The 57,671-nt window shown below is 45.3% G+C and carries 49 protein-coding genes and 1 riboswitch (2 of these 50 only partly in view); of the genes, 40 read left to right on the top strand and 9 right to left on the bottom strand.

Going from position 1 to position 57,671, the window contains the following annotated elements; all coding sequences use genetic code 11:
• The 19 genes from D328_RS0112660 to D328_RS30280 all read left to right on the top strand — a co-directional run.
• Positions 1–755, top strand: the 3' portion of a protein-coding gene (locus D328_RS0112660; RefSeq protein WP_018885390.1) for an ROK family protein. It extends 172 nt beyond the left edge of the window; 755 of the gene's 927 nt are visible here — the last part of the coding sequence; the start codon falls outside the window, past its left edge; it ends in the stop codon at positions 753–755.
• Between the two features lie 56 nt (positions 756–811).
• The gene (locus D328_RS31240) at positions 812–949 is read left to right on the top strand and encodes a hypothetical protein (protein ID WP_018885389.1); all 138 of its coding nucleotides are present in this window, start codon (positions 812–814) and stop codon (positions 947–949) included.
• Positions 950–1,181: 232 nt separating this feature from the next.
• Positions 1,182–1,445, top strand: a complete 264-nt coding sequence (locus D328_RS0112650; RefSeq protein WP_026281157.1) for a DUF1294 domain-containing protein — start codon at positions 1,182–1,184, stop codon at positions 1,443–1,445.
• 64 nt (positions 1,446–1,509) lie between these two features.
• A complete protein-coding gene (locus D328_RS0112645) occupies positions 1,510–1,944 on the top strand; it encodes a universal stress protein (protein WP_018885387.1) in 435 nt (144 codons plus the stop codon).
• A 318-nt stretch (positions 1,945–2,262) separates the two neighbouring features.
• A riboswitch (purine riboswitch) is annotated at positions 2,263–2,363 on the top strand.
• Between the two features lie 268 nt (positions 2,364–2,631).
• The gene (gene purE, locus D328_RS0112640; protein WP_018885386.1) at positions 2,632–3,117 is read left to right on the top strand and encodes a 5-(carboxyamino)imidazole ribonucleotide mutase; all 486 of its coding nucleotides are present in this window, start codon (positions 2,632–2,634) and stop codon (positions 3,115–3,117) included.
• 38 nt (positions 3,118–3,155) lie between these two features.
• The gene (purK, locus tag D328_RS0112635) at positions 3,156–4,340 is read left to right on the top strand and encodes a 5-(carboxyamino)imidazole ribonucleotide synthase (protein ID WP_051091144.1); all 1,185 of its coding nucleotides are present in this window, start codon (positions 3,156–3,158) and stop codon (positions 4,338–4,340) included.
• Between the two features lie 2 nt (positions 4,341–4,342).
• Positions 4,343–5,638, top strand: a complete 1,296-nt coding sequence (purB, locus tag D328_RS0112630; protein WP_018885384.1) for an adenylosuccinate lyase — start codon at positions 4,343–4,345, stop codon at positions 5,636–5,638.
• A 35-nt stretch (positions 5,639–5,673) separates the two neighbouring features.
• On the top strand, positions 5,674–6,549 hold the full coding sequence (locus D328_RS0112625; RefSeq protein ID WP_018885383.1) for a phosphoribosylaminoimidazolesuccinocarboxamide synthase: 876 nt from the start codon (positions 5,674–5,676) through the stop codon (positions 6,547–6,549).
• 124 nt (positions 6,550–6,673) lie between these two features.
• On the top strand, positions 6,674–6,919 hold the full coding sequence (gene purS / locus D328_RS0112620) for a phosphoribosylformylglycinamidine synthase subunit PurS (protein ID WP_018885382.1): 246 nt from the start codon (positions 6,674–6,676) through the stop codon (positions 6,917–6,919).
• A 5-nt stretch (positions 6,920–6,924) separates the two neighbouring features.
• Complete coding sequence (purQ, locus tag D328_RS0112615; protein ID WP_018885381.1) at positions 6,925–7,614, top strand: phosphoribosylformylglycinamidine synthase subunit PurQ; 690 nt, start codon at positions 6,925–6,927, stop codon at positions 7,612–7,614.
• Complete coding sequence (purL, locus tag D328_RS0112610; RefSeq protein WP_018885380.1) at positions 7,592–9,838, top strand: phosphoribosylformylglycinamidine synthase subunit PurL; 2,247 nt, start codon at positions 7,592–7,594, stop codon at positions 9,836–9,838. The genes purQ and purL overlap by 23 nt, the downstream gene beginning before the upstream one ends.
• A complete protein-coding gene (gene purF, locus D328_RS0112605) occupies positions 9,820–11,328 on the top strand; it encodes an amidophosphoribosyltransferase (RefSeq protein ID WP_018885379.1) in 1,509 nt (502 codons plus the stop codon). The genes purL and purF overlap by 19 nt, the downstream gene beginning before the upstream one ends.
• Before the next feature lie 334 nt (positions 11,329–11,662).
• Complete coding sequence (purM, locus tag D328_RS0112600; RefSeq protein ID WP_018885378.1) at positions 11,663–12,703, top strand: phosphoribosylformylglycinamidine cyclo-ligase; 1,041 nt, start codon at positions 11,663–11,665, stop codon at positions 12,701–12,703.
• The gene (purN, locus tag D328_RS0112595) at positions 12,703–13,335 is read left to right on the top strand and encodes a phosphoribosylglycinamide formyltransferase (RefSeq protein WP_018885377.1); all 633 of its coding nucleotides are present in this window, start codon (positions 12,703–12,705) and stop codon (positions 13,333–13,335) included. The genes purM and purN overlap by 1 nt, the downstream gene beginning before the upstream one ends.
• A gap of 130 nt (positions 13,336–13,465) precedes the next feature.
• Complete coding sequence (purH, locus tag D328_RS0112590; protein WP_018885376.1) at positions 13,466–15,013, top strand: bifunctional phosphoribosylaminoimidazolecarboxamide formyltransferase/IMP cyclohydrolase; 1,548 nt, start codon at positions 13,466–13,468, stop codon at positions 15,011–15,013.
• A gap of 24 nt (positions 15,014–15,037) precedes the next feature.
• Positions 15,038–16,303: a phosphoribosylamine--glycine ligase gene (gene purD, locus D328_RS0112585; RefSeq protein ID WP_018885375.1), complete on the top strand. Its 1,266-nt coding sequence runs from the start codon at positions 15,038–15,040 to the stop codon at positions 16,301–16,303.
• A gap of 395 nt (positions 16,304–16,698) precedes the next feature.
• Positions 16,699–17,316, top strand: a complete 618-nt coding sequence (locus D328_RS0112580) for an alpha/beta hydrolase (protein ID WP_018885374.1) — start codon at positions 16,699–16,701, stop codon at positions 17,314–17,316.
• 355 nt (positions 17,317–17,671) lie between these two features.
• Complete coding sequence (ilvA, locus tag D328_RS0112575; protein WP_018885373.1) at positions 17,672–18,949, top strand: threonine ammonia-lyase IlvA; 1,278 nt, start codon at positions 17,672–17,674, stop codon at positions 18,947–18,949.
• Between the two features lie 337 nt (positions 18,950–19,286).
• Complete coding sequence (locus D328_RS30280; protein WP_018885372.1) at positions 19,287–20,192, top strand: helix-turn-helix domain-containing protein; 906 nt, start codon at positions 19,287–19,289, stop codon at positions 20,190–20,192.
• 301 nt (positions 20,193–20,493) lie between these two features.
• Here the strand turns inward: D328_RS30280 and D328_RS0112565 are convergent, their stop codons facing one another.
• Complete coding sequence (locus tag D328_RS0112565; protein WP_018885371.1) at positions 20,494–20,985, bottom strand: hypothetical protein; 492 nt, start codon at positions 20,983–20,985, stop codon at positions 20,494–20,496.
• A gap of 247 nt (positions 20,986–21,232) precedes the next feature.
• On the opposite strand from D328_RS0112565, the gene D328_RS29025 reads away from it, so the two are divergent.
• The 3 genes from D328_RS29025 to D328_RS0112550 all read left to right on the top strand — a co-directional run bounded on the left by D328_RS29025 (position 21,233) and on the right by D328_RS0112550 (position 23,741).
• Positions 21,233–21,496 (top strand): hypothetical protein, encoded by a 264-nt coding sequence (locus D328_RS29025; RefSeq protein ID WP_133568344.1) that lies wholly within the window; start codon positions 21,233–21,235, stop codon positions 21,494–21,496.
• A 419-nt stretch (positions 21,497–21,915) separates the two neighbouring features.
• Positions 21,916–22,740 carry an alpha/beta hydrolase gene (locus tag D328_RS0112555; RefSeq protein WP_018885369.1) on the top strand — a complete coding sequence of 275 codons (825 nt, stop codon included), beginning with the start codon at positions 21,916–21,918 and terminating at the stop codon, positions 22,738–22,740.
• A gap of 197 nt (positions 22,741–22,937) precedes the next feature.
• Positions 22,938–23,741 carry a DODA-type extradiol aromatic ring-opening family dioxygenase gene (locus tag D328_RS0112550; protein WP_018885368.1) on the top strand — a complete coding sequence of 268 codons (804 nt, stop codon included), beginning with the start codon at positions 22,938–22,940 and terminating at the stop codon, positions 23,739–23,741.
• A gap of 204 nt (positions 23,742–23,945) precedes the next feature.
• Here the strand turns inward: D328_RS0112550 and D328_RS0112545 are convergent, their stop codons facing one another.
• Complete coding sequence (locus D328_RS0112545; protein WP_025677459.1) at positions 23,946–24,461, bottom strand: DoxX family protein; 516 nt, start codon at positions 24,459–24,461, stop codon at positions 23,946–23,948.
• A gap of 306 nt (positions 24,462–24,767) precedes the next feature.
• Here D328_RS0112545 and D328_RS0112540 point away from each other — a divergent pair, with 306 nt between their 5' ends.
• The 4 genes from D328_RS0112540 to corA all read left to right on the top strand — a co-directional run bounded on the left by D328_RS0112540 (position 24,768) and on the right by corA (position 29,408).
• On the top strand, positions 24,768–25,916 hold the full coding sequence (locus tag D328_RS0112540) for a DUF3048 domain-containing protein (protein ID WP_205622125.1): 1,149 nt from the start codon (positions 24,768–24,770) through the stop codon (positions 25,914–25,916).
• 397 nt (positions 25,917–26,313) lie between these two features.
• On the top strand, positions 26,314–26,928 hold the full coding sequence (locus D328_RS0112535; RefSeq protein ID WP_018885365.1) for a DUF47 domain-containing protein: 615 nt from the start codon (positions 26,314–26,316) through the stop codon (positions 26,926–26,928).
• A gap of 13 nt (positions 26,929–26,941) precedes the next feature.
• Positions 26,942–27,934: an inorganic phosphate transporter gene (locus tag D328_RS0112530; protein WP_018885364.1), complete on the top strand. Its 993-nt coding sequence runs from the start codon at positions 26,942–26,944 to the stop codon at positions 27,932–27,934.
• Positions 27,935–28,451: 517 nt separating this feature from the next.
• The gene (corA, locus tag D328_RS0112525; RefSeq protein WP_018885363.1) at positions 28,452–29,408 is read left to right on the top strand and encodes a magnesium/cobalt transporter CorA; all 957 of its coding nucleotides are present in this window, start codon (positions 28,452–28,454) and stop codon (positions 29,406–29,408) included.
• A gap of 233 nt (positions 29,409–29,641) precedes the next feature.
• On the opposite strand, the gene D328_RS0112520 is transcribed toward corA, so the two are convergent.
• Complete coding sequence (locus D328_RS0112520) at positions 29,642–30,130, bottom strand: hypothetical protein (RefSeq protein WP_018885362.1); 489 nt, start codon at positions 30,128–30,130, stop codon at positions 29,642–29,644.
• Between the two features lie 682 nt (positions 30,131–30,812).
• Here D328_RS0112520 and D328_RS0112515 point away from each other — a divergent pair.
• The 4 genes from D328_RS0112515 to rlmD all read left to right on the top strand — a co-directional run bounded on the left by D328_RS0112515 (position 30,813) and on the right by rlmD (position 35,785).
• The gene (locus tag D328_RS0112515) at positions 30,813–31,103 is read left to right on the top strand and encodes a YerC/YecD family TrpR-related protein (protein ID WP_018885361.1); all 291 of its coding nucleotides are present in this window, start codon (positions 30,813–30,815) and stop codon (positions 31,101–31,103) included.
• A gap of 1 nt (position 31,104) precedes the next feature.
• Complete coding sequence (locus tag D328_RS0112510) at positions 31,105–31,902, top strand: sirohydrochlorin chelatase (RefSeq protein ID WP_018885360.1); 798 nt, start codon at positions 31,105–31,107, stop codon at positions 31,900–31,902.
• Between the two features lie 627 nt (positions 31,903–32,529).
• Positions 32,530–33,414: a diacylglycerol kinase gene (locus D328_RS0112505; RefSeq protein WP_018885359.1), complete on the top strand. Its 885-nt coding sequence runs from the start codon at positions 32,530–32,532 to the stop codon at positions 33,412–33,414.
• Positions 33,415–33,859: 445 nt separating this feature from the next.
• Positions 33,860–35,785 (top strand): 23S rRNA (uracil(1939)-C(5))-methyltransferase RlmD, encoded by a 1,926-nt coding sequence (rlmD, locus tag D328_RS0112500; protein ID WP_018885358.1) that lies wholly within the window; start codon positions 33,860–33,862, stop codon positions 35,783–35,785.
• Positions 35,786–35,793: 8 nt separating this feature from the next.
• On the opposite strand, the gene D328_RS0112495 is transcribed toward rlmD, so the two are convergent.
• A complete protein-coding gene (locus D328_RS0112495) occupies positions 35,794–37,305 on the bottom strand; it encodes a recombinase family protein (RefSeq protein WP_018885357.1) in 1,512 nt (503 codons plus the stop codon).
• A gap of 589 nt (positions 37,306–37,894) precedes the next feature.
• Between D328_RS0112495 and D328_RS0112485 the strand changes: the two genes are divergently transcribed.
• Positions 37,895–38,104: a hypothetical protein gene (locus D328_RS0112485; protein ID WP_018885355.1), complete on the top strand. Its 210-nt coding sequence runs from the start codon at positions 37,895–37,897 to the stop codon at positions 38,102–38,104.
• 269 nt (positions 38,105–38,373) lie between these two features.
• On the opposite strand, the gene D328_RS0112480 is transcribed toward D328_RS0112485, so the two are convergent.
• On the bottom strand, positions 38,374–38,673 hold the full coding sequence (locus tag D328_RS0112480; protein WP_018885354.1) for a hypothetical protein: 300 nt from the start codon (positions 38,671–38,673) through the stop codon (positions 38,374–38,376).
• Positions 38,674–39,234: 561 nt separating this feature from the next.
• Here D328_RS0112480 and D328_RS0112470 point away from each other — a divergent pair.
• A complete protein-coding gene (locus tag D328_RS0112470) occupies positions 39,235–40,704 on the top strand; it encodes a serine/threonine-protein kinase (RefSeq protein ID WP_018885352.1) in 1,470 nt (489 codons plus the stop codon).
• An 83-nt stretch (positions 40,705–40,787) separates the two neighbouring features.
• On the opposite strand, the gene D328_RS0112465 is transcribed toward D328_RS0112470, so the two are convergent.
• A complete protein-coding gene (locus tag D328_RS0112465; RefSeq protein WP_018885351.1) occupies positions 40,788–42,233 on the bottom strand; it encodes a hypothetical protein in 1,446 nt (481 codons plus the stop codon).
• Positions 42,217–42,513 carry a nucleotidyltransferase domain-containing protein gene (locus tag D328_RS0112460; protein WP_018885350.1) on the bottom strand — a complete coding sequence of 99 codons (297 nt, stop codon included), beginning with the start codon at positions 42,511–42,513 and terminating at the stop codon, positions 42,217–42,219. Before D328_RS0112460 ends, D328_RS0112465 begins: the two co-directional genes overlap by 17 nt.
• Positions 42,514–43,220: 707 nt before the next feature.
• Between D328_RS0112460 and D328_RS0112455 the strand changes: the two genes are divergently transcribed.
• From D328_RS0112455 to D328_RS0112440, 4 genes are read left to right on the top strand one after another with little or no spacing between them, the layout of a single operon-like run.
• Positions 43,221–45,833, top strand: coding sequence for a DrmE family protein (locus tag D328_RS0112455; RefSeq protein WP_018885349.1), 2,613 nt, complete (start codon positions 43,221–43,223; stop codon positions 45,831–45,833).
• A gap of 19 nt (positions 45,834–45,852) precedes the next feature.
• A complete protein-coding gene (locus tag D328_RS0112450; RefSeq protein WP_018885348.1) occupies positions 45,853–49,458 on the top strand; it encodes a helicase-related protein in 3,606 nt (1,201 codons plus the stop codon).
• 7 nt (positions 49,459–49,465) lie between these two features.
• Entirely contained in the window at positions 49,466–51,346 is a 1,881-nt protein-coding gene (drmB, locus tag D328_RS0112445; RefSeq protein WP_018885347.1) for a DUF1998 domain-containing protein, read from the top strand.
• A 1-nt stretch (position 51,347) separates the two neighbouring features.
• Entirely contained in the window at positions 51,348–52,412 is a 1,065-nt protein-coding gene (locus D328_RS0112440) for a DNA cytosine methyltransferase (protein WP_205622124.1), read from the top strand.
• A gap of 182 nt (positions 52,413–52,594) precedes the next feature.
• On the opposite strand, the gene D328_RS29020 is transcribed toward D328_RS0112440, so the two are convergent.
• Positions 52,595–53,806 (bottom strand): DNA-methyltransferase, encoded by a 1,212-nt coding sequence (locus tag D328_RS29020; protein WP_018885345.1) that lies wholly within the window; start codon positions 53,804–53,806, stop codon positions 52,595–52,597.
• A 164-nt stretch (positions 53,807–53,970) separates the two neighbouring features.
• Between D328_RS29020 and D328_RS30675 the strand changes: the two genes are divergently transcribed.
• Positions 53,971–54,222 carry a helix-turn-helix domain-containing protein gene (locus D328_RS30675; RefSeq protein WP_026281155.1) on the top strand — a complete coding sequence of 84 codons (252 nt, stop codon included), beginning with the start codon at positions 53,971–53,973 and terminating at the stop codon, positions 54,220–54,222.
• On the top strand, positions 54,206–54,790 hold the full coding sequence (locus tag D328_RS0112425; protein ID WP_205622123.1) for a PDDEXK family nuclease: 585 nt from the start codon (positions 54,206–54,208) through the stop codon (positions 54,788–54,790). Before D328_RS30675 ends, D328_RS0112425 begins: the two co-directional genes overlap by 17 nt.
• Before the next feature lie 559 nt (positions 54,791–55,349).
• Here the strand turns inward: D328_RS0112425 and D328_RS0112420 are convergent.
• Positions 55,350–55,601, bottom strand: a complete 252-nt coding sequence (locus tag D328_RS0112420) for a helix-turn-helix domain-containing protein (protein ID WP_018885343.1) — start codon at positions 55,599–55,601, stop codon at positions 55,350–55,352.
• A 163-nt stretch (positions 55,602–55,764) separates the two neighbouring features.
• Here D328_RS0112420 and D328_RS0112415 point away from each other — a divergent pair, with 163 nt between their 5' ends.
• Both D328_RS0112415 and D328_RS0112405 read left to right on the top strand, forming a co-directional pair.
• Complete coding sequence (locus D328_RS0112415; protein ID WP_018885342.1) at positions 55,765–56,283, top strand: hypothetical protein; 519 nt, start codon at positions 55,765–55,767, stop codon at positions 56,281–56,283.
• Positions 56,284–56,904: 621 nt separating this feature from the next.
• Positions 56,905–57,671 carry the 5' end (the start) of a carbohydrate binding domain-containing protein gene (locus tag D328_RS0112405; RefSeq protein WP_026281154.1) on the top strand. 1,474 nt of this gene lie beyond the right edge of the window, so only the first 767 of its 2,241 coding nucleotides appear in the window; the start codon lies at positions 56,905–56,907; its stop codon lies beyond the right edge, outside the window.

Raw genomic sequence — 57,671 nt, 5'->3', positions numbered from 1 at the left:
TCGCTGTATGCTGCCCGGGTGCGGTTGATGTGAAGACAGGTATTGTATACCACGGCGGCTCCTTCCCTTTTCTGCATGAAGTAAATCTGATGAAGTTGATACGTGATCGCTACGATAAGGATGTATCCATCGAGAATGATGGTAAGTGTGCAGCACTGGCCGAGCTGTGGCTTGGAAGTGTGAAAGGAGCGAAGGACTCTGTCGTTCTTGTGCTCGGTAGTGGAATCGGCGGCGGTATTATCATGGGTGGGCAGTTGCAGCGAGGTGCGAACCTCTCGGCTGGCGAGGTCAGCTATATCATGAGCGCGATGGACCCGGACACCCAAGAGGCGACTTATTTCGGCTTGGAATGCTCGGCTGTGGAGATGGTACGCAGGATCGGCGAAATGAAGGGTCTTCAGGACCCTACTGATGGAGAGGCCGTGTTTGCCTTCATCAATCAGCAGGATGAGGAGGCAACGGCCATATTCAATGCATATTGCATGAAGGTGGCTGTCCAGATCATGAACCTGCAGTACATTCTTGATCCAGAGCTGTTCGCGATAGGGGGTGGCATCAGTGTGCAGCCTATACTGCTGGAGCGATTGCAATGGTCGATTGCCGAGATTAAGCGGCTCAATCCGTTCCATAAGGCTAACCCGCAGGTCACAGCCTGTGCATTCCGAAATGATGCGAATCTGTATGGGGCATTGTATCACTTTTTCGTGGAGCAGGACGAATCTTTTCGCAGTCTGAGAGGGCCAAGGACGCAATAAGGTTCGCATAAGATTACCCCTTTTCAGGCAACGTAAGCTGAGGAGGTGAATCGCCAATGCCACACAATAAGCCAGAGAAGATTCATAACCAGCAGAACAAGGACAGCATCAGGGAAGAGCATATTGCAGCACGACCCGTGAAGGCTGAGAGACGTCCAGCGAGTCTCAATGGTATTCCCAAGCAGGAATCTTAGTCTGTCCAACAAGTAATGGCAGCGGCTTACTGGCTGTACAACTAGCCCTCTCAGATACCTTGATTAGCTGCACCACTGGCTATAGGTGCTGCCACCTGGATACGATCGCCTGACTACCGACTATCTGACTGTCTAGTGGTTCCTCCTGTTTCCTGCGTTGAACATCCCACCTGTGAGGTCTATAATGAAGGTACGGGGAGATGTCCCGGGATAGGGGGACCGCTTGATCCGCATGATTACTGGATTAGTGATATGGTTTATATTTATTAATATTGTAGGTTACCTAGTGATGTCGGATGACAAGGAGCGTGCACGCAAGCGTCGTGATCGTATTCCTGAGCGTACTCTATTCCTGCTCGCGTTCATTGGAGGCAGTCTGGGAGTATGGATTGCGATGTATCACAAGCGTCACAAGACGAAGCATAACAGCTTTGTGTTCGGTATTCCGCTGCTGTTATTTTTGAACGCTGTTATGTACGGCTATTTCTTGCCATAGGTATTCCTCGCTTACGAGGGTAACCGCAATAGGACAGAGAGCTTATAGAAGGGATGGATGCAACATGTTGTTCTCCAAAATTCTCGTAGCTTACGACGGTTCGAAGGCTTCCAACAAAGCACTGGATCGTGCCATTGATGTGGCGAAGGCCTCACCTGATACTCAGCTTCATATCATTCATGCGTTTGATTTTCCAAGAGTCTTCATCGGTGAAGGGCTTGCACCGCTTCCAGCATCCGTGAACAAGGATTATTATGATCTGGCTGTGCAGCTTACAGAGGACGTGAAGACCCGCGTAAGCGATAAAGGTGTGCAGGCACAGGTGGAGATGATTCAGGGCTCGCCAGCAGCTGTCATTCTGGACTACGCTGAGGAGAAGGGTGCTGATGTGATCTTCATTGGGAGCAGGGGGCTCGGTGGCATTCGTGAATTCGTGCTGGGCAGTGTCAGCCACAATGTCGTGCAACATGCGAAGATTCCCGTGCTGATTATAAAATAATCATGCTGTATGATGTAATATGCCCTAATAGCTGCGTGTGCAGTGAGTGCTACATAGCTTGGGGAAATGGGTAGCTTGAAGGCCATGCTGCCAGAATCCCATGCTACTTGAGGGCCGCCCTATTGATGGGTGGCAAAGCATAATACTAATTTTACATGTTAACGAAGAAAACATTCCCAAGAAGTCGAAGATTTCGGCGCCGGGAATGTTTTTTGATTTGAAGGCGAACATTTGGTTCGTATGAAAGTTTAATGTTCGCCTTTTAAGTTGACATCTGGTGTCGCAAATTGTTAAACTGTTGTATGTATTGTTATGAATTTTAAATGAATGAATCATACTCGTATATGCCGGGGATATGGCCCGGACGTTTCTACCCGGGAACCGTTAATTTCCGGACTACGGGGAATGAATGGGCTGGCTTCATAGTCATAGTCTCTAGGAGGCTTGGCTTCGCTGTGGCGCGCCGTCGAACAGACGGTGTAGATGCCTTCATTTCCTGGATTCCGGTATCTTGAAGATGACTTTTATTTTCGAGGCCGGATTTTTTTGTGAAATTCATACGGATCTGACGAATAATAGCCATAATGAAGCTGTAGAAGACGATGATGTGGAAGACTAGATGATGTGGAAGACTATGAATGAGATTGAAGATACCGAGTGCAATAAGATACAGGAGAGTGGACATTCATGACAGTTCAGGTAGGAGTCATCATGGGCAGTACATCCGATTGGGAGACGATGGAGCATGCTTGTACGATCTTGGACGAGCTGAAGATTGGTTATGAGAAAAAGGTCGTATCCGCTCATCGCACCCCGGATCTGATGTTCGAATATGCAGAAGCGGCAGCAGGTCGAGGCCTGAAGGTCATTATCGCAGGAGCTGGCGGAGCAGCCCACCTGCCCGGAATGGTTGCGAGCAAGACAACAGTTCCGGTCATTGGCGTCCCTGTGCAATCCAAGGCTCTGAACGGACTGGATTCCCTGCTGTCCATTGTACAGATGCCAGGAGGCATTCCTGTAGCGACGGTAGCGATTGGTAAAGCCGGGGCAACCAACGCGGGCCTGCTGGCGGCTCAGATTCTGGGCGCTTTTGACGAGGAAGTGCGGGTACGAGTACAGGAGAGACGTGACCGTATCCGTCAGCAGGTGCTGGAGAGCAGTGATACGTTATGAGCGAGAAGAATAGCATGCATCCCGGTCCTGTTGCAGCCATGAACACGGAAGAGAGGGGAAGCCAGCCAGTCTCTACAGTCATTGAGCCTGGAGCTACCATTGGCATCCTCGGAGGAGGTCAGCTTGGCAGAATGCTTACACTTGCTGCGACACCTCTCGGGTATCGCTGTGTGACGCTCGACCCGACTCCAGATTCGCCGTGCGGCCAGATCGCCCGACAGGTGACAGCGGCTTATGACGATGTAGGGGCAGCACGCGAGCTGGCAGGAAGCTGCGACGTTGTCACTTATGAATTTGAAAATGTAGATGCTGGAGTAGCAGCCCTGCTGGAGCAGGAATCGTATGTACCGCAGGGAAGCAAGCTGCTCTACACGACACAGCATCGGCTGCGCGAGAAGCGTGCCATCGAGGCAGCGGGCGTACCCGTAGCTCCGTATCGCGAGGTTACCACTGCGGGCAGCATGCAGCAGGCGGTGGGGGAGCTGGGCTTGCCTTGCGTACTGAAGACAGTCATGGGAGGCTATGACGGCAAAGGTCAACGCGTCATTCGCCACCTGGAAGAGGTACAGGCTGCCTACGAGGAACTGAATACTGCTGGTGTAGGGTTGGTGCTGGAGAGCTTCGTTCCGTTTCAATGTGAAATATCCGTCGTTGCGGCTCGCAGTACGAAGGGAGAGGTACGGACCTTTCCTCCAGCCGAGAACATTCATGTGAATAATATTCTTCATGCTTCTATTGTTCCGGCAAGAGTGTCTGAAGAGCTTCAGGCCAGAGCAGAGCAGCTGGCTGCGCAGCTCATTGAAGGATTGGATGCAGTAGGCTTGCTTGCTGTTGAGATGTTCGTTACCAAGGCCGGCGAGATTTACGTGAACGAACTGGCACCAAGGCCGCACAATTCAGGCCATTACACGATGGATGCTTGTGCAACGTCACAATTTGAGCAGCATATTCGCGCCATCTGTGGCTTGCCGCTTGCTGATCCACGTCTACTCACTCCGGTAGTGATGGTGAATATTCTGGGTGAGCATATGGAAGAGGTACTGAAGCTGCTGACATCAACCGCTTCGCAGACAGCTACAGAGAAAGTCATACCGAAGCTGCATTTATATGGTAAGAGTGAGTCCAAGAACGGGCGTAAAATGGGACATGTCAATCTGCTCTGTCAAGACACAGAAGCAGCTATGCAGTGGATCGAACAAACCAATATTTGGAGGAATCATTAGTTATGATCGAACGTTACAGCAGACCGGAAATGAGAGCCATCTGGACCGAAGAGAACAAATTCCAAGCTTGGCTGGAAGTAGAACTGTGTGCCTGTGAGGCATGGGCAGAGCTGGGAGTTATTCCGAAGGAAGATACGGTGGCACTGCGCAACAATGCGACCTTCAACATTGAGCGGATTCTGGAGATCGAGCAGGAGACCCGTCACGATGTAATTGCCTTTACCCGTACCGTATCCGAGAGCCTGGGCGCGGAGCGTAAATGGGTACATTATGGCCTGACTTCAACAGACGTCGTGGACACAGCGCTTGGCTATCTGCTGAGGCAGGCGAACGATATTCTGGAGAAGGATATTCTGAACTTCATCGAGATCCTGAAGGATAAGGCGATTGCTTATAAGGATACTCCAATGATGGGCCGTACGCACGGCGTTCATGCCGAGCCGACTACGTTTGGTCTGAAGATGGCTCTGTGGCATGAGGAAATGAAACGGAATCTGGAGCGGTTCCGCAATGCCGCGAAAGGTGTACAATTCGGTAAAATCTCGGGTGCTGTAGGTACGTATGCCAACATTGACCCGTTCGTAGAGGAATTTGTCTGCCGCAAGCTGGGCACATCTCCGGCGCCGATCTCCACCCAGACGCTGCAGCGTGACCGTCATGCCGAATATATGGCGACGCTGGCACTCATCGCGACATCACTCGACAAGTTCGCACAAGAGGTTCGTGCGCTGCAGAAGAGTGAATTCCGTGAGGTGGAGGAAGCCTTCGCGAAGGGGCAAAAGGGCTCCTCGGCAATGCCGCACAAGCGCAATCCGATTGGCTCCGAGAATATTTCCGGTCTGGCTCGTGTCATCCGTGGTCATATGGTATCGGCGTATGAGAACGTACCACTCTGGCATGAGCGTGACATCTCACACTCCTCCGTGGAGCGTATTATTTTGCCAGATGCAACGATGCTGCTGAACTATATGCTGAACCGCTTCGGCAATATTGTGAAGAACCTGACGGTCTTCCCGGAGAATATGAAGCGCAATATGAGCCGTACGTTCGGCGTGCCATTCTCGGGCCGTGTCATGACGAAGCTGATTGACAAGGGCATGAGCCGTGAACAGGCTTACGATACCGTACAACCACGTGCGATGCAGGCATGGGAAGAGCAACGTCAGTTCCGCGATATTGTGGAGGCGACGCCAGAGATCACGAATCTCCTGAGCGCTGAAGAAATTCAGGATGCCTTCGACCCTTCCTGGCATTTGAAGCATGTCGATACGATTTTCACCAAGCTTGGCTTGAACTAAGATAACTCTATATCCTACAGAAATGAGGCTGGATAATGGCTGTATCCACCGCTGCTCCTTGGATTGATGCTCCGCTCGTCTATAAGGGCAAAGTAAGAGAGCTATATGATCTGGGAGAGCATTATCTGATCGTTGTAACGGACCGTATTTCCGCTTTTGACTACATCCTGGAGCCGCCTGTACCGGAGAAGGGCAATGTTCTTAATCAGCTCAGTGCCTTCTGGTTCGAGAAGACACGCCATCTGATCGAGAATCATGTCGTGCATACGGATGTGTACCGTCTGGGGAGCATCGTGAAGGAACCGGAATTGCTCAAGCATCGCATTATGGTGACTCGTAAGGCTGAACGAATCGATATTGAATGTGTCGTGCGAGGCTACATTACGGGGGGCGGCTGGCGTCAGTATTCATCGACTGGCGAGATTAACGGTATTCCGTTGCCGGAGGGACTTCGCAAGAATGAGCGCTTCCCGGAGCCACTCTTCACGCCAGCTGCCAAGAATGATGTAGGTCATGATGAGGATATCAGCCTCCAGCGCATGAAGGAACTGGTCGGTGTAGAACTGACGGCGGAGCTCGAAGCCAAGAGCCTGGCGCTGTATGAATTTGCTCGTGATTACTGCGAGCAGCGAGGAATCATTTTGGCAGATTGCAAGTTTGAATTCGGACTCATTGATGGCAAGGTCATTCTGATTGATGAAATCTTCACACCGGATGCTTCGCGCTTCTGGGCGAAAGAGAATTATGCACTGGATGTCGAGATTGACAGCATGGACAAGGAGCCTGTGCGTACCTATCTGGCCGACTCCGATTGGGACAAGAATAGTACACCTGCACCACTTCCCTCCGAGGTGGTCAGCGAGACAACGGCCAGATACACGAATATTTTGGAGCGTCTTACAGCCGAATAACAATTAGGCAGTAGTAGGCAGTGGATTATCAGGCAGCAGGACCATAGTGAAGTAAGCATCGAGGCTGCAAGCAACGGTTACTCATTATTACGGCTTCACCATCTGAAGGAGGATATGAAGGATCATGATTAAAGCTACCGTCTATGTCACTATTAAACAAAGCGTACTCGACCCTCAGGGCGTAGCCGTACAAGGCGCACTGCATTCCATGGGCTTTGCAGAAGTGGAAAGCGTACGTATCGGCAAATATCTGGAGCTTCAGTTGGACACTACAGATCGCCAAGAGGCAGAGAACCGTCTGACAACGATGTGCGAGAAGCTGCTGGCGAATACGGTGATCGAAGACTACCGCTACGAATTGGAGGACTGACATCCATGAAATTTGCTGTTTTGGTGTTCCCGGGCTCCAATTGTGACATTGACTGCTATAAGGCTGTCGAGGTTGCGCTGGGTGAACCCGTAGATTATGTATGGCACACGGCGACTGATGTCTCGCAGTATGACTGCATTCTCGTTCCTGGAGGCTTCTCCTACGGAGATTACCTGCGCTGCGGAGCGATCTCGCGTTTTGCTCCTGTAATGAGTGCAGTAGCTGAGGCAGCGGAGCAAGGCAAGTATGTGCTCGGCATCTGCAATGGCTTCCAGATCCTGACCGAGGCTGGGTTGCTGCCAGGAGCGCTGCTGCGGAATCGTTCGATGAAATTCCTATGCCATGACACGGTGCTGAAGGTCGAGAATAACCGTACGCCATTCACCCGCGACTACGCCGAGGGCGAGGAGATCGTCATTCCGATTGCTCATGGTGAAGGCAACTATTATTGTGATGAAGAGACACTGGCGGAGCTTAAGGCCAATAATCAGATCGTATTTACGTATACTAACAATCCGAACGGCTCCTTGGCCGATATCGCAGGCATTAGCAACAAGCGCGGCAATGTTGTGGGCATGATGCCTCACCCGGAGCGTGCTACTTCGAACCTGCTGGGCTCAGAGGACGGCAAACGTATGTTTACATCGATTTTGAACGCATGGAGGGATCAGCATGGCGCAGCAAGTATCCGCTAAAGAACCGACAGCTGAGCAGGTCGCTGAGCATAAGCTGTATCAGCAAATGGGAGTATCCGACAGTGAGTATGAGCTGATCTGTGAATTTATGGGTCGCAAGCCTAACTATACCGAGATTGGCGTATTCAGCGTCATGTGGTCTGAGCATTGCGCCTACAAGAATTCCAAGCCATTGCTTCGTCGTTTTCCGACCAGCGGTCCTCGTGTTCTGATGGGACCTGGTGAAGGTGCAGGGATCGTCGATATCGGAGATAACCAAGCCGTCGTGTTCAAGATTGAAAGCCATAACCACCCTTCAGCGGTTGAGCCCTTCCAAGGGGCAGCTACGGGCGTAGGCGGCATTATCCGTGACATCTTCTCTATGGGAGCCAGACCCGTTGCGGTGCTGAATTCCTTGCGCTTCGGCAAGCTGGAGAGCGATCGTGTGAAGTATCTGTTCGAGCATGTAGTATCTGGTATTGCAGGATACGGTAACTGTATCGGTATTCCTACAGTAGGCGGAGAGGTTGTCTTTGACGAGGCCTATGAAGGCAATCCGCTTGTAAATGCGATGTGTGTTGGCCTGATTGATCATGACAAAATCCAGCGTGGTGTTGCCAAAGGTGTAGGTAACCCGGTCTTCTACGTCGGTCCCCCGACGGGACGGGATGGCATTCATGGAGCAACCTTCGCTTCAGTAGAGCTGACGGAAGAATCCGAAGCGAAGCGTACAGCGGTGCAGGTCGGTGATCCGTTCATGGAGAAGCTGGTCATGGAATCCTGTCTGGAGCTGATTGATAGCGGTATTGTGTTGGGAATTCAAGACATGGGTGCAGCGGGTCTGACTTGCTCCAGTGCGGAAATGGCGAGTAAGGCTGGTAACGGATTAGAACTGTATCTCGATCAGGTGCCACAGCGTGAGGAAGGCATGACCCCATATGAAATGATGCTGTCGGAATCCCAGGAACGGATGCTCTTCGTAGTGGAGCCGAAGGATGAAGCTCAAGCCAGAGAGATCTTCGAACGTTGGGGCGTCATCTGCGCGAAGGTCGGCAAGGTGACGGATGATGGCCGTCTGCGTCTATATCATCATGGTGAGGTAGTCGGTGATATGCCAGTCAATGCACTGGTGGATGAGTGCCCGATCTATGATAAGCCATCTTCAGTGCCGGCATATTATGAAGAGCAGGCTAAGGTGGATACCTCCAGCTATGCAGAAGTGAAGGATCTCAGTGCAGCCTTGAAGCAGGTGCTCTCTTCTCCAAGTGTAGCAAGCAAGAAGTGGGTCTACGAGCAGTATGACTACATGGTTCGCACGAATACAGCGGTTCGTCCTGGCTCAGATGCGGCTGTAGTTACGATTGATGGCACACGCAAGGGACTGGCGATGACCACGGATTGCAACGGGCGCTACGTCTATCTGGACCCGGAAATGGGCGGCAAGATTGCTGTCAGCGAAGCTGCACGTAATATCGTCTGCTCGGGAGCAGAGCCGCTTGCCATTACGGATAATCTGAACTTCGGTAGCCCGGAGAAGCCAGAAATCTTCTGGCAGATGGAAAAAGCCGTAGACGGCATGGCAGAGGCCTGCCGTGTGCTCGATACACCTGTCATTGGCGGTAACGTGAGTCTGTACAATGAGAATACCAAGGGAGCAATCTACCCGACACCTGTCGTTGGTATGGTCGGACTTGTGCATGATACGGATCACATTACGACGCAAGGCTTCAAAGCCGAGGGTGACGTCATCCTGCTCCTGGGAGCTACGCAGGCAGAGCTTGGTGGTAGTGAGTTCCAGGCTGTCGTACATGGTGTGACTGAAGGTAGACCTCCAATGCTCGACTTGGCCACAGAGCAGAAGCTGCTGAAGGGAGTACTAGGTGCTATCCAGCAGGGCTTGGTTCGCTCAGCGCATGACTTGTCTGAGGGCGGTCTAGCTGTAGCACTGGCCGAATCCTGCATTAGCGGGGGCATCGGGGCCCAAGTGAATGTTGAGACTGCATTACGTGCAGATCTGGCGCTGTTCAGCGAGAGCCAATCACGCATTCTGCTATCTGCTGCACCTGAGCAGGTAGCTGCTCTGGAGTCCTACTTGCGTGAGCAGGATGTTCCAGTAACTGTGATTGGACGGACGGAAGGCACAGCCTTGAATATTGAAGTGAACGGACAACCTGCTGTAGCCGAGCCCGTAGCTGGCCTCAAGCAACTGTGGGAGGATGCCATTCCATGTCTGATGCAAGCATGAGTGGTCTCATGACAGGGAAGGACATTCAGGCGAAGACATTATGGACGGGCGATTATTATAATGAAGGCTCGGGCAAGGAAGGACTCGACAAGCTCAAGGAGGAGTGCGGCGTATTCGGGGTGTTTCGTCACCCTGAGGCCGCTTCCTTGTCCTATTACGGGCTTCATGCTCTCCAGCATCGCGGAGAGGAAAGTGCTGGCATGTGTGTCAGCGACAACGGAGAGTTTCGTTATCACCGCGGCATGGGACTGGTCAAGGAAGTATTCGACAAGGATATGATGGCTTCCCTGACAGGAGATATCTCGATCGGACATGTCCGCTATTCGACCAGCGGTGATAGTAAGCTGACGAATGCGCAGCCGCTCGTATTCAAGTATCGTGATGGAGATCTCGCTGTAGCGACGAACGGAAATATTGTCAATGCGATCCAAATTCGACGTGAGCTGGAGCGTAGCGGATCGATCTTTCAGACGACCAGCGATACGGAGGTCGTGGCACATCTGATCGCCCGTTCCTCCAAGGATCTGGTGGAAGCAGCCAAGGATGCTTTTCGGCAGATTGTAGGCGGCTTCGCCTTCCTGATTATGACGAATGATCGGCTGATCGTAGCCTCTGACCCGCACGGCTTGCGTCCGCTGACGATGGGGCGGCTGGGCGATGCCTATATATTCGCGTCCGAGACATGTGCCCTGGAGACGATCGGTGCTGAGCTATTACGCGATATTGAGCCTGGAGAGCTGCTGGTGCTGGATAAGGACGGCCTGCGTGAGGACCGCTTCGATCATGGCAAGCACCGCAAGGCGTTGTGTGCGATGGAGTACATTTATTTTGCCCGTCCGGATACGGATCTCAACGGGGCCAACCTGCACGCGGCGCGTAAGCGTATGGGCAGCCAGCTTGCTATTGAGTCGTTCGTCGATGCCGATGTGGTAACGGGTGTTCCCGACTCCAGCATCTCGGCGGCGATTGGTTATGCAGAGCAGACAGGCATTCCCTATGAGCTCGGCATGATTAAGAACAAGTACACAGGGCGGACCTTCATTCAGCCGAGCCAGGAGCTGCGTGAGCAGGGCGTCAAGATGAAGCTGAGTGCCGTACGCCGAGTCGTCGAGGGCAAGCGGGTCGTCATGATTGACGATTCCATCGTGCGGGGAACGACGTCGCGCCGGATCGTGAATATGCTGCGTGATGCTGGGGCCACTGAGGTGCATGTGTGTATTACTTCACCGCCGTTCAAGAACCCTTGCTTCTATGGCATTGACACGCCAGACCGCCGGGAGTTGATTGCCTCCTCCAAGACGATTGAGGAGATTCGGGAGGAGATTAACGCCGATTCCCTACATTTTCTCAGTACGGAGGGGTTAATTGAGGCGGTCGGCGGATATAATCAGCAGGATTACAAAGGTGGGTTATGTATGGCCTGCTTCGACAATGATTACCCGACTCATGTCAGCTTCGACGGTGAAGAGAAGTTCGGGTGTAGCTGTTAATTCAGGTGTTGTGCCGGGGTTCATGATCTGATCTGGAAATGAAGGCGGGGCCTCATAAGCTGAGCAGATCATGAATGATCGGCCTTACATTGCTTTATGGTATTAACATAGTTAGGATAGCGATGGTGCGAACTATTGTACCAATGTATAGGCTGTAGCTATAGCTAAGTCAGATAAGAGCGGGAATTCAATGGATGGCAATGTAGGTAATGAATGAGTAATGTATGAGAAATGTAGGCAATGCACGAGCAATGAAATATAAGCGATAAGCATCCCTCAAGCGAGCAATAGTAAAGGTTGCACATTTTGATATCTGATAAGGAGTGGGTCCCTAGTGTCCGATGCTTACAAGCAGGCTGGTGTCGACATAGCAGCTGGTAACGAGGCTGTCGAACGAATGAAGAAGCACGTTAAGCGTACGTTTCGTCCTGAGGTCATGACTGATCTGGGCGGCTTTGGTGCCTTGTTCGGCTTGAATAAGGATAAATATGAGGAGCCGGTACTTGTATCCGGCACAGATGGTGTCGGTACGAAGCTCAAAATTGCCTTCGCGATGGATCGCCATGATACGATCGGTATTGATGCCGTGGCCATGTGCGTAAATGATATTGTCGTGCAGGGAGCAGAGCCGCTGTTCTTCCTCGATTATCTCGCCTGTGATAAGGTCATTCCAGAGAAGATCGAAGCCATTGTAGCCGGCATTGCAGAGGGCTGTCATCAATCTGGCTGTGCACTGATCGGCGGAGAGACAGCAGAGATGCCTGGCATGTACAGTGAGGGCGAATACGATATCGCGGGCTTTACTGTTGGTATCGTGGACAAGCATAAGATTATTAACGGCGCTTCCATTGCTCCTGGCGATACGGTCATTGGACTGGCTTCCAGCGGCGTGCACAGCAACGGTTTTTCCCTGGTGCGCAGGCTGCTGTTGGAGCAAGAAGGCTACCGTCTGCAGGACGAGCTTCCTGAACTGGGTGGTACATTGGGGGATGTACTGCTGGAGCCAACCAAGATCTATGTGAAGCCTGTACTGTCCCTGTTGGAGAAGGTGAAGGTCAAAGGAATGGCACACATTACCGGCGGTGGCTTCATTGAGAACATTCCGCGCGTGCTGCCAGAGCATGTGAATGTGGATATTCAGTACGGCTCATGGCCTATTCTGCCGATCTTCCGTCTTCTTCAGGAGAAAGGCTCGGTATCCAATCGTGATATGTTCACGACCTTCAATATGGGGATCGGACTTGTGCTCGTCGTGGATGAAGCGGATGCGGCTCTTACCCTGGAGCAACTGCGTGCAGCTGGGGAGACAGGCTACATTATTGGCCGTGTGACTGAAGGGGCAGCGCAGGTGACCTTTACCGGAGCGGAAGTATAATGAAGTCCTTTCGTATAGCTGTATTTGCCTCTGGAGAAGGTACGAACTTTCAGGCTCTGGCAAATGCTGTTCGAACAGGAGCTTTGCAAGCCACGATTGAACTGCTGGTCTGTGACAAGCCTGGGGCTCGTGTCGTACAGCGTGCCGAGGCGGAGGGGATTTCCTGCCACACCTTCATACCCAAGGAGTATGCCAGCAAAGAAGCCTACGAGCAAGAGATCGCCAACATCCTAGACAACAGGGGAGTGGATCTCATTGTATTGGCAGGCTATATGCGACTGCTCTCGCCGATACTTGTGGAGCGATACGAAGGCCGAATCATCAATATCCACCCATCGCTTTTGCCTGCTTTTCCAGGTAAGGATGCAGTGGGGCAGGCTGTGCGCTACGGTGTGCGGTGGACGGGAGTGACGGTGCATTTCGTGGATGGCGGTATGGATACTGGGCCGATCATTGCTCAGGAGCCTGTAATAGTACATCCAGATGATACGGTCGAATCCCTTGCTGAATCTGTCCATGCGGCTGAGGTGAAGCTATATCCTCTGGTTGTATCCTGGTTTGCCCAGGGACTGGTGCAATTGGATGGACGCAAAGTAACGGTTGCCAGAGCGCATGAGGCAGCGGATAAATAGTCCTTATTAGAATGAAACAAAATGCTCGTCGAATGATGAGACGCAGGAAATGATATTTCTCGGGAAATAAACGAACAGCCTTTCGTCAGGAAGCGCTAAGTTGCGAATTACCAAAAGGAGGAAGCGAAGCGTGGCTATAAAAAGAGCATTGGTCAGTGTATCGGATAAACGCGGAATCGTTGAGTTCTGCCGTGAATTGTCCAACTTGGGCGTAGAAATCATCTCAACAGGGGGAACCAGCAGCCTGTTAGCGAAGGAAGGAATCCCGGTCATCGGTATTTCGGATGTAACTGGCTTCCCGGAGATTATGGACGGACGGGTTAAGACACTACACCCCGCTGTTCATAGCGGCCTGTTGGCAGTACGTGACAATGAGGAGCATCAGCGTCAGATGAGTGACCTGGGTCTTGACTATATTGATCTCGTGGTTGTGAACCTTTATCCGTTCGCTGAGACGATCGCCAAGCCAGACGTGACCTATGAGGACGCTATCGAGAATATCGACATCGGTGGGCCTACCATGCTGCGTTCAGCTGCCAAAAATCATGCATTCGTCACGGTTGTTGTCGACGCAGATGATTACAGCCAGGTGTTGGACGAGATTCGTGGCGGTGGAGACACCGAATTGAATACACGTAAGCGCCTTGCGGCCAAGGTGTTCCGTCATACCGCATCATATGATGCTCTAATCTCTGACTATCTCTCCAACGTAACGGGTGACCCACTGCCCGAACGCTATACTGTGACCTATGAGAAAATTCAGGATCTGCGTTATGGCGAAAATCCACATCAGCAAGCAGCCTTCTACAGAGAGCCGCTTGCGGCGAACGGCACACTGACGACAGCCAAGCAGCTGCACGGCAAGGAGCTGTCCTACAACAACATCAATGATGCGAATGCTGCGCTGCAGATCGTGAAGGAATTCAGCGAGCCTGCTGTGGTTGCCGTTAAGCATATGAATCCATGTGGTGTGGGTATTGGTAGCAGTATCTTTGAAGCCTACAGCAAGGCTTATGCAGCTGATCCGACCTCGATCTTTGGCGGCATCGTAGCGGCGAATCGGATTATAGACAGCGATACAGCGAAGAGACTGTCGGAGATTTTCCTGGAAATTGTGTTAGCCCCAGGCTTTACACAGGAAGCGCTTGATATTTTGACACAAAAGAAGAATATCCGTCTGCTCGACATGGGCGAGCTGTCCAGCGAGAGTAGCCAAGAAAGTCGCTATGTTGTGACCTCGATCGAAGGCGGTATGGTCGTACAGCAAAGTGATGTGCATGCGCTAGATCCAGCGGCTCTTCAGATCGTAACAGAGCGTGCTCCTTCCGAGGAAGAGTTGAAGCAGCTTCTGTTCGGGTGGAAGGTCGTTAAGCATGTGAAATCCAACGCCATCGTACTGGCAGCAGATAACATGACTGTAGGTGTCGGCGCTGGGCAGATGAATCGCGTAGGTGCAGCCAAGATCGCGATTGAGCAAGCGGGTGACAAAGCGAAGGGCGCCGTATTGGCTTCGGATGCTTTCTTCCCGATGGGAGACACGCTCGAAATGGCAGCAAAAGCCGGAATCACGGCGGTCATTCAGCCAGGTGGCTCAATCAAGGATGAGGAGTCTATCAAGGTAGCTAATGAATACGGAATTGCCATGGTATTTACAGGCGTCCGTCATTTCAAGCACTAGGATAACCAGGAGGTCTAGCAGAGCATGGATATACTCGTTATTGGCGGTGGTGGACGGGAGCATGCCATAGTCTGGTCGCTCAGCCAAAGTCCACAGGTCGGCAAAATCTACTGTGCACCGGGCAATGCAGGTATTGCACAGCTGGCGGAGTGTGAACCGATCGGTGTATTTGAATTCGAGCGTCTGGCAGCCTATGCCCTGGAGAAACAAGTCGGACTCGTAGTAGTCGGACCGGATGATCCGCTCGCAGCAGGGATTGTCGATGTCTTCGAGGCCCATAACATTCCGGTGTTCGGCCCTCGAAAAAATGCGGCTGAGATTGAAGGTAGCAAGGCCTTCATGAAGGACCTGCTGCATAAATACAATATTCCGACGGCTGCTTATCGCAAGTTCCATCAGTATGAAGAGGCGCTCGCGTATTTGCGTGAGCAGTCAGTACCCGTAGTCATCAAGGCTGATGGTCTGGCAGCTGGTAAAGGGGTCGTTGTCGCTCAGACGCTGGAGGAGGCCGAGCAGGCGCTCAGCGATATGATGGTAGGTAAGGTATTCGGCAGCTCTGGTGACCAGGTGGTAATCGAGGAGTTCCTGGCTGGCCAGGAGATGTCGATTCTGGCCTTCGTGGACGGGGAGACCGTACGTCCGATGGTCGCTGCCCAGGATCACAAGCCGGCCTATGATGGCGATAAGGGTCCAAATACAGGCGGAATGGGGACCTATTCTCCGCTGCCGCATATTGCCGACAGTATTATCGAAGAGGCGATTGAGACCATCATCAAGCCGACAGCAAAGGCTATGGTGGCGGAAGGAAGGCCGTTTCGCGGTGTGCTCTTTGCGGGACTGATGATCTCACCTGATGGGAAACCGAAGACGATTGAGTTCAATGCACGCTTTGGAGATCCGGAGACACAGGTGGTGTTGCCGCGCCTGAAGTCAGATTTACTGGACATTTTCCTGGCTGCGGTGAACGGTACATTGGATTCGGTGGATATTCAGTGGAAGGATGAGGCTGCCGTCTGTGTCGTATTGGCTTCCGGTGGTTATCCGGCTTCTTATCCAAAAGGTCTGCCAATTCAGGGGCTGGATCAGGTGGAGGATGGCATCGTATTCCATGCGGGGACAGCGGTCAACGAGCAAGGCGAGTGGATCACGAATGGTGGTCGCGTACTCGGTGTCGTCGGCCTGGGAGCAGATATTGCTGCCGCACGTACCAAGGCTTATGAGCAGGCAGAGCGCATTACCTTTGAAGGTAAGCATCAGCGTACGGATATTGCGCTCAAAGCATTGCAATAAAGCCATTGTAATAATTCTTTGTAGTATGAAGGATCTCCTAAGGGTCGATGACCTGAGGGAGATCCTTTTTAGGCTGTACAGCTTTTACATTGATTAAGGTGTGGCAAGGATGGGAGCAGTCTCGATTGGGGAAAATTTAGTTGATGGTAGTGTGGCAAAAGTGCACCGGTGTGGAAACAAAATAGTTGTGCATGAAATAAGCAGAAGGGGGATTGCAGAATGTAGAAAAGTATTTTATAATATAACAAAAATAAGAATCTTAATTTAGAAATAAATTTTGATTCTTAGTTTAAGTTTAAGTCTTTGTAGTGGTTATAAGTGATGAGGTTATAAGTGATCTAGTCAAAGCTTCACAATGAATATAAAAATAAAAGCAACCTAGGAGGTTATCATTTATGAAGCATATTTTCAAGCAAGGTACGAATCAAGAGGCTCCGGTATTGCTGCTCCTGCATGGCACAGGGGGTAACGAACAAGATTTGCTGCCTTTGGCGGATATGATCTCGCCCGAGTCCTCCGTGTTAGGTGTACGCGGGAATGTGCTGGAGAATGGCATGCCGCGCTTTTTCCGACGTCTTGCAGAAGGGGTGTTCGATCTGGAGGATCTGGTCTTCCGCACACGTGAGCTATCTGCCTTCATTGATGAAGCTGCGGAGCAGTATGGATTCAATCGCGGGAACGTAATTGCCATCGGGTACTCCAACGGTGCCAACATTGCAGCCAGCATGCTCTTCCATGACAAGGATGCCCTTAGGGGGGCGATTCTGCATCATGCAATGGTGCCGCTACGTGATATCCAGCTTCCTGATCTGAAGGGTACGGCTGTATTCATTGGAGCAGGGGAGAATGATCCGTTGATTCCGGCACAGGGCTCCAGAGAGCTGGAGGAGCTCCTCACAGGAGCAGGGGCTGAGGTGGAGACTCATTGGGAACGAAATGGTCATCAGCTTACTCGTACAGAGGTAGAGGCGGCAGCAGCCTGGTTCGCACGACAATATGGTTCTGCTGAATAAGTCAATGAGCTCACTTGCAGCTAATTGGCGAATACAAAGCATTTTAACTATTACAATATAAATTAACAAATACAATATAAATTAACAAATAAAATATAAATTAACAAATACAATATAAATTAACAAATACAATATAAATCAACAAATACAAGGCTTATTTAACCTTAGAATATTGATTCCCATAGCAGCGATTCTCCATGTGAGGGTCGCTGTTATGCTATTAGGTTAGCAGGAGCTCGGCCTAATGCTCAATCTGGCGTAGTTACCGCTCGCAGCCCGCGCAATTCGACCCAAAACGTGGTATGATAATCGGTACAAACTATAGAACTAGCTTAACGGAGTGTGGAGTGAGCATATGAAATCAGCAGATAGTCCCCGGACGGATGTACCTACCGTGGGTATGGAGGATATTATTCGCGCGCATCATATGCTGCGTGAAGTGATTGTCAAGACGCCGTTACAGCGTGATGCTGTACTGTCGGCAAAATATGAGTGTGAAGTGTATTTGAAGCGGGAGGATCTGCAGGTAGTGCGCTCCTTCAAGATTCGTGGTGCGTACAACATGATTCGAAGTCTTACGCCAGAGGAAATGGAGAAGGGGATCGTCTGTGCCAGTGCAGGAAATCATGCGCAGGGTGTGGCGTTCTCATGTAATGCGCTGGGCATTAGGGGCAAGATCTACATGCCAAGCACTACGCCTAACCAGAAGGTGAAGATGGTTCGCCGCTTTGGTGGGGAGAGCGTAGAGGTCATTCTTACAGGCGATACCTTCGATGATGCGTATGCGGAGGCGATCAAGCGTTGTAATGAGGATGGTATGACGTTTATTCATCCTTTCGATCAACCGAAGATTGTAGCTGGCAATGGCACCGTAGGCATGGAAATTCTGGAGGATCTGGGCATGCCGGCAGACTATGTGTTCGTGACGATTGGCGGGGGCGGACTCGCAGCTGGCGTGGGAACCTATGTCAAAACGGTCAGTCCGGCCACACGTATCATTGGCGTTGAGCCGCTCGGAGCTGCTTCGATGAGTGAGGCCATACGCCTGAACGGAGTGGTTACACTGGATCAGATCGACAAATTCGTGGATGGAGCCGCCGTCAAACGTGTTGGAGAGCTCACCTATGATATATGTACACGCGTACTGGATGACATTGTGAAGGTCCCTGAAGGCAAGGCTTGCACGGCCATTCTGGAGCTATATAACGAAAATGCGATCGTGGTAGAGCCAGCTGGCTCTTTGCCTGTGGCTGCACTGGATTTTTGCAAGGATGAGATTAAAGGCAAGACGGTCGTCTGTATCGTCAGTGGCGGCAACAATGACATTGACCGGATGCAGGAGATTAAGGATCGTTCCTTGATGTACGAAGGCCTCAAGCATTATTTCATGGTTAACTTCCCGCAGCGGGCGGGTGCTCTTCGTGAATTCCTGCAGGAGGTGCTGGGACCGGATGATGATATTACCCGTTTCGAGTATACCAAGAAGAATGATAAGGAGAATGGCCCTGCTCTCGTCGGCGTTGAGCTGATGTACAAGGAGGATTACTTCCCACTGATTGATCGGATGAATCGGAGAGGTATCCAGTATACGGAGCTCAATAAGAACGAGAATCTGTTCAATATGTTGATCTGAGGAAGCCAGTGTTATTAATTAGTACCTGAACTCGATCAATTAGATAAAAAAACAAAGCCGTATGCTGATCTGGAATCAGTGTACGGCTTTTGCTGTCTTTACAGCTGCCCAGGCTGCATATTCAGTATAAGACAGGACAGTCAACCCAATAGCCAGGCAACCTACACAGTTTGCTCTAAGTAACAAAAATTGAATGAAATGAAAGAGCTAAGGATAGTGCTTTTGACCTCGGACAAGGTGATAGCATTTCTGTTATGATGGCTGCAATCAAGTCAGCCTTGTGCTTATGAACCTGCAAAATCAAGATGAACATGATTCCCGCCATGAGGAGGATATAATGTCTTCATTTCGTTTGTTTCGTTCGCCACCATCGCTTATGCCCCTGCATCTCTACTGTGCAGGGATAGTTCCGAAGAAGCAGCAGCATCATCCAGAGGGCTTTCCTGAGCATCTTATGATATTGTCACACCAAGGCTCTGCGCTGCTTGAGCGGGAGGATGGCTCGACACGTCGCTTGCGTCCGTTCCAGATCACGACTGTATCCAAGGAGCTTGCCTATACCATTAGGCCAGATGACAGTAAGGTATGGGATCAGCGTTATGTCGGATTTGGCGGCACCCTCTCAAGTACACTACTGCGCACACTTCAGGATCTTGAGCACGTTGAATTAGACCAAGACGGATTCATGAAGCTGTGGCTGCAGCTGATCAGGCTATGGGAGCTGGACCTGCGCAATCCCCGTCTGCATGAGCAAATGAACGAAGTCACTTATCGGCTCCTGCCGGGAGCAGTAGAGGCACTATTATCTTCTGAAAGCTACAGGAAGGCAAGCGAAGGAGAATCCCAGTCCTTGAGGCCGGAATGTGATACCGAGCAAGAATGCTCAGACTCAAGCAATCGTGCGGGATTCCGACAAGCGCTCGCCTATATGCATGCCCATTATCGTGAAGAGCTTCTCTTGCAAAATGTAGCTGAGATCGTCGGGTACTCCGTGCAGCATTTGAATCGACTGTTCCATCAGGAATATGGTATGACCGGCCACCAATATATGCAGCGTCTGCGACTGGAGCATGCCAAGCAGTGGATGCTGGATCGTCCTTTGGCAACGATGCGCGAGGTAGCGGATGCCGTTGGGATGGAGCTGAATTATTTCATCCGCATGTATAAGCGTAGATTCGGCGTGACGCCTGGCGAGCAGGCTAGAATAACTCGTGATGGCATGCTGGACGAACCGATCGGATAACGTCGGGACTTATCCAACAGCTCAAGCTACAGCTAGTGCTAAACCAGTACTACAACCAGTACTACAACCAGTACTAGAGCTAAGAGCAACAGGTAGTGCTACAACTGTGTTAAGTGCTAAGTGCTAGGACTAATGCAGTTCATCCTACTGCTCATCCTACTGCTATTGTTAATACTTGAAGGACCTGTTCAATGCTCCAATATAGGAGTAGGTATAGTTATAGCTTGCTATCCAGCGATCCTTTAGCATAGACCTACCACCACTCCCCAGTTGTTCTCCAGTGCTATGGTAGTTCGTTAACCTAAACCGAGGTCTTCCGACGTTGACTACGTCTCCACATGATGACGATGAGTACTACCCAGCCCACGATTCCGATGATCAGACTGGTCCATGGTGAGATGGTGAATACGGGCAAAGAGCCTCGCAGCAGCAGACCACCAATGAGAATTACGGCTACCAGCACCACATAGGCCAAGATGGATCTGATGTTCATGCTGGCTCGCTCCGGGACATGGGGACGCTGATCTGCGGCGTCTTGATCCGTCTCATCGTCCTCCGGTCTAACCATGAATTTGGTCAGGGCCTCAATGAGAACAATGGCTCCTCCAGCGATCAGAACGAGTGTAGAGATTCCCACCTTCGTGTAAGGCTCCACATTTCCCCCTGTAGATTGTACAACCAGCCCTACCAGGGCAATCGTCGTAAAAAAGAATGTCAGTGCAATCCAGGCAATCAGCACATAGCTACTATAGCTTTTATTGGCTTGCTTCTGATCCGTGTGCGTATCAGGCACGTGTACTCCTCCTTGCTGTTATCAGGCTATGAAGAAAGTATACCATTCCGCGAGTCCGTGTCCAGAATGTGGCGGAATGTTGACAAATGAAGAATATCGGTCTGAATTTTATTCTTATAAGTATAATGTGAACGCTTCCCGTTGAAAATTACCCCATAAAGAGATTACAGCAAGCAAGCATAGCAACCGTACTTGTACAGTATATGCTGCTGTTGGACCTCTCTACACGACTATTAAGGACGGGAGCGTGAAGCAGATGAAGGATGAAGGCACAGGTGACATTCAGCCAACCGCCAACCATGTCCATACGGACAAGGCCTCATTACCAGGAGCAGGCAAAGGGGCCCCGGTATACCGCATTTTGGATCAGGAGGAATTCTCTGATGAATTGGGGCAACAGCCGTCAGTGAATCTGTGGGATGAGCATCGCTTAAGCGAGGAGCATGGATGGATGAATGCATGGGAGGGACGGAGTGAGACCCACAGTATGTTCCGTCAGAGCTACGATTGACCTCTAGCTATAATTCGCCCGTTACAGGCGGAGCATAGTTGATGTAGCTATAAGTAGGCTCAAGTGGAATGTCCCGCAAGTAAAAGATGAATGGACCCCGAGTGTGTGCACAAGCTGCAGACCCACATCAGCTGATATGGAAGTAGGAGCAAGAACACGCTAAGGTATATGAAAAGACGTCGAACAGTAAAAACGTCGAAAGGTAAAAGCCAAGGTCCTGGAGGTTAGCTCCAGGGCCTTAAGCTTGTGTACTAGCCAAGCTCATTGACAGATGGTGCGTGAAGGTGCTATATTTTCTCATACAACCTAATACCAATTAAACTAATCGGAATAATTAAATATTTATAAATCGCCATCGTGGCTTTCACTGTTAATAGTAGAATAAATGGAACATACGTGGGAAACGGGAGGAAGAGAGTATGGAGCGACAGATCAGTATTCGATACGAGGGAGAAGAGTTGGCAGCAACCTTTCATTATCCCAGCGATAACGGGGAATCGAAAAGACAGAATAGAGTACCGCTTATCATCATCTGCCATGGCTTCGTAGGTAGTCGCATAGGTGTGGATCGGCTGTTCGTACGGACCGGGCGTGAGTTTGCAGCCAAGGGCTACGCCGTGATCCGTTTTGATTACGCAGGGTGCGGAGAGAGCTCAGGCGAATATGGTGAGCAAAGTCTGGAATCCATGATCAATCAGACACGGGCTGTGATAGATTATGCAATGAACTGTATTGATGTGGACCCGAGTCGCGTCACACTACTGGGGCACAGTCTTGGCGGTGCAGTCGCTGTTCTGACGTCTGTGCGTGACAAACGCGTGCAGAACCTGATCATGTGGTCAGCTGTTGGCTATCCTTTCAATGATATTGTCAAAATCACCGGGCGGTCCACCTACGATGAAGCAGTTCAGCAAGGCAAGGCAGACTACCTTGGCTATAAGTTCACACCTGTGTACTTTGACTCGCTGGCCCAATATCAGCCGTTCCAGGAGGCGGTGAAGTTCAACGGCAACGTGTTCGTTGTCCATGGGACCTCGGATGATATTATTCCAGTGGATTATGCTTTCTTGTACCAGAAGGTGTTCTGGATGCGCAGCGAGGGACGGTGCGATAAGGAGATCATTTTCCAAGGAGATCATACCTTCTCATCGGGCAAAGAGCGAGATCAGCTCATCACATCGACCCTCCAGTGGCTGACGAACCAGGAGCGTCTGGAGGAAGAATGGCAGCACTGGATGATATGATATTGGAAAAACCGCGTGCGCAGGAGTAAAATAGAGAGGTAAGGTATATTTCCGAAAGTCAAGCACCGCCGATAGCTGATGAAGGCCAGTATTGATCTAGGACGATATGTGGCTTGGACGATATAGTCTTCGTAAAATCACTCGGTATGCATTCGGAATAGCCCTCACCATCATTTTGCGTGTGGAGGTTGGCAGCGATGACAATACCAGCACTATTCGTGGCGCATGGTTCGCCTACACTGGCTGTGGAGGACAATGCTTATACCCGCTTTTTGACCAGACTGGGTTCACGGCTGCCGCGTCCCCGCGGGATTGTCGTATTCTCAGCGCACTGGGATTGTCCCGATCAGAGTATCGGAGTGGACGACCAACATACAGCCATGCACGATTACTACGGCTTCCCCGATGACATGTATCAGCTGACCTATGATCCTCCGGGTGATCAGGAGCTTAGCGAAGAGATCATGGCCATGTTCAAGCAGCAAAATCTATTCGTTCGTCCTGTACAGGGCAGGGGGCTGGATCACGGAGCCTGGGTTATTCTGCGGCATCTGTACCCTGAAGGAGATATTCCTGTCATTCCGTTATCCGTGGACTCACGCCGTTCGCCTCAAGAGCAGTACAATATCGGGCGCATGATCAGCGCTCTACGTGATCAGGATATTCTGATTATTGGCAGTGGAGGGCTCGTACACAACCTTCGCTTGCTGCGGGAGACCGATGAGCCTGAAGCCTGGGCTGTGGCCTTCGATGACTGGATCGGGGAGCAGCTAGCCGTGTGGAATCTGAGGCACCTCTTCCTGTATGACAAGAAGGCACCACATGCCCGTGAGGCCGTGCCGTCTTATGCCAGAGAGCATATAGTGCCCTTGTTCTATGCGATGGGCACAGCAGACAATAACGGGAATGCCGTGAAGCTGTATCAGGAATATGCGCATGGATCGCTGAGCTTGAATTGTTGGGTGTTCGGAGCCGAGCCTGATTTTGGGCTGGAGGATTAGCAGAAGCATTTTAACTGTAGACATCTCTATATTCAAAGCAATATTTGTAAAAACAAAACTAGATTACAAACAAGAATATATTCCAAACAAGACCGTATTCCAGAACAAGACTATATTACAAAAATAAGAGGCAGCTACCGCACTTGGCGGTGTCTGCCTCTTGGTGAATCTGGAAGCTGAGTTCATCAGTTATGAGGTCTCAGGTTATGCCCCTTTGAAGGCTGGGTCCTGACTGGTACCGCCTTTGCGGAACAATTTGCGAAGGTAAGGAAGTACCCAGTAGTCGAAGCCGATACGACCAGCGTTAGCACCTGCAACTACGATGAAGATTTCAGCCAGCACCAGGATTGCGTTGGTGCTTACAGTGCCCGAGAACAAGAATGCGAAGTTCATGACCATAGCCATCAGTGCAGCCAAAGTAGTGAATGTACCCAAGATCAGTCCGAGGCCTACCAGGAATTCGCCCAGCGGGATCAGGAAGTTGAAGAGGCCAACGTTAGGCAGTGCGAAAGTCTCCAGGAACGCTCCCCACCAGCCTTGTACAGTTGGGCTTTCGCCCGATGCTTTTGCAATTGCTCCGCTAATGAAGCCGCCAGCGTTAAAGCCTTCGCCTGTGAGCTTCGCCCAACCGTGAGTCATCCAATCCCAACCAATGTATACTCTCAGTACTGTCAGTAACCACATTGCAACCTTATTTTCTCTCAACCAATTGTTAAACATATGAACCACTCCTTTTTTATAATCAATAATTTGTGTTATTAATGCTGTTGTTACTAGTGCTTTTTGCTTTTGTGTGATGATCATCTTGGCTACATCCTTATTGTAGTGTAGGGAAGGGTGAATATTTGTGATATAAATCACAAAGTCAGAAATTTCTTTTAAATTTTAATTTCTCCTTGTTCAGAGAAAATTTAAGATGTCAAATGTTGGAGTTCTCAATGCCGGAATATCCTTATTTAACAGGACAAAATCGGAAGTCGGAGTTTATAATGAGAAAAAAAGTTGGAGGAAGGAATGTTGACCCAGATGAAACTTAAGCATTGGTGCATCGGTGCACTCCTCGTCACAAGTTCGTTGCTGCTCGCGTCCTGCTCAGAATCTGTACAGGAGCCAACAGTGACACCCCCTGTCGTTACCCCGGAGCCAGAGCCTGTTAAGGAAGAGACTCTTGTGGAGCCTGTCTATGCATACAGTGCGCCGCTAACGGGACTGGGATCGGATGAGCCTGTAAAGCAACGCCCGCTTGCCGTCATGATCAACAATGCCCCGGCGGCTAGGCCGCAATCCGGTCTGAGCGGAGCCGATATCGTATATGAAGTGCTGGCGGAAGGCGGAATTACCAGGCTTGTAGCCATCTTCCAGAGTGGTGGCAAGGATGTGAACATCGGCCCGGTCCGCAGCATTCGTCCTTATCTGATCGAGCTCGCAGAGAGCTATAACGCCCTTCCAATCCATGCAGGAGGAAGCAACGACGCCTATGCCATTTTCCAAAGACAAGGCAAGCAGCATCTGGACGAGATCACGAATGCAGGAACGTCCTTCTGGCGAAGCAAAGACCGTAAGGCGCCACATAATCTGTACACAGACCTGGACAAGCTGGTAGCGGGTGCGGAGAAGCGCGGTTATCCGGTGGAAGCAGAGGCTCCTGCGTATACCTTCGATGATCCGAAGACACATCGGATTGCAGGAGAGGAAGCGACTGCACTGGATATTCAATTCCTGCTCAATAGCTATCGGGTGTCCTATACATATGATGTGGAGCAAGGACTATATAAGCGTATGATTAACGGCAAGCCGCATGTCGATCTGAACAATAATGAACAGCTAACAGCTACGAATCTAATCGTATTGTCTACGAATCATCGGGTACTGGATGATGTAGGCCGACTGGCAGTAGATCTGGATCGCGGAGGCGAGGCGGCCATTTTCCAGCAAGGTCGGATGATTCAGGGAACGTGGAGACATAATAAGGGAGATTCCATTCGCTTTGACGTGGACGGCAAGGAATGGCCATTGCTTCCGGGCAAAACCTATATACACATTGTCCCTACTGACAACAATGGGGTAAGCGGACATATTACGATTACAGAGCCAGTGGCTGGCTCGACAGATTCAACAGATAAGGACTCAACGGACGCTAAGGACTCTGCGGATTCAAAGGACACGACGAATTAAACGGATTCTTCGCAGTTCTGATGTTCCTGGGCTGAATGTCATACGTAAGGTGATGCCTTACCAAAGATGAAGTTAATGATTAAGGGATTAAGGGTATTAATAAGCTTGCTAGTGAACTTGCTGATTGAGAATGTAAGAGGTTATTGAATAAAAATGTCATGGGAAGTATGAGACATATAAGTAGGAATTCGGATGCAATAGGCGAGAAATGTAATTATAAGGTAAAACTAAGTCAATATAATGTAAAGGAATTGCCCTATTGTATCCGGTTTCAATGAAAAACCGCTTAGAACTTTACAAAGCCTTTACAAAAAAGCTGTTACTTGTGATAAGATAGCAAAGGTTGTTTTTATCTGTCCGCGTTCAAGCAGTAACAATTTGTAAAGGGGTAATCGTTATGAAACTGAAGAAAAAGGATATCTTTTTTCAGACGCTGGAGAATATGGCAGATACCATTGTACATGCCGCTGACTACTTCTCTCAGCATGTTTCGAATCTTCAAAATGTAATTGAGTTTACAAGTGAAATGAAGAGATATGAGTCCAAGTGCGATGAATTCACGCACACGATCATCAAAGAGCTTAACAAAACATTTATTACACCGATTGAACGCGATGATATTATGGATCTGACAACCACTATGGATGATGTATTGGACGGTCTTGAGGCAACTGCATCCCGTTTCTATATGTATCATTTGACTGAGCCGGATGAGTATATCATTCAATTCGCAGATATTCTGCGGCAGTCTGCGTACGAGATTCAGAAAGCTGTTCACTTGCTGTCCCAGAAGAAGCTGCTGGCGATTCGGGAGCATACGATCCGACTGAATGATCTGGAGAACCAAGGGGACGAGCTGCTGCGCAAATGCATCAACAACCTGTTCGCCACCGTGAGCGACCCGATTGAGCTCATTAAGCGCAAAGAGATCTATGAACGGCTTGAGACGACTACAGATGCTTGTGAGCATGTAGCGAACAGACTGGAATCGATCATCATGCGTAACTCGTAAGGGGCCCTCTCACATGGAAACAAGTTTACTCGTACTAGGTATCGTTATATTTCTGGCTTTGGCTTTCGACTTCATCAACGGATTCCACGACACAGCCAATGCGATTGCTACTTCTGTCTCTACCCGAGCTCTAACACCACGCCGTGCTATTATACTGGCTGCTGTGATGAACTTCTTAGGGGCCATGATGTTCACTGGAGTCGCAAAGACGATCGGAGGAAGTGTCGCAGATCCGACGAAGCTGACTAATGGTATAGATATTGTCATCTGTACCCTGATTGCAGCAATTATATGGAATTTGGTAACCTGGTGGTTCGGCATTCCATCCTCGTCCTCTCATGCGCTGATCGGTGCGCTAGCAGGTGCTGTATATGTAGGGGCTGGTTCGGACATGGTGAATTGGTCAGGCTTTATTGATATTGTTGAGGCGCTGATCTTCTCTCCATTAATTGCATTTGTAATCGGGTATATTGTGATGATGATTCTCAAATATGTCTTTGCCCGTCGCAGTCCGCATACCGTTAACAAGGGTTTTCGGATGATGCAGATTTTTACGGCGGCACTGCAGTCTTTTACACACGGAACGAACGATGCCCAGAAAGCGATGGGGATTATTACCTTCGCACTGGTCTCTGCCAAGTATCAGGACCATCTGGAGGTACCGCTCTGGGTTAAGATCGCAGCGGCTACTGCCATGGCACTGGGTACGTCCATCGGTGGCTGGAAGATCATCAAGACCATGGGTACGAAGATCTTCAAGATTGAGCCGATTAACGGCTTTGCTGCAGATATTTCGGCTGCGTCCGTTATCTTCACGTGTACGATTCTACACTTGCCTGTAAGTACCACGCATGCCATTACCTCTGCGATTCTGGGTGTTGGTTCAGCGAAGCGCTTCTCCGCTGTGCGCTGGTCACTGGCAGGACGAATCGTGGTAACCTGGTTCATTACGATTCCGATCTCCGCATTGCTGGCGGGAGCGGTATTTAAATTATTCTTTGCCTAGTACTTCGACCAAATCAGATGGGGCTAAGAGCTGCTGAACATTGAATCAGATTCGGTCAAGGTACTAGGTTAGGACAAGCTATGAAGCAAGGCGGTATGACACTCACATGTTGCAAGAGCGAAATCATGCTGCGTCCGTCTTCGCTAACGAAGTCCTGTCTATATGTGTATATTTGCAAGCTACAGGGGCCAGCCGTCAGGATGGCTTCTTTTGCTGTCCACATATGGATTATGGTAGATTGGGGTGTAGGCTGTAGAAATCCAGAGACAAAGGCGGTCGCTGGCGCTCCTTCACTTCCAAACTTCCCCTCCTTTGCTCACTCCCCTTCTCAATGTAACAGGATCAATTTATATAGTACCTTGACCAGTTCAAAAGAGAGTCGGTCACTGCAAGCGGGGGGAGCTCTGTAGACCAATGTTCAGCTTGTTAAATCGAGACAACGTAATAGGTTAAGGTACTATGAACTATATGAACTACGGATAATAATTAGGAGTTGTACATAAAGGGAGGGATCGCCTTGATCCGCACGCTAGCTATCGGACATGCTCATGAAGTCATCGCAGGAATCCCGCTTCAGAATATAGATGTGGAGAAATACGCTTGGATATGGGTGGATTTTATTGAGCCAAGTGAAGAAGAGTCCAAGCTGCTGGGTAGCTATTTTCATTTCCATCCGCTGGCTATCGAGGATTGTATGCATGTACTGCAGCGTCCCAAGCTTGACCATTATCCGGAGACGGAGTTCATGGTAATCCATGCGCTCAGGGAGCATACGCTGGAGGTAGAAGAGGTCGGCGTGTTCATGAGAGAGCGTCTCCTCGTCACGTATCACCATGCGCAGCTGGCTGAGGTGGACCGGGTATGGGATCGGCTGGCTGACGGTCATACGAATACCGTCTCGAACAAAGGGCCACTGGCTGCGGCTTATGAGGTGCTGGATGAACTGGTGGATCAATATTTCCCCTGTGTATACGCCATTGAGGATGAGCTGGCGGAGCTGGAGAATCAGAGTGGGAATGAATCGGTTGAGCTGCTGATGACGCAGGTCTTCCAGCTGCGGAGCCGTCTATTGAAGATTCGCCGCACGGTTGTGCCCATGCGCGATCTGCTCTATCGCATCCTTAACTCCGGGCATGTCCAGGGTGCGGGAGAATATAAGGCGTATTTCACAGATATCTACGATCACCTGCTCAAGCTGGCAGACATGATTGAGGCCGACCGCGAGATGACGGCCGACCTGAGAGATGGTTATATCTCGCTGAACTCTAACCGGATGAATTCGATCATGAAGACACTAACGGTCATCACGACGATCTTCATGCCGCTAACGCTGATTGCAGGCATTTACGGAATGAATTTCGTGAACATGCCTGAGCTACACTGGACCTATGGCTATGCGATCGTCATGGTGGTGATGGTGGCCATGTCGGTCGGTATGGTGCTGTGGTTCTCCAGACGCGGATGGTTTAGGTAGTCAGAGATAGTCAGTAGCATGTAAATAAATTCGGAAAATATTAGTACATTGACCAGATCAAATGAGAGTGTGGGTATGCTGCAAGCGGGAGCCTGTTGATCACGAGTAAGCTTGCTGTTCTTACGAATGTAATTGAACTGCTGATGAACAGCAAGCTTAAAGGTGGGCACCTAGGCAGAATCCCTAGCAGCAATGGCGGTTAGTTAGCACGATTCGTGTGAAGCTACTGCTAGCTATCGTCTACGTCTTTTGCTGGAGCGTTTGCGCGGGGTTCCCCGCTTTGGCGCTGCTTTTTTGCGTCGTCTAGGTGGATCATAATCGTCGTAGGAATCATCAGTAGCCAGTAGTCCTTTGCCGCCGCCCTTGCCGAAGGGCAGAGAGCCCATGATTAATTTGGCCATAGGAGCGAATTGCTGCATCGTGCTCATGACCTTCTGTACCTTGCCAAAAGTGGCAATCATGCCGTCAATGCCGCCCATGCGGTCGATGAAGCCCTTGATCTCACCGAGGCTTGCAAGACCACCTAGTAAGCCTCCTTTGCTGTCTGTGGCCGCCGAAGTAGCTGTCAGCAGATCAGAATCTTGGGGAGCATATGGAACGAGGCCGGGTGAATCGACCTGTGGAGCTTGCTCGTATGGGCTGACCCCTGGGTAGGATGGAGAGGAATAGGGATCAGAGAGGGACCGATGTGAATGCGGTCTCCGGTAACGATTATCGCGCATGCAGATCACTTTCCTTTGTAATGTGATACTATACCTTATGTCACAGATGCACAGGACGATTAGGCGCGTGTCCCATAATTATGGATAAAAGCGGATTTGGGCGTGGGTGATGGCCCAGGTCAGCAGGGATAAGAGCGGAGCGACAAGCTAAGTACGGATAACAAGGAAAGGTGAAGCTAAGCACGAATGGCTGTAGAAGGCTAGTATGTAAGGATAGCCCGCAGGCTGGTGGGGCGCCTATCTGAGGGGCGATCAGCCCGCGAGCTATCTGGAGAGCATCAGAAAAGCGTGCTTTTCTGTAGAACACATCTGAAGAACAAATCTGAAGAACACATCTGAAGAACAATCTGTAGAACAAATCTGAAAAACAAATCTGTAGAACATATCTGTAGAACAAATCTGAAAAACATATCTGTATAACGTATCCGAAAACATATATGAAAAACATATCCAATGAACATGCTTGGAGAGTATATCAGCAGAGCATATTTGAAGATAAATTTTAAGAGTAGCAGAAGCGATTTTACATAGATGCACATGGATAGTGCCGGGTGTGAAGAACTGGTGTCCGACTAAGGTCCTGATATTGCTATTCTGTGATGCGTGAAACCGTTAACGCTTGAAAAACTTAGTGACACTCAGTTACAATGAAAGAACAAGTATCGGTGGGAGATGATTATACATGCAGCTTAAGAAGCTTAATGATAAAAGTATAGATCAATTATTTGAGGCCATTCTTACATTGAAGGATCTGGAGGAGTGCTACGTCTTCTTCGACGATCTGTGCACGATTAACGAGATTCAGTCGCTGTCGCAGCGTCTAGAGGTAGCGCGGATGCTCGGCAAAGGCAGTACGTACAACCAGATTGAAGCCGAGACGGGTGCAAGTACAGCTACGATCTCGCGCGTGAAGCGTTGCCTGAACTATGGTAACGATGGTTATAAAATGACGTTGGAACGACTGGGACGCTAAGATGAGCCGGCCGGGAATCCTGATCATCGGGCATGGCTCCATGACGGCTTCATGGGTCGCGCAGGTCGATGAGGTTGCTGGACGGCTGCAGCTACCTGCCGGGGTACCGGCGGTGGTTGCTTTTCTGGAGCAGGTCGAAGGACGCTCTATTCAGGATGGTATAGATAGACTGGAAGAACAAGGGGTGACGGATATGCTCGTCGTCCCGTTCTTTGTGTCCTCCGGTAGTACACATGTCGATGAGATTGGGTATGCACTGGGGACAAAGGCTGAGCCAGAGAAGGAGACAGATCTGGAGCCTTTCCGGATTCAGGCGCATGTCTATTGGGGAAATCCGATCGACGCTGGCCCCGCTGTAGCTGAGATTGTATGGTCGAAGGCGCGGCCATTATCGGTAGATCCAGAGCGCGAGGTTATTTTGCTCGTCGGTCATGGTAGTGTGCATGATGGGTTCCGGCAGCGCTGGGAGTCAGGGATGGCTTCACTGACGGCTGATGTGGCGGCACAAAGTGGAATACACACGGATTTTGCCCTGTTGAACCCGCTATCGGTGCGCGACAAAATCGTATATTGGACCGAGGAACGGGGAATGGCTGTTATTGTGGCCCCGTTATTTTTGAGTTCAGGGTATTTCACGGACGTCGTTATTCCAAGAAAGATGGAAGGCCTGAATTATCGCTATAATGGTGAGGCTTTGCTGCCGCATCCACTACTGACAGCCTGGTTACAAGAGCAAGTAGATGCTCTGTTCCTTCGTTATGAGCAGGATTTGGATAAGGTGGATGAAGTGAGGGGCTGACGGCCGCGACAGCATGTTGGCGCAGGTGTGTGCATCATTACACCGAGATAGCTAGGCTAGAGCGGGTGCTATTTAGGCTAGGCTAGAATAGCTACCTAAGGCTTGAATAGAGCCACCAAAGGTGCTGGAATAAAGCTACCTAAGACGCTGGAATAGAACTAGGCTGGGATGGGGCCACTTAGGGCTAGAAATAGATAAGCGGCTAAGTGAAGAAGCTATCCGAGGTCTACTTCATACTTGCTTGCCGCTAGGAAGGCAGTAGCTCCAATATGACAGCTAACATGGGTTAGATGCACATAGGGTTATGAGGTAGTATTTTCGGCTATGCTGATATAAGATGAATGCTTCTGGATGTAGTCTGAATATGCATGGAATGGGTTGCCCTTTAAGGCATGCCCATTGTAAAAGAGTCTTTTTTCCAGTATGATAAAGCCTTGAAGATAGCGAATGATGCTTCAATGTGTGGGCTTGTCTGTGGTCATGCTCGGCTGTAATGAGCGGATCGACAGACAGGGGGATAGACATGATACGCCAGGTGATGGCCTGGGTATACACTTGATATGGACATACTGCTGTGTAGTCTATTCATGCTTGGATTCATCATCAAATAACAGGTGGAATACGTGAATGAAAAGAGCCAGATTAATTTATAATCCTACCTCCGGACGTGAGGAAATGAGACGCAGACTGCCTGATATCCTGCAGCGGCTGGATCAGGGTGGTATTGAGGTGTCGGTCTATGCGACGACTGGTGAAGGGGATGCAACACGTGAAGCGACCGCAGCTGTCGAGCGTGGCTGCTATGATATGATCCTTGCCGCAGGCGGAGACGGCACGTTATATGAAGTAGTGAATGGTATGGCGGAGAGGGAGAACCTGCCTGCCTTGGGCGTATTCCCGCTAGGGACTACGAATGATTTTGCTCGTGCGCTGGGTATTCCGCGGCAATGGGAGGAGTACTGTGATCTGGTCATCCGTCAGCAGGCTAGACCTATTGATATCGGTAAGGTCAATGACAGATACTTCATCAATATTGCAGGCGGGGGCTCGCTAACTGAGCTGACTTATGAGGTGCCGAGCAAGCTGAAGACGATGATCGGACAGCTGGCCTACTACTTCAAAGGGCTGGAAAAGATGGTCAGCCTCGCACCACAGGAGCTGACGATACAGGCGGCTGGTCATGAGACACTACATGATGAATTCATGCTATTCCTGATTGCCAATACGAATTCGGTAGGCGGCTTCGAGAAGCTGGCTCCAGGGGCCTCGATCGACGATGGCATGTTCGATGTCATCGCCGTGCGCAATTGCAATCTGGCGGAGATGATTCGTCTGGTCACACTGGCGCTGCGCGGTGAACACTTGAATGATAAGAAGCTGGTCTACTTCAAGACCGATTACATGGAGGTCACGTCTCCGGGCCATGTGCAGTTGAACTTGGACGGTGAGCTGGGCGGAACACTGCCTGCGACGATTCGGAATCTAAAGCAGCATATTCAGGTATTTAGATGAGAAAGGTGTAGTTGTGGTGTAATTAGTAGGAACTGAGCTTACTGAGTGGGTCGAGAGGTTGCTTTTGAAGAGTGCTTATCAGTGTGCGGGTGTACTTGTTACCATGGCATATGGCAGTGTATCAGGGCATCATTTGACCCAGACACCAATACTTCATCCAGACCAAGATCCTCTATGAATCAGCTTTGAAGTGTCCGCTTACATTCATGAAAGCATGAATGTAGAGCAATTATTATAGGCTTGATGTAACTCACTGTAAGCTGGTCGCATCAATGCCATTAACAAGTCGCATAGGTAGAGTAGATTGAAATGTCGTTCTCCCGTCAGGAGTAGCGGCATTTTTCGAGTTGTGGGAATGTCTGAATGAGTCGGTATTCTAACGATTAAATTGAAATTTAAACGAATAAATCGATAATAGGTCGATATGTAGAAGGGAATGTGCAGCATGAGTAATTACCGCAGTGGCCGTGGAAAAAGCCGCCGGAACGCGAATGGATCTGACAAGGAAGTAGGTCGTCAGAGACCAGCAGCAGATAGAAATGGTTCAGGGAATGAACGTGGACGTCAGCAACAGGATGCTGGGCAGAAGAGACAGCAATCCGCTTCCCAAAAGGGACAGGTTGGTTACAGTGCAGGTCGTAGTACAAGTACCAGCATCAGTACCAGTGCGACCACGAGAAAGAATACAAGTAAGAAGACCGGTAAGAGCAAGGATCAAATGAGGACCAGAGCGCCGCGTCCAGCCCAGCAGCGTGCAGCTGCTGAGATTACTGGACTGCCTGTAGAGAAGAATCAGGAGGTGGTCGTGGACATCATCGGGATGAACCACGATGGCGAAGGCGTAGGTCGTGCTGAGGGCTACACCTTGTTCATTCCGGGAGCATTGCCGGGAGAGCAGGTCCTCGTCAAGGTGTTGAAGATGAAGAAGCAGTATGGCTATGCAAAGCTGCTGAATGTGGTGCAGGCTAGCCCTGACCGGATTGCGTCACCTTGTCCGATCTACGACCAGTGCGGAGGCTGCCAGCTTCAGCATATGAGCTATGCAGGGCAGCTGGAGTGGAAACGTCAGCATGTCGTGGATGTGCTGGAGCGCATCGGTAAGCTGGAGATAGAGGGTAGTGTACGGACGAGTGTGGGAGCGCAAGGGAAATTGAGTCTAAGTGATTCGGAAGCTCAGGATGGTCGAGGTGTTCAAAATATACAGGATACACAAGATAACCATGATAGCCAAAGCAGCGATTATAACCAAGATAGTCAGGATAACCATGCTGGCCATAAGAATCAGGATAACCAAGGTAGCGAGGACAGCTTAAATAGTTCCCAAGTTGCTAAAAACAGAAAGGCGGTTGTCGTGCATCCTACGCTTGGTATGCAGGAGCCGTGGCGCTATCGTAATAAGGCACAGGTACCGATGGGGGCAGCAGATGGTGGACTCATTGGCGGCTTTTACGCCAAGGGGAGTCACCGCATTGTCGATATGGAGACGTGTCTCATTCAGCACGAGCATAATGATGAGGTCGTCGCCAAGGTGAAGGAGATCGGCAGTCATCTGGGCATCAGTGCGTACAACGAGGAGACGGGGCGGGGCTTGCTCCGACATGTCGTCGTGAAGAAAGCCTTCCGCACAGGCGAGATGATGCTGGTGCTGGTCACCAATGGTCAAGATATTCCGCATCGCGATGCCTGGATCGGCAGCATTCGTGAGGCCATCCCTCACGTAGTGAGCATCTGCCAGAACGTTAATACGAAGCGGACGAATGTTATTTTCGGAGATGAGACCCGTGTCCTGTGGGGCAGGGATGTCATTTATGATTATATCGGCAACGTACAGTTCGCGATCTCAGCTCGTTCCTTCTATCAGGTCAATCCGATACAGACCGAGGTGCTGTATGGCAAGACGCTGGAATACGCTGCACTGACAGGCAAAGAGACGGTCATTGATGCCTATTGCGGCATTGGTACGATCTCTTTGTTCCTAGCACAGCATGCGGACCAGGTGTATGGGGTGGAGATTGTGAAGGAAGCTATTGAGGATGCGCGTAGCAATGCTCAGTTGAATGAGCTTCGTAATGTTCGCTTCGAGGTGGGTGCGTCCGAGGACGTCATCCCTCGTTGGAAGGAAGAGGGCATCACTGCCGATGTGATTGTTGTAGATCCGCCGCGTAAGGGCTGTGATCCGAGGCTGCTCGATACCATTCTTGAGATGAAGCCGGAGCGTGTGGTGTATGTGAGCTGTAACCCGAGCACGCTGGCGCGGGATTTGCGGATTTTGGAGGATGGAGGGTATCGTATAGTGGAAGTGCAGCCGGTGGATATGTTTCCGCATACGGTGCATGTTGAGTGTACAGTGTTGCTAAAATTGCGGGGATAGGAGTAGTCCTATGCCCCCAATTTGTGCGGATTCATGAAGTTAAAGTGAATTTTGATTGAGCTATCCTGATAGACTTCAATTTTGTGAATCAGTCTATGCAGAACCTGCTTGAGGACTTTCTCATTATCAATGTCCATTTCCAGAAGTTTGCTCACTTGTTTTTCAAAGGCACGGATTTGATAGTCCGTGTCTTTCTTATTGGCAATCAATGATTCCAGTTCAATCTTTCTGGCAGTCAGCTTTTCGGATTCCTCACGAATGATATCGTTTTGCATCCGCCACTCATCTTTAGTTAACTCGTCATCATTCAGAAGGTCTAGTAGTATGTTTCTTTTCTTAGTCAATTGCATTAACCTGTTCCCATTCTGGCGAAGCTCTGTCTCATGGTCTTTCTTGTGATGCCCAGCCTCTTTCTTTGCCATCTCCATTAACTTCTTTGCATTAACGCCTTCTGAAGCGATTCCTTTTAGAGTTGATAGTACTTCAGACAAGAGTTTGTCTGCCCTAATGAGATGGTTACTGCAAAAAGAACGCCCATACTTACCATAACGCCCGCACTGATAAGCCTTCCTATCGTTTTTATAATGCATTCCTGAACCACAGTCAGCGCAAACAGCAATGTGAGCGAAGAGGCTTTCCTGACCATTACTACGTTGAGTACCTTTCCGTTTCAACTTTTCCTGAACCTGTTCAAATTCATCAAGCGATATGATGGCAGGATGAGTATTCTGTACATGCGTCTGCTGGCCTGTATCAAGTTTCTTCCGAAGTTTTGTTCGGATGCTGACAACCTCGCTTCGGTTTTGAACCATATTACCCGTGTACATGGGATTGGTTAGAATAATCTTTACTGTACTTTGCTGCCATAGCTTCCCAGCATTCTTCGCACCTGTCACCTTTCTTGGTGTAGGTACTCCGCGCTTCGTAAACAGCTTAGCAATCCTTTGTAAGCCCCAATCCTCGTATAGATACAAGCGAAATATTTCTTTAACGTAACACGAGTAATCAGGATCAATTCCAAGTTGATTACCGATCCTTTTGTAACCGAAGGGAGGAAGGGAGCCATTAAACTTACCTTTTGCCGCCTTCTCACGCTTACCGAATTTCACACGCTTGGAGATTTGTTCACTTTCTTGTTGTGCAACGGATAGATGAATCGAAAACATTAGTTCCCCGTCAGCAGTCTTGGTATCAATGTTCTGCTCAATGAATATCATTCCGATGCCTAGGCTATCAAGTTCTCGCTTCATGTTTATGCCATCTTGGATGTCACGGGCGAAGCGGGAAATTGATTTAAACAATACATATTCGAATCTCTTTGCTCTGGCATCACGTAACAGACGAATGATTTCTTCACGTCCTTTAATGCTTGTCCCACTAACGCCTTCGTCCTTGTAAATGTCGAATATGCTCCATCTTCTTTCTTCAACATAGCGATTAAAGAAAGAAACCTGATGGTTAACACTATCTTTTTGACTGCCCAGTTCTGTACTGACACGAGCGTAAATTGCACAGCGCATAGCTGATTATCGTCCTTCGTAGGTATCTAATTTCGCTATACGATGTGCCCCCACCAGAATTAAAACTTAATTATCGTTGCTTCATCTCGTATAGAGAAAGCGAGGGGGTGAAGACCTGATGCACGAAACTTACGAGTTTATCGGAAATCAGTCCTTTCAAGAAGTAATGGAGGAATTGGTTAAATGCTTAGTCAAATCTGGAATGCTTGGATTAGACAATGAGATAAGCGAACCCAAAAAGGGACACTGTTGGTAGCAGTGTCTCTTTTTCGTTGTGATTCTTCCTCCTTTCTATAGGGTGAATACATGTAATCACAGAACAAATGCTGTGTAAAGGTACTCTGATTTCAGATCTATTTCCTTTAAATAATTTATTATCTCCCCCCCCCCCCAGTGTCTTGCGATGAAAATCGGGCTTAGAAGGTGAACGGGTGTGACGTGATATATAGGGGGAAGTTTTCAGGAAAAGTGATGCGGATTCAATTTAATTTCCTTTATAACGTCGGACGAGTTCACGGAAAAAGATCATTACGGAAAATTTCTATTGAAGCTAAAGGATGACGTTTTACGGCATTCGGATGAGGAATTAATGCATCAATTTTTGAATTGGCTAACAAAGCTAGTTGAACAATTAACTGGTCGTTCGATAACTGTTGATTGGGGGAAAGAAATCAGTATTTATAAGGAACGGGTAAAAGAGCTTGAAAAGGATAGAAAGAAAAGAACCCGAAAAAGCAAGCCTTCATTGTCGAATAGCTCAAATGATCTTGATAGTCAATATGATTTCTTTAGTAGTTGATCTGCTTGTAAAAATGAATAAATATAGGTTATATAGGAAATGGGAGTTTGCATTTTTGAAACACTAGTTTCATAATTGCAGATCCCTCTTTCTTTTCTGCAAACATACTAATAACAATTAAAACTATCATTAGAACCAATAAAATCATTACTAAGATTACTACGGATGTTAGGGAGGGAAAGACAATTCAACGGCACGAAGAATGAAACAAAGACTACGTGACAGACTCTAAAAAATGAAAATCCCCGCGCGCGCTGGGGAATGGGTGGTTAACGGAACAGCGGTAAGTATTTGCGATAATAGTCTAAATGGTAATCGGGTAGTCTCCATCCAAATTGATTGATGAACCGAGTTACTTTTCCCAATACGTTATTTCTGTGAATGGTATCTTTATAATCTGACTTTGCGAGATATTGAGCAAGGCAATACTCGACTTCATCTGTAGATAATGGGTTCTTGACATACTTAACGAACAATTGAATAAGTTCTTCCAAATCGGAGCCAAGTCCTAGTATCTTTTCACTTCGCATTAACGTGAGGACAGTATCCAACGGCAATTTGTTTTTCATTCTAATGACCTCCCTTCCTGCGAGACAAGGGAGGAAACAAGTTCCTGCTCAGCTTTCCAGAGGCGCCACTGCTTATTCCTCATTTGTATTTCCTGTTCATCATGACCATACTGAATCAGAACCATAACTATTTTTTGAGGTACTGAAGTGGTATAACCATACAGGCAGTCTTTAAGTCTCTGAAACGAAATACCATACAATACAGCGAATGCATTGTGAGTCAATCCAGTTTTAATGATACATTCTTTAACTGGGTGCAACATTGATTATCACACTCCCTTGTAATTTGTCCTATATATAGATTAGACAGTTAGAGTAATAGGTAACATTCAATTGATTATTGAGGGTATTCTAAACTAGACATATAACAGTGGAAAATGCTTAGGCTCGTTCTCTCATATGGTCAGGAATAATGGTACGTGGTGCGTATAACTACCTCTTTTATAGCACATCACAACGCACCAAATAGGAATCTAGATGTGGATAGATGATATTTGTTATTCCTGATATAATTTAGTTGGTAAATAGAGGGGTTGAAATTCATAAAAGGAGAACAATTCAATGAGTCTTAGGTCTGGAGATTTAGTATATGATCAAGATCAAAAACTTTATATTGTTGACGAGTTTATAAACAGAGGAGCATTCGGAGATGTATTTAAGATAAAGATGCATGAGTCCGAAAATGAAATGCTATTTGCTTTAAAGACGATAGCAACTTCATTTGCAACTGAAGGAGAAGTTAGGGCATTAATGAATGAAGGGGATCTAGCTCCTCTTGTTAGTCATCAGAACGTAAATAAGGTTCATTATTTTCATGACGGAACTGAGTTTACTGGTCTCCCGCCCTATATGATTATGGATTATGCAAATGGTGGGACTTTAAAAGGCATTTTAGACAGTCAGAGGGTATTAGGTCGCCAATTTGATAGTGAAATGCTTACTAGTATCCTATTACAGCTTGCTAACGGTATGAGCGCAGTTAATGCCACGTTAACTCACCGTGATGTGAAGCCTGACAACATTTTAGTGCATGATGGAATATTAAAAATTTCCGATTTCGGCTTGTCGAAAATCGTTGGTGCTGCAACAAGGTCAAATACATTTAAAGGAACACAGCACATTTGGTATAAAGCACCTGAGGCATGGACATTAGAGAAAAATACCATACAGATGGATATGTACTCCATGGGAATTGTGTTCTTTGAGTTAGCAACATTAAAGCATCCTTACTCAGTAAAACCTGGCCCCGATCAGTGGACTGCTTGGAGAGAAACTCATTTATTTACTCCTATTCCACTTTCAAGTACCCTAAATCCATCTCTGCCAAGCAACATCGTTCAGGTTATAGCTAAAATGACTGCTAAGAGACCTGAGGATCGTTACAATACTTGGGATGAAATCATTAATAGACTACAAAATACTACCCCATCTGCTGGGACAAACACAATTGATATTAGTGGTCTAATCAAAAAGGCTCAGGAAAGCCAGCAACAAGAACTTAGTCAAAGACTTGAAGCGGAGCGTAAACGAAACGCAGAGGCCGAAAAAAGGAAAATGCTTGATTATCGTTTTGAAGAGATATTTACTATGTTTACTCAGATGGCCGAGCAGTTTAATACGCATTCCGATACATTAAAGTTTAAAGTAGAATTGATAGGAAACAAGATTCATGCAAGCACGGCTGGAAGGAAGCAAGTTGTTGCCTTTTATGCTGATGTAAACGAAGATTTACGACTACGTAACAAAGAGGTACTTGCTTGGGGATATATAGAGGCATCTTCCAGAGTTGGATTTAACATGATTCTTGTAAAAGAAAGCCCCGACGATATTTATGGTACTTGGATCACATTGCATAACACTTGGAGTCCACTTACGTCAAAAAGAGATAACAGACCCGAACCATTTGCATTCGACTCGTACAATGAAGTTAAACGAAAAATTCAAGTTATAGGTGCCATGGATATCTATGTGACCAAAGAGGGTTTGTTTACGACTGAGCAATTGCTACCATTGTTTGAATCGATTTTATAGCAACAAAAAAGCCTCCAGTACCGCTCAAACGGTCGGAGGTTTTTTGTAAAGATGGAGGTACTACACAACTGCTTAAGAATATCTCACATAGCATTATTAATCTTTAGCAGCTTAGCAAGTTCATCTTGCTGTATAACTTCTATTGGCCAGTCAAACTGATCTTTAAGCCTCTTGATATAGTTCATTAGATTCTGTGAACATTTTTTGGCAGTGATAAATACAACTATGCATTTTTTAAAATTAAGAAATGGGCGTACTATTTGATAAGCAACATTTTCTGGTACGCTTTCGCTCTTTATTTCTATGCCTGATTTAAATGGCATACATAGATAATATCTTTGACCATTAATTGATACTTGTACTTCCATATCAGAAATTTCAGAGACTCCATGAGGCTTAGCGGCTCCTCGTTGGTTTAAAACAGGGGATACCCCAGTTATAATTGATGCGATTTTTTGCCGTAGTTCATTGTCCTTAAAACTATATAGCTTTGTTAAATCTGAAGGGGCAAGTACTACATCTTTTATTTTGTTGTAATTTGAGAAAATATTATTCATATTACGTGATATATCGATTTGCTCCATAGATTCAGTAATAGTAAGTTCATTTTCAACTTGCTCTTTTGTATGTAAATAATAATTAGAAATAGATGATAGAAACAAGGCTTTTTCAAGCGGCTTCATAAATTCAGACTTTTCATAAAGGTAGTGGGCAATATTCTGAAACTCGTAAACAAACACTTCTTTATCTATATCCCATATATTCGACAGAACTCTTAGAATTTGAGTAGGTGTATATTTGGAGAGATCATATCCCAATGTAAAAGTGTATGTTTTGCCCTTAAGCTTTTGCTGTTTGTAATACTGGCAGTGTGCAAATAGCTTTAACTGCAGATTGGACTGAACTAATGCCTTGATTTTATCATTTGAGCTCGCCTCATTGATTAGCTTGTATACCTTATCTATAAGTTTAATAGCTGTTTGGTGATATTCTGTATGCTCACTTATTAGATATAGATATAATGTTTGATGAAGGTTACACAAGTTATAAATCGCAGGAGTGAATAAATCCTCCATATTGTTTTTAATAATTGTTCTTAGAGCATGAATATGACTGTCCATTCTACTAAAGAAATAGTTATCAACTGATCCCCCGATAGAAGTCCAGCCGAACTGGTAGGCTTTAATATGCATAAACATTGCCATAGTATCCGTATTGGTTTTAATCAAATGCTGCTGTGATGTATCTTCTTTCCTTATATTTTGTGGCGAATAATGAAAGCTGGAGTAGAAAAAAAGGGATTCGTTATTATAGATTATTTGATACGCATGATTAAACGCACGTTTTAATATAACTTTTTCATGAGGGGGAATGCTTTCCACTTCAGACAATGTAGCTAGAGCCATTGCATACTCTGCAATAATTTGTTTCTCACTTTGAGAGATTTGTCGATCTTTGATTGAAGATAGTATTAGTGAATGCCCTTCTTGGGAGAGGGTCTTTAACGCCTTATTAATTAAATTTTTCATAAATAACCCTTCCTGTTAATAGTATTTGTTTAGAAAAACCACTTCCACTAACTTTCATGTTTAGGAATTCTTCGACAGTCACACACACCGGATCAATAGTATTGGATTCTAAGAGTTGCTGTACTTGTTGTTTTCTTTTAAAAATAAACATATCTTCGAAATCGTCAGACACAATTAGAAGATCAATATCTCTCGGATTACTTTTGTTAAGAATACTACCAAATAGCATAATGGTATGAACGTCTAGTACATTAAGCAATAAGTCTATTTTAAGTTCCATTCGTGCACTCTTCCCTATATATTTACAATAATAATAGCACAAGTGTGATTACTATACATTTGCTGTTTTAACTCCAGCTATATTGATAGAGAAAAGACCCTGAGTATTTCAGGACATCATTGGTAGGAGCACATCGCACAGTTTCTATAGTGTGCACTCAACACATGTGGAGTGTTGTACACTGTTAGTGCAGAAGGATAATTAAATCGGAAGTGCTAGGAAATTAGTAAAGAGGGGTTAAAAACTCCTCTTTTATTGTATAAAGACAGTTAATTTCAACGCTAGTCCTCTTGAAAATAAGTTGCAAAAAGTTCGAGACTTGCCTTATAAATAGTGACCTTCTTAGAAACGAATGATAAAGAAGGTCATTTTTGCTGTATGTTTAGAAAGGAAGAACCAATGTAATTTTTTGATTTAAGTGTAGGTAAACTGCAAAGTGTTTTTCTGTAAAGAATCTTAGCATTGAATAGGAATATAAATGATTCACTGGTAGTGCAGTAAATGTAGTTGGGTCTAATTTCCTGCTGAAGTACTAGATAATATGATAATATAACTAGAATAGGGATGCATTAATGGATAGTCTAGGAAACTGTCTTTGAAAAACGTTGAAAATCCACCATAAAATAAATACTATTCTCACAATATCTAGAAATGGTTTCTCCTATTGTATAAGGTCATATAAGTAGTACGATTTGGAGCTGATGAATATGTTTGAAAATATTGATTCAATTCTTAGATCTGTATTCGCGAAAACTTCTTTTTTAATAGATGAAAAGTACATAGAAAAAAGTTATCTCATATCACGTCATGTGGAGACCATCATTGGATTACTTTTAAAATCACAAAGAGAGAGGGGACTCGTTTTACATCAAGGAACAAGCATCCCTTTATATCTCTCCGTTGCCCTTGCCTGTTTCAAAGCTTACTTGACGGATAATAGTGACAATGCCGCTTTCTTGAATAATTTAGATATTGGAGATCTAGTGTTATACGCGAATAAGAGAGGCATTTATAAAGGTAGAGACCAGAATGGTAACATTATCATTTTAAATACAGATAAGGGTGGAACTTCAACCACTAATTATGTCCCAATTTCATTGGTGAATAAAGTACAACCTTATTTTGGAAATGGTAAAGTTTTGGATGGTCGAGGTATTAAAAGAAAACGAAATATTTCTGTTGCAATATCAGAGTTGTTTGAAATAAAAAAACAAGAAGTTAAGAACGTTATAAATAAATCGGTCCTTGTCGTTTGTGACAGGTTTGAAGCTGATGAAATTTGTGGAAAATTTGGTTTGATTATAAATAAAAAGCTTGTCAAAATATCTGAGTTGTTTCCAACTGCTTATATTACATCTAACGAGGTTTACCATTATCCAGGAAATATCGCAAAGGTAGATCCAGTAATTAAATTTGTAAACAAATTATCTTTTGCAAGAGAACTAATAATAGAAGATAAAAGTATTGAAACGCTAATTGTTTCCGATTCTATTTATTTTACAAATGGCTTTTCTGAACTTGTAAGTATATATGAACGCAGCACATTAAAGAGTATTATTTTGCTTGGGGAAATTTGTAAAGGGCTGGATTCTCGGTTTCTAAATGAATTAGAAAATATACAATTATATCTCTGGAACAAAGAATCACTAATGGCTTATGAAGAGTTCGGCATAAGACTGCCGGAGCACTTGATACACCAAGAAAGCAAGAGATTACAAAAAATGTCAAGCAATCATATTAATATGGTGGAGAAAGTTGTTCAAATTGATGGGTTCAAACATGATGGTTTTTTTCAGTGTAAAAAAGATTTGCTCCAACTGTGTAAGCAAAGCGATGATAGCGAGCTTAGAAACATAATTGTTAAAAAGGCCTATTGGTTGATTAATCTCCTTGAAAAATCCTTCTTTCCTATTTCTGTAATGGAAAATATGATTACAAAAGGCCAAATAAACGCACCATCACCGTATCTAGAATTGTCTGCAATGAGAAAGTATTTAAATAATTGCCTTGGAACAAATTTGGAGCCGCTACTAAGAAATATCATAGAAAGTATAGCTAGACAAGTGTCCGAGCTGGAGAATCATAATCCCAAATTTAACTATCTACTCGAAGAAATTAGTGATATTAAATTCACTAAAACGAGATTATCTATTATATCTGCAAAGACGTATTATCATAAAGTATTTATGGAAGCTGCTCCAATGCACCTTAGAGAATTAATTGAGAAAGTTGATTTCTTCACATCTAATAAATATAATTCATTAATCTTGTATGACATGGTTTTGGTTGTTGGAATGCAGAGATTTTCTCAGTTAAATCCATTTTTGCTTAGTAACACTGAGTCAGTATCCTTCATCCTATATGAAAATGAAATTAAAAGATATCACCAGGCTGCAGAGTATACAAAAAATATGCTTCTTTCGCTACAAAAAAGGAATTTATTCGTTGATAATAATAACTCTTTTGATGCAAGTAACACTTGTGAAGACATAGTAAGTACCGATCACGAGTTAGATGAAAATCAAATCGATGATCAGTTAGAGATACTAACTGAAAGCTTTTCTTTGACTGATTCAAGTGAGAATCAAGTATATTTCACCAATACTGGTGCACAGACGTCAGAAGTAATTAGAATGGCTTTGATGGAAACAGGTGAAAAAATTTATTTTACAAGGTTTTATTCAGTATATATTTATAATATTGATAGACAAATAGTACAAGAAAAGGATGTTTACTCATTAAATGAAGGAGACTTATTAATTTTCACTAGTTACGATGATGATACACGGGATATTGTTGAAAGAATAATTGATATTCTTTTAGAAAGCGATAACTGCAGTGATCAGTTTAGAGAAGCATATCGAAAATCGAAACTATGGAAAGGATTGCTTAAGGATTATATTGACAGACGGAAAATTAGTTACAAACAATTGTCGGACATGATGGAGGAAATGGGCGCGTGGAAGCATGAAGTTACTCTTAGATCATGGCTAGACGATGCGAGTCATATAGTTGGGCCAAGAGATATTGAGTCCTACAAAACTATAGCAAAAATCACACAGGACCCTGAGATGTTATCTAGTCCGGAAGCTTATTATCAGTCAAGCAAGGAAGTTAGGTCAATGAGAGTACGGGTATTGAAATATCTTAGTAAAAATATTATTAAAACCTATAACAAAAAGGATATTCATGATGAAATATTGAGTGCTCTACCAATTGATCTTACAAAAATGTCTAAAATTTTTCAAATAGACAGAATTGTCAATACAGAAAATCTACTGGTACCATCTCATTTGGTTAATAAACCGATTATAATCTGAAGGAATTGGAGTGTCCACCATGGAGGAATTATTAGCTACCAGGACTCAGTTAATAAAAGAACTAAGGAAAGAATTGCTAGGACCTGGTTCTGAGTATTCAATACCTGATGAAGACCATGAAATAATAACCGATTTACCCGAGATAAGATATAGTGTAGGAGTACTTTATCCACAAAAAAACCTAGTAAATGCGGAAAATAATAATGAAGCAGTACCTAAAATATCTAATCAAATTGAAATAGCTGAAGATATTGAAATTGAGGGAACCATAGTAATAGAGGAAAGCACGGAACAAAGACAAGATTACTTTGGAAATGTTGCAGATGGATTAGACAATAACTCTTTAGACGAAGATATAAGTCTATCGATGCAAAATATGCCTTCATCAATGGGGTTAACTTTTTTTGTGAATAATAATATTAAGGATATAGTTGTCGATATATCTTTTGGAACTTATAGAAATTCGTTGCTTGAAGATTGTAAATTACCATTTCACCCGAAAGATGAGGGGAATTACATTCTTCCGGAAAAAGTGAATTTTTTAGCCGATTATGATCGTCATAAAAAATTACTAATACTGAAAAATCGACTTACTCGAAAGGAAGTAACTCAAATAAAGCAAAGTGGAGAGGTTGAGGATGAGTATCTATTTGACTGTCTTTACAGATTAAGTGACCAGTTTTCCAAGGGATTTGTCAGGGTTCCGCATAGTATACCCGTCAAAATTAGTTTTTCAGATAGTGGGTATTTTGAAAAAAACAAGTTGGATAATGAAGAAATTAAATGTGTGGCCCTTAAAAAGGTTACTCCTGACGGAATACAAGCAATAACTATTCTATTAGTTAACATGTACACTGGTGGTTATAATGGTACAAATTCCTTCTTTCAACCAAGGATTCTTATTGATTCAAGAAAAAATAACGGGCTCAAGTTTGAAGTTTACTCCAACCGTGAATATTCCAACAAGGATGATATAGAGGAGAAGGGACTGGATCTTCTATATCGGAATAAAAAGGTATATGCAACCGGACATGGTGTATCCACTGATTGGAAAGTCACTGACACTGGGGAAGGAGAAATCTGGTCCGATTTTATGCCAACCTTTGAAGTGCCCCAAATGGATTTTAATATTAAAGATAAAAGAGTTGAACCCACTACATTCTCAATGAAGTTCTTATCAGATTTAGATAAAACGGATAAATCAAAAAAAATCAAATTAATGAAAGATCTAGTTGACGCTTATTCTTCATGGATTACAGAGATTGAAAAAACGGGTTTATCCCTTGGAAAAAGATTTAGAGAAGCAACGATACATCATATTAAGGAATGTAAAGAGTCATGTGAACGAATGTATTATGGATTGGAACTGTTGAAAAAAAATGAAGTGATATATAGCGCATTCCAGTTGGCTAACAGGGCCATGTTTATGCAACGAATTCACTCAGTTCTTCAGAAAAAAGATCATTACCCTAACGATGGAAATTTGCGAAATATATTGATGGAATTAAATTATTTTGAGGAGGACGACCAAAATCACAAATGGCGTCCATTCCAATTAGCATTTCTATTAATGAGTTTGAGGTCTATCGTAGAAGAAGATTGTTCTGAGAGAGATTTAATTGATTTGATTTGGTTTCCTACAGGAGGTGGGAAGACAGAAGCGTATTTAGGGCTTACTGCATTTACAATTTTTTATCGACGCCTCACTCATCTACCAAATTCTGCAGGGACTACAGTTATAATGAGATATACTTTAAGACTCCTTGCTGCTCAACAATTTTTAAGGGCCGGTACTCTTATATGTGCTTGTGAATCGATTAGAAAGGACTGTGCAAGCAAAAAATCTAGGTATCCTTCGTATATTCTCGGTAAGGAAAAAATTACCATTGGGCTCTGGATCGGAGGTACTCATACTCCCAATAAAAATGAAGATGCAAAAAAATGTCTCGATGAGCTCCTTAAAGCAAACAACAGAAATCTAAGAGAAGTAAAAGATAAACATAATAAGTTTCAATTGTTAAAATGTCCTTGGTGTGGTACTAAACTCATTAAAGATTACGATTCAACCGGAAAAAACTTGATCGGTAGCTGGGGTTATTTAATGAAAGATAAGAAACGGTTTTTAATGTTCTGTCCTCAGGAAGAATGCGAATTTGAATCGTCACTGCCAATCCAAGTCGTGGATGAGGAGCTTTACGAAAATCCGCCGACACTACTATTTGGTACGGTCGATAAATTTGCAATGTTACCTTGGAAGAGCAACGCGGGAAGTTTTTTTGCTTCAACAGATAACAACAGAACCCCAGAATTGGTCATTCAAGATGAACTGCATTTAATTTCCGGACCATTAGGAACAATGGTTGGTTTATACGAGACTGCAATAGACGCTTTAAATAGCGCAAAAGGTGTGAGGCCAAAAATTATAGCATCAACGGCGACTATCCGTCGTGCTAAAGATCAATGCTCTAATTTATTCAATCGCGATGTTAAACAGTTTCCTTCTCCCGGCATTAATTCTGATGACTCTTTTTTTGCACGAGAAGCAAATGTAAAAGAGAAACCTGGACGAAAATATGTTGGTATTATGCCTTCAGGAAAGACGAAGGCAATGATGGAAGTGAGATCAATTGCAGCGATACTCCAACGTGTTCATATGATGGATATTCCATATGAAGTTAAGGACAAGTTCTGGACTCTGGCGGTTTACTTTAATAGCTTGCGTGACTTAAGTAAATGTTCGACCTTAGTGGATGATGATGTTAAAGATTTTATAAGAAGGACGGCACAACGTTTTGGAAATAGGAAACTAATGAGACCCACTGGAGCTGCGGATGAGTTGACGAGCAGAATCTCAACTTCTCAATTGAATGAAACACTTGAGAAACTGGAACAGGTTGTTTACAGCGAAGAAAACCAAAAAGATAAAAGATACCCAATCAATGTGTTACTTGCAACGAATATGATATCGGTTGGTGTCGATGTTGCCAGACTAAATGTAATGTTACTTGTTGGGCAGCCAAAATTAACAAGTGAATACATCCAGGCTTCTAGTCGCATTGGAAGGACTTATCCCGGTATAGCACTTGTATTGTATGATGGCGCTAAAAGTAGGGACAGATCACATTATGAGCAATTCAGAAGTTACCATGAATCGTTCTATAAATTTGTAGAACCAACTGGTGCAACACCATTTTCCAAACCTGCTCGTGATCGAGCTCTTCATGCAATAATGGTGACCTTAATGAGACACAAATTTAACCTTACCTCTGATAATGCGGCTGCTTCTTTTCAAAGGAGTGACGAAGCAATTAATGAAATAGAAGAATTTATAATTTCCCGAGTGAACGAAATAAGGAATCGAGTTGATATTGAGTTAAAAGATGAAAGCGATGCTATAATTGAGGAAATGGAAGAGTTCTGGAAAGATTGGGAAGACCGTATTGGTCGTTCCGCAGGTACAAACTTTTATTATGGGGATAGATACTTATTACAGGATCCTCCATCAGACACTAAAAGGCTGCTTAAGGCATTCGGAAATAATAGCTCCGATCCCGCTAAAGAAACTCTTACGTCAATGCGGAATGTTGATAAGAATGTTACAGCAGGTTTAATTATTTGGGAGTGATAGTTATATGTCTAAACTTGGGAAGCAAAAGGATGTACAGAGATTAAATGTGATTACCCATAGTATAAGAAGTGCACAAGCGATACTTCAATACGGCGTTGGTGCAATGGTTGACTTTCCGGATCAAACGCTAATGACTGCAGCTCCTGAATATTGGGAAACCAAAGTTATTCGAATTCATGATGAAAGGTTAGAGAAAGCACTAAAAGTTGATTACTTCGGTATGCCAGGAGGTCAAAGTAAATATGATTGGGGGATTGCCTATTCTCGGTTCCCAGAATGGTATTTTTGCCCCAAATGCCGAATATTTAAATCATTGAACCTTTGGCTTAAGGAGTATTTAAAGAAAGCTACTTCTAAACAAAAGGAATACGATCCACATATGAGAAAGCCACGTTGCATGGAATGCAGACAAGGATTAGTCCCAAGTCGTATAGTGGTGGCTTGTAGTAAAGGACATATTGACGATTTCCCCTGGGTGCTTTGGGCCCATGGAAAAAAAGAAAGTGGAATTTGTAACAATCCTATTTTAACTTTTGAAACGGGTGCGACAGCTTCTGCAGGGCTAGAAGGGATAAACATAAGATGCAAAAACTGCAATGCTCGCGCAACCTTAAAGGGAGCATTTGATAGAGATGCCATGGAGAAGATAGGTTATAAATGTACAGGAAGGATGCCGTGGAAAAATCACTCAGTCGACTGTGTAGATCACCCAAAGGCAATGCAGCGGGGTGCTTCTTCCTTATATTATCCAAAGGTTGTAAGCTCACTAGTAATTCCACCATATTCAGAAAAAATTAACGAGCGTATTGTGAATTCTGCTGGATTTAATGATGTCTTAAAGAAAATAAGTGATTATGAAGAAGATGAAAAAATAGATAGAATAACTAAGCGAATTGAAAAGTGGTCCGAAGACATCGCGAGAGAACTTTCTGCCGATACCATTGTAGTTAAGAATATATTGTCGAGGCGTTTGCTCAATATTGGTGGAGAGGAGATACCTGATGCACACGGAATGAAGTATCGGATTGAAGAATTTGAAGCTCTTTCAGGGAAAATATCAAGTAATGACCTTAATGGTAACGACTTTGTAAGAGAAGAGACCGATATAAATATGTATTCTATACCTTATATTATGAATGTATCGCTCATTCACAAAATCAGAGAGGTACGGGCATTAACAGGGTTTACACGCTTAGAGCCTCCCGATGCCCATGCGCCGGAAGAAAGTATTCATGGCTTTGTCTCCTCCAAGGAGCCAGAAACCAGATGGTATCCCGGTTACGAAGTTCGCGGGGAAGGAATTTTTATTGAATTCGATAATTCGGAGATAAATAGATGGATTGAGGGGAATCTTGAAAGGGTTAGTCAGCGTGCTCGAATTATCAATAGTCATTACCAGTCTTCATATCAAGGGGATATTACTAGTAGGGAGATTACTCCGAAGTTTATATTACTACACACAATAGCCCATTTACTTATTAGACAATTGAGCTTTGAATGCGGGTACACAGCTGCATCTTTAAGAGAAAGACTTTATTGTGGAGAAAAAAAAGACGGGTTTGAAATGTCAGGTATTTTTATTTATACTGCAAGTGGAGATTCTGAAGGTACACTTGGTGGACTTGTTAGACAAGGTTACTGGGATTGTTTGCCTAGAACATTTAGAAAAGCAATTGAATTTGGCGAAATATGTTCAAATGATCCGGTGTGTATAACTAGTAAGGGGCAAGGCAGGGACGCATTGAATCTAGCTGCCTGCCATTCTTGTGGCCTATTGCCAGAGACAAGTTGCGAAGAATTTAATGTTTTTTTGGATCGTGGTCTTGTTGTGGGTACATTTGATGAAAAGGAATTAGGGTTTTATAGCAATTGGTTGAATAGTTGAGATGGGTGAGTTGATGAAAATGGGGGCGAATTTTACTGCAATTGATTTATTTGCAGGATGTGGAGGGCTATCCGAAGGACTGCGTCAAGCGGGATTTAATGTAATTGCAGCAGTTGAAATTAACAAGTACGCAGCAGAGATATATGCTGCCAATCATAAGGAAACTTTGTTGTTTAATGAAGATATTCGTAAGCTTGATATGGAAAAAATTAATGAGATTTTAAATGGGGAGACGCTCTATCTTTTGGCTGGTTGTCCTCCTTGTCAGGGATTTTCCTCGATGAGAAGGCTTAACCGAAAGGAACCAGTTGATGACCCAAGAAATGATCTGATTTTGGAGTATTTAAGGTTTGTGAAAGAACTCATGCCACTCACTCTAATGATGGAGAATGTCCCTTCAATAATAAATTATGACCTATTTAAGCATGTTGCAAATGAGCTTAAGGCCATGGGATACAATATTGATTTTGCAGTTGTGAATGTTTCGAAATATGGTGTTCCACAAAGAAGAAAAAGGTTTGTTCTGGTTGGTTCTCGTATTGACGAAATAAAAGTATCACCTGGAAATGATGAAAGAAGGACAGTAAAAGACGTAATTGGTGATTTGGAAAGTGCATATAATTCTGCTGACCCTGTACACAAGATTTTTCCAAAGCATAATGCTAGAATACAAGAAATGATAAATAAAATTCCTAAAAACGGTGGGAGTAGACGAGATCTTCCTGAAGAGTATATTCTAGATTGCCACAAAAAAGATAACATAGGCTTTAATGATGTGTATGGACGACTTAAGTGGGATAATGTATCTTCGACGATTACAGGTGGGTGTTTGAATCCATCAAAGGGAAGGTTCCTTCACCCTGAAGAAAATAGATGTATCTCAGCAAGAGAAGCTTCTTTATTGCAAACATTTCCGCCAGATTACGTTTTTCTGGCGCACATTCCGAAGACGTCATTGGCACTGATGATTGGAAATGCTTTACCACCGATGTTTAGTAAAATTCAAAGTGCTAACATTTTCTCTCATATTGCAGAACATTATGACAAAAAAAGAGAAAATAAGTAGTTAGCAAATTTACCGTCTACTTATGGACCTGATTGTGTGAAACTATAGAAGTTAAAATATGAAAGTGATGTTGCCGCTCAACCCTTCTTACCAGGGAGGGGACTAGTTGTAATGAAAACTATTCATTTTTTGAGACCTGCAAGCAAGGTGATTAATGCGTATTTGCAGGTCTCTTAAGATGATTAGAAAAGGGTTTCCTCATCAGTAGTGTTATTTTTTTTATTTAGAGTTTCAGGCAGCCAATGACCATTCTTAATCCGAATTTTTCTCATGGCATCTGTAAACAACGTGTTTTTGTTTTTTTGTATTTCTTCTAGGTAGTTTTTTTGAACTTCCAAATTATCTAGTCTTTCCCTAACAAGATCAATACTTCCTAGTTCAATTCCAATCCATCTGCGCTTCATTATCTCAGATACTGCATACGTTGTACCACTACCACCAAAAGGATCAAATACCAAATCCCCCTCGTTGGATGATAAGCTGATAATACGCTCAAGAAGTTTCATTGATAGTTCGTTTGCATCCCTTGTCTTAAACTTACTGTGCCTTACAGGTGGAATATCGTACCACACATCAGTAAGGTTTATACCTTGTAGGTTAAGCTTGTCTTTGTACCCACCATAGTCACGTATATCGCCTCCACATTTTCGACAAATCTCTAACGGAAGTCGTTGTTCATTAAAGGTGTTGGCCCTGGCTCCTTTTGTGTAATAGAGAAGGGAATAGTGCGATGGATATAGCTTATTCTTTATAGGGAGCCTATACTTTATATCTACTGCAATCCAATGTTTAAATGTAAGCCGCTTATTAAGGACATTTGAAATGTAGGTGTTCCATTTGGGTAAATTCCAGATGAAGAATGATCCACCCTCCTTTAATAAATCAACACATTGTAATACCCACTTTTCAGTCCATCGTAAATATTCTTCTTCAGAGATTTTATCATTTATTCCTGACTCATATTTTTTGTCTAAATTGAATGGTGGATCAGCAAAGATAAGATCAACTGACTCGTTCTTCATTGTATTCATTAGTGACAAACAGTCTCCCTGATACATTTGCCCGTATTGTGTTTCAAAAGCAAACGTATGTTTTTTATCGGGAATATTTTGCTTTTGAGCAAGATCATCCTTAATAAATTCGCTAATTTCTTTAGAACGTAGATTAAGAAGGTCAAGGATAGAATCATCTAGAATACCAAGCTTAAGTTTTAACTCGAGTTCGGATATTCCAGATGCAATAACAATCTTTTCTAAGTCGCCACTGTTAGGAAGTAAACCTTGCTCGTTGTAATATTTCAACTTTGCCAAAGTTAAACTGGACTTCTTAGAAAACAATTTTAGGTCAACGTCTGTTTTTATGTTAAGAGCTTTAAAAAGTTTATTATCAAACACTGATTTACTACACTCCTCTGAAGACTATAGTGCGCATAGTTCTTCTTAATACTATCATAATAAAACAGGGATGTTAATATGATTTGAAACTAGCGAAGACTATAGTCCGTAGACGGTGAGTCTCACTTCCCCCGAAAATTGGAGATAAGGAAGGGGGCAGCTTCTTGAATCCAGAAAAGGCATTTGGAATAACGTTAAAGAAATATCGTAGTATGGTTGCATTATCCCAAGAAGAACTTGCTCTTCAAAGCAACTTAGATCGTACATACATAAGCCTGTTGGAGCGTGGGCTAAGAAGACCTACTTTGAATACAATAATAGTTATCTCAAAGTGTCTTAATAAAAAACCTAGTGAATTAGTTCAAGAAGTTGAGACGCTGCTTAATGAACATCACACGAGTGAAGACCCTGATTGATAAAGGAGATTTCTCACAATCAGACGATTTCAAGATCATTATGCAACATATTGAACAGGCTACTTATAGTATTCAAAACCCACCTGGTAGTGGGAAGTTTTATCTTCATGCTAAAGAAAAAGGAAATGGTGTTGTACCAATTAAAGATTCATTTATAGCAACGTTAAATTCATTTGGTTGGGAGGATGAACGAATTGTAACTGATCCTGTGATCAAAAAAAGAAAGTTTGATACTTCATTCAGGCTTAGTAATGGAAAGTATTTTGGAGTTGAATGGGAAACTGGTAATATTTCCTCTAGCCATAGGGCCTTAAATAGAATTGTTCTTGGAATATTAGATGGAGTAATTGATGGTGGTATTCTAGTGCTTCCATCAAGGGCAATGTACAGGTATCTAACTGATAGAATAGGTAATTTCCAAGAGTTGGAACCGTATTTTAGAGTGTGGGAAGCTCTTGAGTCAAGTATAAACAATGGCCTTATTAGGGTAATAGAGATAGAGCATGATGGTGTAAGCTTGGAAATTCCCCCTATCAGAAAAGGTACTGATGGGAGAGCGCTTTTATAAGGCATTACGGGAAAGGCTACTGATTAACAAGGTGGCCTTATTAATAGTGCTAATTTTTAATTATTAATATGAACATACAATTATAATATTCATAATAGCTTATAATTAGGAATCAACTCTTAGTGTAAGGTTTAATTAGATTGCTTAACTATTAGAACGATCTTAGGATCGTTCTTTTTTTATTATTGCATTAGTTAGTCGAGTACATTAAGGTGCAAAACAAAAAAACAACTGCTATGCAGGTGTGTAGCAAGTACTTATAACACAAAAACAACTGCTATGCAGGTGTGTAGCAAGTACTTATAACACAAAAACAAAACTACCTTCAAACGTTATAATAGAGTTATTCAAGATACTATGGTAATGAAAAGAAAGTACACCCAACATAGATTCCAGAAAAGGACCGCTCCTCAGTTGACTACAGGGAAGTAGTCGCATCGCTTGAAAACTTAACTTCATTCTCTACTTGACGATGGGAATATCTCGGCAAGCACAATCTTTACTACCCTACGCTTTGCTAGTTGAGAGAGACCTTGTTAAAAGAATATTCTCTTTAAATCTACTCAGTTTCCTCACCCAGCAATTCCTGAACAGAAACCTCCAATGCTTTCGCTACAGCAACCACCTCGTAATCTTGTACAAGTCGATGCTGCCCCTCCAATCGTGACAAACTGGTAGGACTTATATCTAAACCGAAGGTATGAAGTCTGGCGAGAAAATCCTTTTGTTTCATTTTCTTGGCTTTTCGAATGGCTACGACTCGGGTACCAATAATGTTTTTGTCGCCTGCTGGCTCGTTTCGATGCCTCATTTGGTAATCACCTCACATTTACCCAAATTGTATGCGAGTTAAGTCTTGTTTTAATGCGATAATCGAATTTAAATGAAATAAACCGATATACGCACTAAAATTAGGTTGCATCTTCTGCGAATCCAGTCACGAGTTATTGAATGGGAGGGGATAGAAGGAGGATATGAAAGAGCTGATGTGTAGATATGAGCAGGAAAGAAACAAGCTTAATAAACTTGGTCAGAAGTCTCTTGAGGCGGGAATTCCGTTGGGAAGTAATAATGAAGTACAGGAGCAAAGCCGTAAGGTGGATAAATTGATAGCTTTGATTTACCAAGTGAAGCTGGGGCATAGAATAAATCGTTACTTGAGCTGCCACATAGGAGGGGACAATTTGGATTTTCCAGCGTGGATTTTACAAGCGTTTCGAGGTCGATTGGATGATGTATCTGCCCGAATTGAACATAACCCGGAATTTGGAGCTGCTTCTGAAGAGGAGCGCAAAGCATTTCAAACCTTGCAGGCCAGCACGGATCTTGGGCGAATGCCTGAGTTTGCAGACTGGGAGGACAAGCATCATCACAAGCAGGCAATATTGTATGAACGTCTATATTGGCAAGGAATAAAGGACGGGGTACAGCTTTCAAGTGCTCTGAACTTTTCTACTATCCCTGAAAAAGAGATACAAAGTGAAGCTGACTGACTTTACATTCAAATGTATGGGGAAATACAGGAAATTAGCCGAAGTGGAGAAGGAAATAATATCGAATCGAGAGCAAATGAAGTATACATTGAACGAGAATTTAAAGAAAGCGGATGATCCGCTGCGCTGCGTCCTTATTTGATTATGTCGTCTTGAGTAATATGTCCACAGGTAAGGCTGACAAACTGCTGTTGGGGGATATATAATTCATTTTTGACGTTACGGAGTACTAGGCCCAGTATACAAACTAAGTAACGATTGATTTTCGCCTTTCTGGTTCAACCAGGGAGGCGTTTTTTGCTTTTTAAAGCCCTTTTCTAATACTGGGGATATCGAATCTAACAAAGGAGCGTGCCAATATAAAAGCTTCTTATTGTAATTTTGTGCAATGCAAAGTGGGCCGCAAAAAGGCTGCTGGTCAATGAAATGGCAGGATTGATTCAGTATCGGATAAGCTTTGTTAAAAGAATCATAAACTTTAAGCTGGTATAAGTCGATGAAATTATTAGGGCTTATACATACATAAAATTCTAAATGAGAATATACCTAACTATTAATTTAAGCCCGAGCGTAGGGGTCAGATTTAAATATAAAAATAAAATTCATTACAGGAGGTAAGCTATGAGTAAGAGATTAGGCATTAGGTGTTTAGTTGTAATGATGATGGTGTATGTATTTGCTTTTAATCTGGGTGGGGGGACAGTACAGGCAAGTTCCGTATATTATGTCTCTACGACGGGGGACGACATCACTGGAACCGGTACACTATCGAATCCATGGAAGACCATACAAAAGGCAGCAGATACCATGACAGCCGGAGATACCTGCATCATACGAGGGGGTACATACCAGGAAACCGTAACACTTCGTACTTCCGGAACTTCTGTAAGTCCCATTAACTTTAAGGCTTATCCGGGAGAGAACGTAACCGTATCCGGTGCCGATCCGATTACTGGTTGGGAACATTACTCTGGGTCCATCTATTATGCGGAAATGACGGGTTCCCTTGGAACCAAAGATCAGATATTTGTGAATAAGCAAATGCAATTTGAAGCCAGATGGCCCAATTCACCAACACTTGATCCCTTAAATTCAACATTGGCAACAGTGGATTTCGGTTCGGCTACAACCATCAAGGATGGGGACTTAACTCAGGAGCCAGGGTACTGGGTTGGCAAGACGGTATGGAGTGTTCCGGGTACAGGCTACAAATCTTATAGAAGTACCATTACTAGCTCAAGTGAGGGCTCCATTACCTTTGAACACATGGCTGCTGCAGCGACAGGCGGTAACAGCTATTATATTACTGGTAATCTTGAAGATCTGGATAGTGCGGGAGAATGGTATTATGACAGCATGACTAGCAGACTTTATTTGTGGGCACCTGG

The sequence above is a fragment of the Paenibacillus massiliensis 2301065 = DSM 16942 genome (assembly GCF_000377505.1).
Taxonomy (GTDB): Bacteria; Bacillota; Bacilli; order Paenibacillales; family Paenibacillaceae; genus Paenibacillus; species Paenibacillus massiliensis.
The sequence above is the reverse complement of the archived record's forward strand: the minus strand, read 5'-3'. Positions and strand labels throughout refer to the sequence as shown.

What these genes read in the sequence shown, in the direction of transcription:
- D328_RS0112505 (WP_018885359.1), top strand. Translation starts at nt 32,530, where the DNA reads ATGAAAAGAGCCAGATTAATTTATAATCCTACCTCCGGACGTGAGGAA.
- D328_RS0112625 (WP_018885383.1), top strand. Translation starts at nt 5,674, where the DNA reads ATGGCTGTATCCACCGCTGCTCCTTGGATTGATGCTCCGCTCGTCTAT.
- ilvA (WP_018885373.1), top strand. Translation starts at nt 17,672, where the DNA reads ATGAAATCAGCAGATAGTCCCCGGACGGATGTACCTACCGTGGGTATG.
- D328_RS0112530 (WP_018885364.1), top strand. Translation starts at nt 26,942, where the DNA reads ATGGAAACAAGTTTACTCGTACTAGGTATCGTTATATTTCTGGCTTTG.
- purQ (WP_018885381.1), top strand. Translation starts at nt 6,925, where the DNA reads ATGAAATTTGCTGTTTTGGTGTTCCCGGGCTCCAATTGTGACATTGAC.
- D328_RS0112550 (WP_018885368.1), top strand. Translation starts at nt 22,938, where the DNA reads ATGACAATACCAGCACTATTCGTGGCGCATGGTTCGCCTACACTGGCT.
- D328_RS0112645 (WP_018885387.1), top strand. Translation starts at nt 1,510, where the DNA reads ATGTTGTTCTCCAAAATTCTCGTAGCTTACGACGGTTCGAAGGCTTCC.
- D328_RS0112465 (WP_018885351.1), bottom strand. Translation starts at nt 42,233, where the DNA reads ATGAAAAATTTAATTAATAAGGCGTTAAAGACCCTCTCCCAAGAAGGG.
- D328_RS0112555 (WP_018885369.1), top strand. Translation starts at nt 21,916, where the DNA reads ATGGAGCGACAGATCAGTATTCGATACGAGGGAGAAGAGTTGGCAGCA.
- D328_RS0112450 (WP_018885348.1), top strand. Translation starts at nt 45,853, where the DNA reads ATGGAGGAATTATTAGCTACCAGGACTCAGTTAATAAAAGAACTAAGG.
- D328_RS0112580 (WP_018885374.1), top strand. Translation starts at nt 16,699, where the DNA reads ATGAAGCATATTTTCAAGCAAGGTACGAATCAAGAGGCTCCGGTATTG.
- D328_RS0112420 (WP_018885343.1), bottom strand. Translation starts at nt 55,601, where the DNA reads ATGAGGCATCGAAACGAGCCAGCAGGCGACAAAAACATTATTGGTACC.
- D328_RS0112520 (WP_018885362.1), bottom strand. Translation starts at nt 30,130, where the DNA reads ATGCGCGATAATCGTTACCGGAGACCGCATTCACATCGGTCCCTCTCT.
- D328_RS0112485 (WP_018885355.1), top strand. Translation starts at nt 37,895, where the DNA reads ATGCATCAATTTTTGAATTGGCTAACAAAGCTAGTTGAACAATTAACT.
- D328_RS0112460 (WP_018885350.1), bottom strand. Translation starts at nt 42,513, where the DNA reads ATGGAACTTAAAATAGACTTATTGCTTAATGTACTAGACGTTCATACC.
- D328_RS0112495 (WP_018885357.1), bottom strand. Translation starts at nt 37,305, where the DNA reads ATGCGCTGTGCAATTTACGCTCGTGTCAGTACAGAACTGGGCAGTCAA.
- D328_RS31240 (WP_018885389.1), top strand. Translation starts at nt 812, where the DNA reads ATGCCACACAATAAGCCAGAGAAGATTCATAACCAGCAGAACAAGGAC.
- purK (WP_051091144.1), top strand. Translation starts at nt 3,156, where the DNA reads ATGAACACGGAAGAGAGGGGAAGCCAGCCAGTCTCTACAGTCATTGAG.
- D328_RS30280 (WP_018885372.1), top strand. Translation starts at nt 19,287, where the DNA reads ATGTCTTCATTTCGTTTGTTTCGTTCGCCACCATCGCTTATGCCCCTG.
- drmB (WP_018885347.1), top strand. Translation starts at nt 49,466, where the DNA reads ATGTCTAAACTTGGGAAGCAAAAGGATGTACAGAGATTAAATGTGATT.
- D328_RS0112510 (WP_018885360.1), top strand. Translation starts at nt 31,105, where the DNA reads ATGAGCCGGCCGGGAATCCTGATCATCGGGCATGGCTCCATGACGGCT.
- purB (WP_018885384.1), top strand. Translation starts at nt 4,343, where the DNA reads ATGATCGAACGTTACAGCAGACCGGAAATGAGAGCCATCTGGACCGAA.
- purN (WP_018885377.1), top strand. Translation starts at nt 12,703, where the DNA reads ATGAAGTCCTTTCGTATAGCTGTATTTGCCTCTGGAGAAGGTACGAAC.
- purS (WP_018885382.1), top strand. Translation starts at nt 6,674, where the DNA reads ATGATTAAAGCTACCGTCTATGTCACTATTAAACAAAGCGTACTCGAC.
- D328_RS0112455 (WP_018885349.1), top strand. Translation starts at nt 43,221, where the DNA reads ATGTTTGAAAATATTGATTCAATTCTTAGATCTGTATTCGCGAAAACT.
- D328_RS0112515 (WP_018885361.1), top strand. Translation starts at nt 30,813, where the DNA reads ATGCAGCTTAAGAAGCTTAATGATAAAAGTATAGATCAATTATTTGAG.
- purE (WP_018885386.1), top strand. Translation starts at nt 2,632, where the DNA reads ATGACAGTTCAGGTAGGAGTCATCATGGGCAGTACATCCGATTGGGAG.
- purF (WP_018885379.1), top strand. Translation starts at nt 9,820, where the DNA reads ATGTCTGATGCAAGCATGAGTGGTCTCATGACAGGGAAGGACATTCAG.
- D328_RS0112415 (WP_018885342.1), top strand. Translation starts at nt 55,765, where the DNA reads ATGAAAGAGCTGATGTGTAGATATGAGCAGGAAAGAAACAAGCTTAAT.
- D328_RS0112540 (WP_205622125.1), top strand. Translation starts at nt 24,768, where the DNA reads ATGAAACTTAAGCATTGGTGCATCGGTGCACTCCTCGTCACAAGTTCG.
- D328_RS0112470 (WP_018885352.1), top strand. Translation starts at nt 39,235, where the DNA reads ATGAGTCTTAGGTCTGGAGATTTAGTATATGATCAAGATCAAAAACTT.
- D328_RS0112480 (WP_018885354.1), bottom strand. Translation starts at nt 38,673, where the DNA reads ATGAAAAACAAATTGCCGTTGGATACTGTCCTCACGTTAATGCGAAGT.
- D328_RS0112545 (WP_025677459.1), bottom strand. Translation starts at nt 24,461, where the DNA reads ATGTTTAACAATTGGTTGAGAGAAAATAAGGTTGCAATGTGGTTACTG.
- D328_RS0112650 (WP_026281157.1), top strand. Translation starts at nt 1,182, where the DNA reads ATGATTACTGGATTAGTGATATGGTTTATATTTATTAATATTGTAGGT.
- purL (WP_018885380.1), top strand. Translation starts at nt 7,592, where the DNA reads ATGGCGCAGCAAGTATCCGCTAAAGAACCGACAGCTGAGCAGGTCGCT.
- D328_RS0112535 (WP_018885365.1), top strand. Translation starts at nt 26,314, where the DNA reads ATGAAACTGAAGAAAAAGGATATCTTTTTTCAGACGCTGGAGAATATG.
- rlmD (WP_018885358.1), top strand. Translation starts at nt 33,860, where the DNA reads ATGAGTAATTACCGCAGTGGCCGTGGAAAAAGCCGCCGGAACGCGAAT.
- D328_RS0112440 (WP_205622124.1), top strand. Translation starts at nt 51,348, where the DNA reads ATGGGTGAGTTGATGAAAATGGGGGCGAATTTTACTGCAATTGATTTA.
- purD (WP_018885375.1), top strand. Translation starts at nt 15,038, where the DNA reads ATGGATATACTCGTTATTGGCGGTGGTGGACGGGAGCATGCCATAGTC.